The sequence below is a fragment of the Ottowia massiliensis genome (assembly GCF_900240305.1).
GTDB lineage: Bacteria > Pseudomonadota > Gammaproteobacteria > Burkholderiales > Burkholderiaceae_C > Ottowia > Ottowia massiliensis.
The window spans coordinates 1,262,377-1,317,606 of the sequence record NZ_LT964854.1; the positions used below are offsets into that span (position 1 = coordinate 1,262,377).

Genomic DNA, 55,230 nt, shown 5'->3' on the forward strand with positions numbered 1-55,230 from the left:
CTGGCGCGCCTGCGCGCGCTGCTGGGGCGTGAGAGCAGCCCACTCACGCATGCGGCTTTGCAGACTTGCCTGCTCGTCCGCGCTCATGCTGCGATAGCTTTGCGCCAAGGCAAGCCAATGGCCTTGCTGCTCGGGACTCATCCCGGGCCACTGGGCGGCCAGCGGAGCCAGGGCGGTTTGCTGCTCCGGCGTGAGCGCCGTCCACGGCTGGGCATGCGCGGCGCAGGCGGCCAACAGGCAGGCGGCGGCCAGCAAGGAGCGTGGCAGGGGCGGGTATTTCATGGCGAAGGGGCGGCGCAAAAGTCAATGCACGTTGGCTGGCGGCTGGGTCAGGCGCAGGTATTGCAGAAAACCCGGGTCTGCGTAGGCTTTGGGCGGCAAGGCATCGGCCACGAGATCGGCATCGACTTCGGCCACGCGCGGATCGGGCAGACGCATTTGCTGCGGCTGCAAGGCCAGCAGGCCTGCCAGCAACGCGGCCAGCGCCAGCGCGGGCGCCAGCCAGCCCAGCCAGCCAAAACCAGGCTCGCCGCCTGCGGCCAGCGCCGCATGGCGGCCTTGCGTCACGATGGCAGACGCGGGCTGTGCGGCGGCGAGCGCAGCGGTTTTGCGCGCGGCCAGCGCCTGCTGGCGCGCGATGCGCAGGCGTTCGCTGACGTCATGCGGCACGCCGCCGCCTTCCAGCCGGGCGGCGATGCGGTTGGCGAATTGGTCGATGCGTTTCTGGGTGGTCATGGCGAAATTCCCTGGGCCTGGAGCGTGCGGGCCAGCGCTTGCGTGGCGCGCGAGCAGTGCGTTTTGACGCTGCCAGCCGAGCAGCCCATGACGGCGGCTGTTTCGGCGACATCCAGCTCTTCCCAGTAACGCAACAGAAAGGCTTCGCGTTGACGCGCAGGCAGCTCTTGCAGCGCCTTTTCAATCAGGCGCAGCACTTCGCGGCGGCTCAGGGAGGTTTCGGCGCTTTCGGCGGCGGCCTCGGCCCCCGCAATGGCCTGGAGCACTTCAAGCGCGTCGGGGCCGCCCTCTTCTTCATCGCCGCCGATCAGATCGGCCGCGCTGGCCAGATGGGCGTCGCGCGTTTTCTGGCGGCGAAACCAGTCCATCGTCTGATTGGCCAGAATGCGCTGAAACAGCAGCGGCAGCTCTTGCGCAGGGCGGTCGCCATAACGCTGCGCCAGCTTGAGCATGCTGTCTTGCACGATGTCCAGCGCCGTGTCGTCATCGCGCACTTGCCAGACGGCACGCTTGAAGGCGCGCTTTTCCACGCTTTTGAGAAAGTCGGAGAGTTCCTGTTCGGTAGCCAAGGGCAATTGCTCAACTCAAGAGGTGCGGCAAATTATGAAGATGCGCGCCGTGGCCGCGCTTTCTGGTTTTGCCAAGACGGCTGCTCCCGCCCCGGTGAAGGCGCTCTTTCATGCGGCAACCCGTCCGTCAAATGCCTGCGGGCGGGCTGGGGCGCGGCAGATGGCCGGAACCACGGTTGGCATCGCAGGCCCCGCATCATCAAAAACAGGAGCGAATCCAGAGGGTGGAAATAGCATCTCGCGCAGTTTCCACTAGGACATCATGCTATTGATAAAGGAGCGAAAAACCGGCGCCACGGTCTGCGCCTTGCTTCATGCGCCCCGCTCTTTTCGCGCCGGTGTGGCGGAAAAGCGGGGGCTGGCAAGACAAGACGCTTGGGCGCCGCTGCTGCAAAGGCGGCAGGACAGCAGAGAAACGGTCATTCAATCGTCGTCATCGTCATCATCGTCGCCATCCCAGTCCGGTTTTTCATAAATGGCGCTGCCATCGGGCGGCAGGCGCAGCTTGACACGGTAGCCGGCTGGGTTGATGGCTTCGGCTTCCCAGCGGCCATCGTCGAAATCCACGTCATGAATGCGGCGGTAGCCCGCTGAGCGCAGGATGTGGCGCACCTGTGAAGACGAGATGCGGTATTTGTGCTTGCGCGGTTTTTCAGGCGGCGGCATGTAGCCGGGCGTGACCACATAGCCCGGCGGCGCCACGTAGGCCGGGCCGCCAGGCACGACCAGGGCCGATTTTTCTTTGGCAGCGGCCGGCAGCGCCAGCGCGGCCGTGGCGGCCAGCGTGGCCATGGCGATCAGGTTTCTGGTTTTCATGGATGGACTCCTTCGAAAGAAACAGAAAAAACGATGAGCGCATCTTCCGCCGCGCGGTCTGAATGCGGCCTGAAGCGCGCGTTCATCTGTGGTTCATGGCGCCGCGCGGTTTTCATCGCGCGGCTTTCATAATTGCAAGCTGGTTTTGATTGGCACGCAAAGGAGTTTTCCGGTCATGCGCAAATCCTATTTTCTGGCTTTGGCCGCCATGCTGGCCGCCAGCGCGGCCTGGGCGCAACCCAAGGGCGGATTGATTGATGTGGCCGTCGAGCGCGTCTGGGCGCGCGCCACCGTGCCGGGCCAGCAGACGGCGGGGGTGTACATGACGCTGAAGTCTGCGGCCCCTGCCCGGCTGGTGGGCGCTTCTTCGCCGCTGGCCGAGCGCATCGAAATTCACGAAATGTCGCTGCAAGACGATGTGATGCGCATGCACGCCACGCCTGCGCTGCCGCTGCCAGCGGGGCAGGCGGTAGCGCTCAAGCCCGGCGGCGGACACCTGATGCTGATGGGGTTGAAGCAGCCGCTGACGCCGCGCGCCGATGTGCCGCTGACGCTCATCTTTGAAGACGGCTCCGGCATGAAAGGCTCCATTGAGCTGCGCGTGCCCGTGCGCGCGCTGGGGCGGCCCGATCCGCAGGCTGCGGCGGAGGATGAATCGGCCAGCGCTCCAGAAAGCGCCCGTCTTTCTCCGGCCGTTCGCGCGCGCTGAAAACAGTGGGTTCGGGTGCGCCGCGCGCGGTATTCTCATTGCACTTTCTACAACTTCAGGAGACCAGCATGAGCCAGTCTGGCGGCGTATTTGATTTCGGCAATTTCTTTCCGGGCCTGGACTTTTTCACGGGCAAAGGCGCTTCCGCGTGGCTGATGCCCACCGTGAGCGAGCAGGAGCTGGACAAGCGCATTGCCGAGCTGAAAACGGTGCTGTTCTGGCTGGAGCAAAACGCTGCGGCCATCAAGGCGGGCATTCAGGCGCTGGAAGTGCAGAAGATGACGCTGGCCACGCTGCAAAGCATGAACGTGGGCGCTGCCGAGCTGGCGCGCGCCTTTGCCATGCCAGCGGCAGCGCCCAAGCCAGCCGCAGCGGCCGCTTCCGCGCCGCCGCCTCCGGCGGCAACCCGGGCTGCGCCTGAGGCCGCCAAGTCGGAGCCTGCGGCAGCAGTCAATAGCGCCGTGCCCGACCCGTTGCAATGGTGGAATGCGCTGACCCAGCAATTCCAGAGCATGGCCGCTGCCACGGCGGCGACGGCCGCCACAGCCGCCAGCGCCATGACGGCGCCCATGGTCCCGCCTGCCGCCAAGGCCCCTGCGGCCAAGGCGGCTGACGCAAAGGCGGCCCAGGCCGTGGACAAGACCGCCGCCCGGCCAGCCGCCAAAACGGTGCCCAGAACCGCTGCAAAGGCCCGCACGAAAACCGCCGGAACCACCAAAGCCGCCGCCAAGGCGGGCGGCAAGGCAGGCAAGGCCGCAGCGCCCCGCAAAGGCAAGCCGGCCAGAGGCGCAAGCGCCGCAGACTTGTCATGAAGAACTTGCTCATGGCCTGCCCGTGGGGGCAAAAGCGCGGGCCTCGGGCGCTCTGCTGCGTTGCAAACCCTTGCCGGCCACAAGACCCGGCGGCGGTTTGCGCCTTGCGGCCATTCCGATTCGCGGTTCCTCAAGGTCGGGCTTCCGGGCAGGCTTTCAGGCTCACTCGATTAAGGCCCTCTTGACGGCATGAAGCTTTTTCCCGTTGGCCACGCCACGCACCCGCAGTGGCAAATGGCGGCGCACCTGGCGCTGGCGCAGTTGCGTGCGCAAATGGCGCTGCCCGGCTACGCCAGCAGCCCCACGCTGGGGCTGCTTTACATCACCAGCCCTTACGTGCCCCACGCACAGCATTTGCTGGACTGGCTGGCCGAGGCGCTGCCGGGCGTGCTGGGCTGGGCGGGCGCCGTGGGCGCGGGCGTGGCCGCGAGCAATGCGGAATATCTTGACGAGCCGGCCCTGTCCGTCATGCTCTGCGAGCTGCCGCCAGAGCAGTGGCGCGTGTTTTCAGGCGTCGCTCCGCTGCGCCGCCAGGGCGTTTTTTCTCCGCAGGCCGCCTTGGTGCATGCCGACGCGCACACGCCCGATGTGGCGGGCCTGATTGCCGAGCTGGCCGACTGCACGGCGTGCGGCCATCTGTTTGGCGGCCTGGCAGCCAGCCGGGGCGCTACCGTGCAGATGGCCGCCTCGCGCTCGGGCGGCATGGCGGGCGGCGCGCTGCTGGGCGGCGTGTTCAGCGGCGGCCTCACGGGCGTGGCCTTTGGCGAGGGCGTGCCGCTCATCACCCGCGTCACGCAAGGCTGCCACCCGGTTGGCCCCTGGCACACCATCACGCGAAGCGAAGGCAACATGGTGTTTGAAATCGACGGCGAGCCTGCTCTTGACGTGATGCTGGACGACATGCGAATCGATCTGTGCCAGCCCCAGCAGGCCATGCACGCCGTGCGGCAAATGCTGGTGGGTCTGTGCGACGCGCAAGCAGCCTGCCCCGCAGTCAGTTGCGGCATGAGCGAAGAGCTGGCCCTGCGGCATGGCCGCTTCGGCGCCGATGTGCTGGTGCGCCACCTTGTGGGCATTGACCCCGGCCAGCGCGGCCTGGCCGTGGCTGACGCAGTGCATTGCGGCCAGCGCTTGGCTTTTTGCCAGCGCGACGCCGCCAAGGCCCGCGCCGACCTGCGGCGCATCTGCTCGGGCATTCGGGACCTGCTTGAGCCGGCCTTCATTCCCGCTGAAACCGCCGCCGCGCTGGCTGCGCCGCCGCCGCTGTCGCAGCCGCATCCGGCGCGGCGCATTGCCGGGGCCATTTACGTCAGCTGCGCCAGCCGGGGCGGCCCCCATTTCGGCCATCCGGGCGCAGAGCTGCAAACCATTCGCCAGGCTCTGGGCGATGTGCCGCTCACCGGCTTTTTCTCCGGCGGCGAAATCGCCAGCCGCCGCCTGCTGGGCTATGCGGGCGTGCTCACGGTGTTCGTGGACGAGGCCATCAGCTGAAGCGGCCTGGCTTTTCAGGCACAAATCGGCCCCAGGTCCTAGTGGAATCTGCGCGGGCCGCTATCAAAATCAAAGTATTTCCGCCCTGCTCACCCATCATGATTCTTGACCCCACCCAACCCGGCGCGCTGGCGCAGGCCGCCGACGCCGTGGCCGCCGGCGAGCTGCTGGGCCTGCCCACCGAAACCGTGTATGGCCTGGCCGCCGATGCTGAAAACGCCGGGGCCGTGCGCCGCATCTTCGCCGTCAAGGGCCGGCCCGCCAGCCACCCTCTCATCGTGCACGTGGCAGGCAGCGAAGCGGCCGGGCATTTCGCGCGGCAAGTGCCTGATCTGGCGCAGCGGCTGATGGCCGCCTTCTGGCCCGGGCCGCTCACGCTCATCCTCGCGCGCCGCGAAGGCGTGGCAGACGAAGCGGCAGGCGGGCACGCCAGCATTGGCCTGCGCTGCCCCGCGCACCCCGTGGCGCAAAGCCTGCTGGCGGCCTGCGCGGCGCGCGGCGTGCACGGGCTGGCCGCGCCCAGCGCCAACCGCTTCGGGCGCGTCAGCCCTACCACGGCGGCGCACGTGGCAGAAGAATTCGCAGACGTGCTGGTGCTGGACGGCGGCGCTTGCGCGGTGGGCATTGAATCGGCCATCGTGGACTGCACGCGCGGCCAGCCCGTGCTGCTGCGCCCCGGAGCAATTTCACGCGCCGAGCTGGAAAAAGCGGCGGGCTGCCGCGTGCGCCATCCAGACGAGCTGGCCGCGCCCGGCCCCCAGGCCCCCGGCACGCTGGCCGCCCACTACGCGCCCCGCGCCACGGTGCGGCTGATGGACGGCAAGATGCTGAAAACCGCGCTGGAGCTGCTGGGCAGCGAGGCCGCGCACATTGCCGTGTGGTCGCGCGCCGCGCTGAAATCCGCCTCGCGCAAGCTGATCTTGCGCCGCATGCCCGACAACCCCGCGCAGGCCGCGCACGAGCTGTTTGCCACGCTGCGCGCGTTTGACCAGGCGCAAGTCAAGCTCATCTGGGTGGAAACGCCCCCGCCCGAAATCGAATGGGAAGGCGTGCGCGACCGCCTGGAGCGCGCAGCAGCCAGCGCCGCAGGCGCGCGCGAGTGAGCAGAGAGTGAGTCGAGCGAAAACTTCTGCGCCAGGCGCAAGAAAAGTGCAGTCGCATTGCCATGCGCAGTGATAAAACCGGCGTCAGCTTCTGGGCCGCCGCAGACTTGGCGGCTGTGGTCAGTTCTTGGTAATGGTCTATCAGTTTTAGCTTCTTGTTTGATAGCGCGAGGTCCCCGTATTCATTGCGACACATGCTGTTTTGGAGGCATTGAATTTGCTCCTCTTTTTGAATTGAAATTATCGTTTTCCGCATCCTGCGGCCCGCTTTTCTCAACCCAGTCAGCAAAGGAGAGACACCATGACTGAAAAAGTAGCTGTCATTACCGGATCAGGCGACGGCCTGGGCAAAGGCATTGCCCAGAGGCTGGCGCAGGATGGCTTCAGGATCGTTTTGTCCGACATCAATGCCGCCACGCTGGAAAAGACCGAGGCCGAATTCAAGTCCGCAGGCCAGGCCGTCACCGCCTTCCGTGGCGACGTGAGCTGCCGCGAAGACCAGTTCGCGCTGGTGCAGCACGCCGTGCAGGCTTTCGGGCGCATCGACGTGTTCGTGAACAACGCGGGCATTGAAGACGTCATGCCGCTGGACAAAGTCACCGCAGCCGACTTTGACCGCGTGTTTGGCATCAACGTCAAGGGCGTGCTCTTTGGCATTCAGGCCGCCGCCGAGCAAATGAAAAAGCAGGGCGGCGACCGCATCTGCAAGATCATCAACGCCGCCAGCATTGCCGCGCATGAGTCTTACGACCTGCTGGGCGTGTATTGCGCCAGCAAGCACGCCGTGCGCTCGCTCACCGTCACCGCCGCCAAGGAGCTGGCGCCCTACAAAATTACCGTGAACGCCTATTGCCCCGGCGTGGCGGGCACCCGCATGTGGGACCGCATTGACGAGGAAATGGCCAAGATTCACGGCTGGCAGCCCGGCGAAGCCTTCAAGCGCTTCTCATCCGGCATCCTGATGGGCCGCCCGCAAGTGCCTGCCGACGTGGCCTCGCTCGTGCATTACCTGGCCTCGCCCGACTCTGACTACATGACCGGCCAGGCCGTGCTCATCGACGGCGGCATGGTGTTCCGCTGATGCCGCAGGCGCAGCCCGCGCCCGCCTGAAAAAAGCCGCCGCAAGACGCTTCGCCCTTGCGGCGGCTTTTTTTGCCTGGGCCTGCCCGCAGCGCACCTGGCAGCGGCAACAGCGGTTAGCCAGACAGGCGAATCGCTTCAAGGCGAAAGGCGGCGCGGCGGCAAGGCGCGCGGCGGCGGGCGGGCCGGACAGACGGACGGAAAGAAGCGGGCGATGGTGCTTTCTTTGCCAGCGGGGCCTTGAAAGCCCGAAGCCCGCCCCTATCATTGGCACTCGTTGGCGGCGAGTGCTAACAAACCAGCCCCGCCGCCATGCATTCAGCCTGGCAGGCCCGCCGCAAGGCCCCTGCCAGCCCTCTTTTTCAAACAACCTTTTGAAGGAATGTCCATGAAACTGCGTCCCCTCGCCGATCGCGTGATCGTCAAGCGCCTGGAAAACGAAACCAAAACGGCCTCCGGCATCGTCATCCCCGACAACGCCGCCGAAAAGCCTGACCAGGGCGAAGTGCTGGCCGTCGGCCCCGGCAAGACCAACGACAAGGGCGAAACCAAGGCCCTGAGCGTGAAAGTGGGCGACCGCGTGCTGTTTGGCAAATACAGCGGCCAGACCGTCAAGGTGGACGGCGACGAGCTGCTGGTGATGAAGGAAGACGACCTGTTCGCCGTCGTCGAGAAGTGATTTTTCCCGGACTGCGCCGCCATCTGCATTCATCCTGCATCCATCTTGCAGCAACTCGCAACATATTGGCGCGCCGTCTGATCCCTTTTGATTTTTGATTTCTGCCGGGCCTGACCCCGGCTTTTTACGGAGATACACACAAATGGCAGCAAAAGACGTTGTTTTCGGCTCTGACGCCCGCGCCCGCATGGTTGAAGGCGTGAACATCCTGGCCAACGCCGTGAAGGCAACCCTGGGCCCCAAAGGCCGCAACGTGGTGCTGGAACGCAGCTTCGGCGCGCCCACCATCACCAAAGACGGCGTGTCCGTCGCCAAGGAAATCGAGCTGAAAGACAAGCTCCAGAACATGGGCGCACAAATGGTCAAGGAAGTGGCCTCCAAAACCAGCGACACCGCTGGCGACGGCACCACCACCGCCACCGTGCTGGCCCAGGCCATCGTGCGCGAAGGCATGAAATACGTGGCCGCCGGCATGAACCCGATGGACCTGAAGCGCGGCATCGACAAAGCTGTGGCTGAACTCGTCGAGCAACTGAAAAAAGCCAGCAAGGCCACCACCACCAGCAAGGAAATCGCCCAGGTCGGCACTATTTCCGCCAACTCTGACGAATCCATCGGCCAAATCATTGCCGACGCCATGGACAAAGTGGGCAAGGAAGGCGTCATCACCGTGGAAGACGGCAAGAGCCTGAACAACGAGCTGGACGTGGTCGAAGGCATGCAGTTCGACCGTGGCTACCTCAGCCCCTACTTCATCAACAACCCCGACAAACAAGCCGCCGTGCTGGAAAACCCCTACGTGCTGCTGTTTGACAAGAAGATCAGCAACATCCGCGACCTGCTGCCCACGCTGGAAGCCGTGGCCAAAGCTGGCCGCCCGCTGCTCATCATTGCCGAAGACGTGGAAGGCGAAGCCCTGGCCACGCTGGTGGTGAACACCATTCGCGGCATCCTGAAAGTGGTGGCCGTCAAGGCCCCCGGCTTCGGCGACCGCCGCAAGGCCATGTTGGAAGACATCGCCATCCTCACCGGCGGCAAAGTCATTGCCGAAGAAGTGGGCCTGTCGCTTGAAAAAGTGACGCTGGCCGATCTGGGCCAGGCCAAAACCATCGAAGTGGGCAAGGAAAACACCACCATCATCGACGGCGCTGGCAAGGCCGAAGACATTGAAGCGCGCGTCAAGCAAATCCGCGTGCAAATCGAAGAAGCCACCAGCGACTACGACCGCGAAAAACTGCAAGAGCGCGTGGCCAAGCTCGCTGGCGGCGTGGCCGTCATCAAGGTAGGCGCTGCCACCGAAGTGGAAATGAAAGAAAAGAAAGCCCGCGTGGAAGACGCCCTGCACGCCACCCGCGCTGCCGTGGAAGAAGGCATCGTCGCTGGCGGCGGCGTGGCCCTGCTGCGCGCCCGTCAGGCCGCTGGCGACATCAAAGGCGCCAACCCCGACCAGGACGCCGGCATCAAGCTCGTGCTCAAGGCCATTGAAGCGCCCCTGCGCGAAATCGTCATCAACGCCGGTGACGAAGCCAGCGTGGTCGTGAACAAGGTGCTGGAAGGCAAAGGCAACTTTGGCTACAACGCCGCCAACGGCCAGTATGGCGACCTGATCGAGCTGGGCATTCTGGACCCCACCAAAGTTACCCGCACCGCCTTGCAAAACGCCGCTTCCGTGGCCGGTCTGATGCTCACCACCGAATGCATGGTGGCCGAGGCCCCGAAGGAAGAAACCCCTGCCGCCCCCGGTGGCATGGGCGGCATGGGCGGCATGGGCATGGACATGTAAAGAGCCAGCCCTGCCGGGCGTCAAGCGCCTCACCTCGGCGCTTGCCCTGCGCCCGGTCTTCAAAGCTGCCAGTCCTTCGCGAGCTGGCAGCTTTTTTATTGGGCGCGGTCTTCAGGCTGTTTCCCGATATTGACTTAAATCTTCGGCGGTTTTGGTGGGAGCAAATTCAGTAATCTGGTATTCCGCCACGCCTTCGCGGTGAAATGGATCTTCCCGAATCAGCCTTTCCACCTGTTCCCGATGATCCGCCTTCACCAGGATAATGCCGCCCGTGCGCGGCTTTTTGCGCCCCGACATCAAAAAGATGCCCTCTTTGTAATACCGTTCGAGATACGCAATATGCTCGGGCAAACAGGCTTCGACTTCCGGCAATCCTTTGATATATTCCAATGACACGATAAACATTTGTTTCCCTTTGAAAATGGCGGCCATTGAATCAAATGCCGCCTAAAAACGCCGCTTCAAAATCACAGGGCGCGCCGATTTTCTTGGCTTTATCCAGGACCCTATTCGCTATGCGCCTTTGGCGGCAAATTCGGTATTGACCGCCACGGCATGTGATCTGCCCGATTGGAACGGCAATGGTTTGCCGTTTGGCTCGGCGGTTCCACCATTTAAGAAGATATTCAGGGTTTGTGCTATTTGTTAATACTTGATTGCCTTGCCTTGCCTTGTTGCTGCGGCTTTGAGAGTGAAAAGCGGCGCGTGGCTAACGCACGGGCAGGAAAGTCAGCAGCGGGGCGGCAGCCATGCCCTGGAGAAAGGAAATGGCGGCGCGGCGGTGGCGCTCGGTCAGGTGCGCGGCCACCAGATCCAGGCGGCCAATGATCTTGCCGAACTCGCGCTCGAAGCTGAGGTTTCGCCCGGCGGGGCCGGCTTCGTTGGCCAGCAGCAAGGGGCGGCCTGCGCTGTCGCGGCGGGTGTTGAGAATCCACAGCGCAATTTCCATGTTGCGGGCGGCGTTGTAGATGTGCTGGGGGTCGGGGCCACTCAGGTAATGGAACTGACGCTGGCCGCCGTGGGCGGTGATGAGGGTGTCGGCGCAAGCGATGACGAAGGCCGCCACGCGGTCGCCCGTGAAATCAGGCGAGAGCGCCAACGCCAGCGCGGCCACGTCGCGCCGCCCTTGCAGCGCGGGCCAGGCGATGGCAGAGGCGGATTCCTGCTCGGGCGGCTCCTGCCCGGCTGCCTCGTCAGCTTCCTGCATGACGGCCTGGCGGATGGCCAGCAGGGCGGCCTCGCGCGAGGCAGCGGTTTTGCGCCACTGCACGGGATTGCGGCGGTAGAGCTTGTCGGCCAGCAACAGCAGGCTTTGCAGATTGGCCTGCATGGCGGTTCCCGCCAGGCGGTTACCTTCACTTTGCAGCAGCTCCTGCCCGCCAAATTCGGCGCCCTGCACGCTGCCGTGCGGCGTGGGGGCGTTGCTGACGCAGCCTGCGGCCAGCAGGGCGCAGGCCATGAAAAAGGCTGCCGAAGCAGCCCGATGGGAGGCGCGCAGGGCACGCATGGAAAATGCCTGCGGCACGTTTGCGGTCAGGATTTGCCAGCCTGCGCGTCAGCCGTGATTTCGCCGGAGAGCTGACCGCCTTCCTCAATCACGATCTTGCCGTAGCGCACCTTGCCGGTGACTTTGCCGGTGGGGTAGATGATGAGCTTTTGGCGCACGGTGAGCGTGCCTTCGAACAGGCCGCGAATTTCAGCCGTGTCGATTTCGGCGGTGCCTTTGAAGGCGCCTTTGTCGGCAATCTGGATGACGCGGGCGTTGATGGTGGCTTCCACTGTGCCTTCCACGGCCAGCGTGTCGCAATCGGTGATTTCAACGCCCTTGAGCTTGATGTTGGCGCCTACCGTCAGGCGCGCGCCGTTGTCAGCGGCCGCCTGCGCGGCTTGGCTGGCAGCATGCGCGCCCAGCGGCTGCACGGACGACGCAGCGGGCGCAGCGCCCAGCGGACGCACGGGAGTGGGTTGTGATTCGTTCTCGCGTTTGCCAAAGCTCAGGGCCATGTCTTCTCCTTGGGAATAAAAGATAATGTTGAATCAAATGGCTGGCGGGCAGTCTAATGGGTGTTACGCATCAAAACGGTCTGAAATGCCCGCATTTGCCCCCTTTTTCCTTTACTTGCTTTTCTTGCAATCCCCAACGCCTGCATGACCGACTCCACTCCCCGCCTGGCCGTCTTGCCTGCTGCCCGTGGCTGCGCCCAGCCGCAAGGCGTGTGGACGGCGGCGGCGCTGGCGCAAAAAGGCGTGCTGCCGCGCCTGCGAAAAACGCTGGCGCAAGCGGCGGGCAGCGCTGGCGAATGGGATTTGCGTGGCCTGGCCGGGTTTGACCACCTGGGCGCGCTGGTGTTGTGGGACGGCTGGGGCCGCCAGTGGCCCGCCGCGCTGCACGCCAGCCAGGCGCAGCGCGCACTGCTGGAGCGTGTGGCAAACCAGCCCGCCCTGCCGCCCGCCGCTGGCGGGCATGCCAGCTTCGCGCAGCGTTTTGACAGCCTGGGCCAGGGCGTGGAAGGCGCGCTGGCGCAGGTGCGCGGCTTCGTTCAGATCATGGGCCAGCTTTTTCTGGACGCGCTGCGCCTGGCGCGCGCGCCGCAGGCCGGGCCGTGGCGTGATTTTTCAGGCAGCCTCTACCACATCGGCGCGCAGGCGCTGCCTATTACGGCGCTGGTGGGCTTTTTGATTGGCGTGGTGCTGGCCTATCTGATGAGCCAGGTGCTGCGGCAGTTTGGCGCGGATGCCTTCATCGTGGACATCCTGGGCCTGGCGCTCATCCGCGAGCTGGGGCCGCTGCTGGCGGCGGTGCTGATTGCGGGGCGTTCCGGCTCGGCCATCACGGCGCAAATTGGCGTGATGCGCGTGACCGAAGAGCTGGACGCCATGCGCGTGCTGGGCATCGCCCAAGGCTTCAGGCTGGTGCTGCCGCGCGCGCTGGCGCTGGCCGTGGCCATGCCGCTGCTGGTGGTGTGGACTTCGCTGACGGCGCTGCTGGGCGGCATGCTGGCGGCTGACATCACGCTGGGTATCACGCCCAGCTTTTTCATGCACACGCTGCCGCAAGCCGTGCGCGTGAGCAATCTGGCGCTGGCCGTGGGCAAGTCGGTGGTGTTTGGCGTGGCCATTGCGCTCATCGGCTGCCACTACGGCCTGCAAGTCAAGCCCAATACCGAGAGCCTGGGGCGCGGCACCACGGCCTCGGTGGTGGCGGCCATCACGGCGGTCATTCTCATTGACGCGCTGTTTGCCGTGCTGTTCAAGAGCGTGGGCATATGAGCGGGCGCAGCGACGCTTCCTTGCTGCCCGCGCCGGGCGATCCCGTTATTGAAATCCGGGGCCTGACCAGCGCCTTCGCGCTGCCCGAGGGCGGGCGCGTGGTCATTCACAAAGACCTCGATCTCACCGTGCGGCGGGGCGAAGTGCTCACGCTCGTGGGCGGCTCCGGCACCGGCAAGACCGTGCTGCTGCGCCAGATGCTGGGGCTGAACACGCCAGCGGCTGGCAGCGTGCGCGTGCTGGGGCGGCCCGCCGCCGAGCTGGGCCGGCCGGGCGCGGCGGCGCGCGTGGGCATGCTCTTTCAGCAAGGCGCGCTGTTTTCCGCCTTCAGCGTGCTGGACAACATTGCCTTCCCTTTGCGCGAGCTGCGCACCCTGCCTGATGAACTGGTGCGCCGCGCCGCCTTGCTCAAGCTGCAAATGGTGGGCCTGAAGCCGGGCGACGCGCACAAGATGCCCGCCGAGCTGTCGGGCGGCATGATCAAGCGCGTGGCGCTGGCGCGCGCGCTCATCATGGATCCGCCCCTGCTCATGCTGGACGAACCCACGGCCGGGCTGGACCCCGACAGCTCCGATGCCTTTTGCGCGCTGCTGCAATCGCTGCACCAGGAGCTGGGCCTGACCGTCGTCATGGTCACGCACGATCTGGACACGCTTTTTGCCCTCTCCAGCCGCGTGGCCGTGCTGGCCGAGCAGCGCGTCATCATCGCCGCGCCCGTGGCCGAAGTGCTGGCGTTTGACCACCCCTTCATCCGCCACTTCTTCCTGGGCGAGCGGGGCCTGCGCGCCATTTCTGACTTGCCGCAGCTGGCGCATCTGGCCGCCCGCCTGGCGCCCCCTGCTGCCCCATCTTCAGGAGCCTGAATGGAAAACAAATCACACGCCCTGGCTGCCGGCCTGTTCGTGCTCATCGTCAGCGCCATGCTCATCGGCCTGGCCGCCTGGCTCACCAGCGACCGCACCGTGCGCGACGCCTACGAAATGAGCACACACGAACCCATCAGCGGCCTGCAAGAGCAAGCCCCCGTGCGCTTTCGCGGCGTCACCGTCGGCAAAGTCACCCGCATCAGCTTTGACCACGAAAAGCTGGGCAACGTGCTCGTGCGCATTGAAGTGGACAAAGGCGCGCCTATCACCCGCTCCACCTACGCGCGGCTCGATTACCAGGGCATCACCGGCCTGTCTTACGTGCAGCTTGACAACGATGGCCGCAGCACCGAGGCCATCGAGGCCGAACGCGGCCAGCTGCCCCGCATCCCTTTGCGCAGCGGCCTGCTGGGCGAATTCACCGACCACGCCCGCGTGCTCATGAGCCAGGCCAGCGAAGCCACCTCGCGCATCAACGCCCTGCTGGAAGAAGACAACCGCAAGGCCATCGCGCAGGCCATCCGCGACCTTGGCGAAGCCACCCGCGACATGGCGGGCGCCGCCCGCAGCATTGCCAAACTCGCTGACGACACCAACCGCACCATCACCGCCCAGTTCGGCCCCAGCCACAGCAGCATTCCCGTCCTCGTCAGGCAGGCCACCGCCACCCTCAAGGGCTTTGAAGACGTGGCCGTGCAGGCCCGCCGCGCCACGGGCGATTTGCAGGCCGCCGCCGCCAGCGTCAAAAACGGCATGCAAAGCTTCACCGCCAACGGCGGCGTGCTTCAGAGCCTGAACGAAAGCGTCGGCATCCTGGCCGCCGACACCCTGCCCGGCATCCAGCAAGCCACTCATCACGCCAGCAGTGCCCTGCGCCGCGTGGACCGCGCCGCCGCCACCTTCACCGAAAACCCGCAATCGCTGCTCTTTGGCTATGGCCCCATCCCCCCCGGCCCCGGCGAACCGGGCTTTGCCACTGGCGGCGCCCCGGCTGAAACGCCCGTCGTCATTCCCGCACCCTGAAAGCGCACGGGCCATGAGCCATCCGGCATGCAGACAAGCCTCAATTTCGCTCCTGAAAACATAGCTATACGTCCTAGTGGAAAGTGCGCAGAACCCGTTTCGGTGCCCTCTTGATTTGCTCTGTTTTTTTGATTCGCCCCGCCGCCCTGATTTCCTGCTGAAACCGCCATGAACCAGACCGCCGCCGCCCCCTCACGCGCCTTCGCGCCAGCCTGGGCCTGGGTTCTTGCCCTGGCCGCCGCCTTGCTTGCCGCATGCAGCACCCCTTTGCCAGACAAGCCCGCGCGCCCTGCCAGCTATGACCTCGGCCTGCCCGCCGCTACTACGGCCAGCGGCGCGGCCAGCCAGCCGCCCCTGGCCCTGCCTGCCGTGACCGCGCCCGCCGCGCTGGACAGCCCCGCCATGCTCTACCGCCTGGCCTACAAAAACGAAGCCGATCAGCCCCGCCCCTACGCGCGCGCACGCTGGAGCATGAGTCCGCCCGAGCTGCTCACCCAGCGCCTGCGCGAAACCCTGGCCGCCAGCCGCCCCGTCGTCGGCGCGGGCGAAGGGCTGGCCGCTGCCGAGCTGCGCGTGCACCTGGACGACTTCAGCCAGGTCTTTGAAGCCGAAAACCGCAGCCACGCCCGCATCCAGATTCGCGCCACCCTCATCGCCCCGCGCGCCAGCCAGCGCCTGCTGGGTCAGCACACCTTCACCGTCCAGCGCCCCGCCCCCACGCCCGACGCCGCCGGCGGCGCCAAAGCCATGCGCGAAGCCGCCGACGCCGCCATTGCCGACCTCGCCGCCTGGCTGGACCGCCTGCCCCGCCCCGCGCCGTGAGGCTCCGGGCGGCTGAAAGCCGGAGAAGGAGCTGCGCACGGCCTGGCCGCAAACCTGAAAGCGGCCTGCCGGAAAAAAGGCGGCATGCCGCCGCTTTCTGGCATCTTCCGCATCTGCTTTCTTTTGCTCCAAGCCTGACCGTCATGAATGCCCTTGCCGCCCCCTTCGCCTTCCGCCCGCCGCGCTGGCTGAGCTTGTTGCTGGCGCTGGCCTTGTGGCTGGCCCTGGCGCTGGCGGCCAGTGCGCAGGCCCCGCAGGCCATACCCGCGCTCACCGCCCGCGTGATCGACCAGACGGGCACGCTCACCGCCGAACAAGCCAGCGCGCTCGAAGCCAGCCTGGCCGCGCTGGAGCAGGAAAGGGGCGCGCAAGTGGCCGTGCTCATGGTGCCCACCACCGCGCCCGAAGACATTGCCGCCTACGCCAACCGCGTGGCCAGCGCCTGGAAGCTGGGGCGCAAGGACGTGGGCGACGGCGCCCTCATCATCGTGGCCCTGCGCGAGCGCAAGATGCGCATTGAAGTGGCCCGCACGCTGGAAGGCGCGCTGCCCGACATCATCGCCAAACGCATCATCGACCAGCAGATGGCCCCGCACTTCCGTCAGGGCGACTACGCGGGAGGCCTTCAGGCCGCCATCGACGCCGTGGCCGCCCGCATCCGTGGCGAAGACCTGCCGCTGCCCGCCCAGGCCGACGCAAACCGGAGCGCAACGGGGCCGGAACTCATCTTCTTCATCCTGTTTTTCGTCATCGCCTGCCTTGGCGTGCTGCGCAGCCTGTTCGGGCGCAAGAAAGGGGCCTTCACGGCGGGGCTGGCAGGCGGCGCCATCACCTTCTTTCTGACCTTCAGCGTGGTGGCGGCGCTCATCGTCGCCTTCTTCGTCTGGCTGATCGCCCTGTCGGGCGGCGGCAAGGGCGGTGGCGGCAGCAGCTCAGGCGGCGGATGGAGCGGCGGCGGCTTTGGCGGCGGGGGCGGCGGCTTCAGTGGCGGCGGCTTCAGCTCGGGCGGCGGCGGCAGCTTTGGCGGCGGCGGCGCCAGCGGCAGCTGGTAGGCGCATCCTTTCAGGCGCGTTCGCGCAGCTTTATCTGCCTGGCAGCGCAAAAACAGTAGCGAATTTTTGGTGCCAAAAATACCGCTTCGCGCAGTATCTACTAGGACATATTGCTATTGATAAAGGAGCAAAAAAGCCTGGTGTGCCTACTGTCTGTGCCTTGCTCATCTTCCTCTCGCAGCCCCTCACGGGCGCGTCATGGAGCGCCATGGCGCGTTTTCAGAACCTGTTCATAGCGTAGGTGTGGAAAGCGCGCCCCCGGGCGGTCTGCGGTTTTGCAAACCCCCGATGAATCACAAGGCCCTTCTGTGCCTTGCGGCCCATCCCGATCTGTCTTTTCGCTCCTCCGGCCAGACTGTGAGCTGGTTTTTGGGCGCCACGCGGCATTTCACTCCGTTTCGTGGCCAAATCAAACGTTTTTTGAACGTTTCTCATTTTCTGGGTGTTTCATGCTTTCCATCCCCGCGCCCTGGCCTGAGCGGCTGGGCATTGTTTCGCGTGCGCTGGCGGCCATTGTGGGCGGCTATGCGCTGGCTGCTTTGTGCAGCGTGGCGCTGGCGCTGCTGCTGCCGCTGGCCCGTTCCGAGGCGGTGACCTGGGGCATGCTGGCTTCGTTTGCCGTGTATGCGGGGGCGGCGCTGTGGGCTTTTGCCGCTTCGACTGCTGCGCGCGCGTGGGGCGGGCTGGCGCTGGCCTTGGCCGTGGCGGCGCTGCCGGCGGCGTTGCGCTGGCTGGGCTGGATGGCGCCGCTTGCGGCAGGAGGCGGGGCATGAAAAACGGCTTTCGTCAATCCATGGCCTGGCTGCACACCTGGAGCGGGCTGCTGGTGGGCTGGGTGCTGTTTTTGGTGTTTGCGGCGGGCACGGCGGCTTACTGGCGGCCGGAAATCACGTTTTGGATGAAGCCTGAAATGCACGCGGCGGCCCTGCAAGCGAGTGCGCAGCCGGCCACGCCGCAGCAGCAGGCCGAGCGCGCGCGGCAGGCCATTGAGTGGATGCAGGCCAACGCGGCGGGCAGCCCGCGCTGGTTCATTGCCTTGCCCAGCGCGCGCGATCCGGTGTCCACGCTGATGTGGCTCAAGCCCAATGCCGATCCCAAGGGCGGGCGCGCCGTGCGCTTTGGCGAGGCCACGCTGGATGCCAGCGGCCAGCCGCATGCCAGCGCGCGGGACACGCGCGGGGGCGACTTTCTCTATCGCCTGCACTTTGATTTGCACTATCTCTCGCCGCTGACGGCGCGCTGGGTGGTGGGCTTTTGCGCCATGTTCATGCTGGTGGCCATCATCAGCGGCATCGTCACGCACAAGCGCATCTTTGCGGACTTTTTCACCTTCCGCCCCAAAAAAGGCCAGCGCAGCTGGCTGGATGCGCACAACGCCACGGCCGTGCTGGCGCTGCCGTATCACTTGATGATTACTTACACGGGCTTGTGCACCCTGATGTTCATGTACATGCCCTGGGCGCCCAAGGCCGCTTATGGCGAGGCGGGGCTGCCTGCCTATCAGGCCGAAGCTTTTGGCGGCCGCCCGGGCAATGCCCAGCCCAGCGGCGAAAAAGCGCCGCTGACAGATGTGGCCGCGCTGGTGGAGCAGGCGCAGCGGCGCTGGGGCGGCCTGGCCGGGCGCGTGATGGTGGAAAACCCGGGCGATGCGGCCGCCGTCATCACCATTGCCCGCCAGGGTGATGGCAGCGAAATGAGCCTGCGCCCGCCTTCCTTGCGCTTTGAAGGCGCCAGCGGCAAGCTGCTGGGCGCGGCGGGCGAAGAGCCGGGCGCTGCCGTGCACACCTACAACGTGATGGAGGGCCTGCACACGGCCCGTTTTGCCAATGCGCCGCTGCGCTGGCTGTTTTTCCTGAGCGGCCTGATGGGCTGCGCGATGGTGGCCACGGGCTTGCTGCTGTGGGCCGTGAAGGAGCGCCCGCAGCATCTGAAAGCCCTCAAGCGCGGCGAAAAGGGCAGCTTTTTGCTGCGCGTGGTGGATGGGCTGAACCTGGGCGCCATAGGCGGCCTGCTGGTGGCTTTGCCTGCCTACTTTTGGGCCAACCGGCTGCTGCCTGTCGATCTGCCGGATCGCGCCAATGCGGAAATCAGCCTGTTTTTTGCCGCGTGGGGCCTGTGCCTGGCGCTGGGGCTGGCGCGGCCTTCGCAGCGGCTGTGGCAGGCGCTGCTGGCCGTGGCGGGCGCGCTGCTGGCGCTGATGCCGCTGCTGAATGCCGCCACGGGCGGGGCGCACTGGGGGCAAAGCATTCCCGCCGGTTTGTGGCGCGTGGCCGGGTTTGACGCGGTTTGCCTGCTGCTGGGCCTGGGGCTGTGGGCCGCCGTGCGCTGGCTGCGGCAGCGCGAAGCCGCAGCCGCCGCCGCTTCGGCCAAGGTTGCTGCGCGCAAAACCGCCAGCAAGCCCGCTTCAGAAACGCCCAAGGCAGCGCCAGAGCCGCCCGCGTCCGCCGCTGCACTGCCCGCCATCGCTCCGGAAAGCCCCGCCACGCCATGAACGCCCTGCTTTTGCTGACTGCCTTTGTCTGCGCTTTTGCTGGTTTTGTGGCTTTGAGCCTGGGCATGGAGCGCCACTTTCATGACGTGCTCGGCCCGCAGCGCCCCTTTGCCCGCTGGCAGCCCTGGCTGCGCGCCGCAGGCATCGCTGGCTTGCTGCTGGCCCTGGCCGCCTGCCTGCTGGAGCGCGGCCCCGCTCAAGGCTGGGTGCTGTGGCTGGGCGTGCTGACGTCCGCCGCGCTGGCGCAAATGCTGGCGTTGAGCTACGCCTGGCCCCGCCGCTAGAGGCTGTTCAGAGTCTGGCAGGAAGCAGAAAGCGGGGCAGCGCAGCGGGGTGATTCATGAAGGCAGGCGGGCGGTGCGCCGCAGGCGGCGCGTGCCAGAATTGCCACTTTTTCCTTGCCGCCATGCCAGTCTCGTCTGCTGCCGCTTCAGTCCTGACCGGAAATCCCATCGTGGATCAAGCCACCAAGATCGTGGCCACGCTTGGCCCCGCTTCCAGCGATGCGCAGGTGATTGAAAGCATGATCCGCGCGGGCCTGGATGTGGTGCGGCTCAATTTCAGCCACGGCAATGCGCAGGATCACATTGCCCGCGCGCAGCGGGTGCGCGAAGCTTCGCGGCGCGTGGGGCGCGAGGTGGCCATCATGGCTGATTTGCAAGGCCCGAAAATTCGCGTCGGCAAATTCGCGCAGGGCAAGGTGCAGCTCAAGGAAGGCGCGCCTTTCATTCTGGATGCCGCGCGCCAGGAGCCGGGCGACGAACACGCCGTGGGGCTGGACTACAAGGAGCTGCCCGGCGACGTGAAGGCGGGCGACGTGCTGCTGCTCAATGACGGCCTGATCGTGCTGGATGTGCAGCGCGTGGCGGGCGATGCGGTGCACACGGTGGTGCGCGTGGGCGGCGAGCTGTCAGACAACAAGGGCATCAACAAGCAAGGCGGCGGGCTGACGGCGGCGGCGCTGACGGCCAAGGACATGGAAGACATCAAGACGGCCATTGGCCTTCAGGCCGATTACGTGGCCGTGAGCTTTCCCAAAAGCGGCACGGACATGGAAATGGCCCGCCAGCTGTGCAACGTGGCCGCCGCAGGCCAGCGCCACAGGCCGGGGCTGATTGCAAAAATCGAGCGCGCCGAGGCCATCGCCAACCTGAAAGAGATTTTGCTGGCCAGCGACGGCATCATGGTGGCGCGCGGCGATCTGGCCGTGGAAGTGGGGCATGCGGCCGTGCCCGCGCTGCAAAAACGCATGATCCGTCTGGCGCGCGAGCATGACCGCCTCATCATCACCGCCACGCAGATGATGGAGAGCATGATCAACAACCCCGTGCCCACCCGCGCCGAGGTGAGCGACGTGGCCAACGCCGTGCTCGATGGCACCGACGCCGTGATGCTGAGCGCCGAAACCGCCGCAGGCCGCTATCCGCTGGAGACGGTGCAGGCCATGGCCAGCGTGTGCGAAGAAGCGGAAAAGCACATGGCAGCCTCTGACCACGAGTACGACGGCAGCCACAGCCACCTGCCGCGCATCGACCAGGCCATTGCCGCCAGCGCGCTGCACGCGGCGGCGCTGGTGGGCGCCAAGGCCATCGTGGCGCTGACCGATTCCGGCTCCACCGCGCTGTGGATGAGCCGCCGCCGCATTGGCATCCCCATCTACGCGCTCACGCCGCGCGTGGTCACGCAACGCAAGATGGCGCTGTACCGCAACGTCATTCCCATGCTGATGGACACCAGCGCCGACCGCGACGAAGCCCTGCGCCAAGCCGAGAGTTGCCTGCTGCGCCACGGCGTGATGAGCCAGGGCGACATCTACGCCATCACCTGCGGCGAGCCGATGGGCGCGCCAGGCGGCACCAACATGCTCAAGATCAGCCGCGTGGGATAGAGGCGCCAGGCGGCGCAAGAGAGGCCAATTTCGCTCTTCTATTCGTAGCGCGATGTCCTGGTCGAATGGGCGCGAATGGCATTTTCATGCCTGCCAAATTCGCTCTTTTTTTTGATGAAACCTGCCTGCCTGCGCGGGCGGCCGCTGGCCCTGCGCGCCGCCGATAATCCGGCCCGTTTCTCCCCGCGCCGCCTGCCCGCCCGCAGCGGCGCTTTTTTCAATCTTCCCGAAAGACACAGCCATGAACCAGCAACAGATGGACCAGATCGCCAGCGGCAAAGGCTTCATCGCCGCGCTTGACCAAAGCGGCGGCAGCACGCCCAAGGCGCTCAAGCTCTACGGCCTTGACGAATCGGCCTGGCAGAGCGAAGCGCAAATGTTCGACCTGGTGCACGCCATGCGCGCGCGCATCGTGCAAAGCCCCGCCTTCGATGGCCGCCGCGTGCTGGGCGCCATCTTGTTCGAGATGACGATGGACCGCGAATTCGACGGCCTGCCCGCCGCCGATTACCTGTGGCAGCGCAAGCGGGTCGTTCCTTTCCTGAAAGTGGACAAGGGCCTGGCCGATGAGGCCGACGGCGTGCAGCTGATGAAGCCCATGCCCCAGCTGGACAGCCTGCTGGCGCGCGCCGCTGGCAAAAACATCTTCGGCACCAAGATGCGCTCGGTCATCCACGCGGCCAATGCCCGGGGCATTGCCGCCGCGCTGGATCAGCAATTTGCCGTGGGCCAGCAAATTCTCAAAGCGGGCCTCGTGCCCATTCTGGAGCCGGAAGTGAGCATCAAGGCCGCCGACAAGCCGCAGGCCGAAAGCCTGCTCAAGGCCGGCTTCATCGAGCGGCTGGACGCACTGCCCGGCGATCAGAAAGTGATGCTCAAGCTCACGCTGCCCAGCGTGGCGGGCGCTTATGGCGATCTGGTGAAACACCCGCGCGTGCTGCGCGTGGTGGCCCTCTCGGGCGGCTACAGCCGCGATGAATCCAACGCGCTGCTGGCGCAAAACCCCGGCGTCATCGCCAGCTTCAGCCGCGCTCTGACCGAAGGACTGACGGCCCAGCAAAGCGATGCCGAATTCAACGCCGCGCTGGACAAGGCCATCGAATCCATCTATCAGGCTTCCATCGCCTGACCGGCGCTCGGAACCTGCTCATGATCTGGCCGTGGGCGCGAAAAGAACGAATCCGGCCGGAGCGAGTTCAAGCGGCAGGCGGGCCATCTCCGGGATGGGTACACATTTCGCTCTTTTCTTCATAGCGCCATGTCCTAGTGCGCATTGCGCGAAGCGCCATTTAGATTGCCTTGAATCAGTTCCTTTTTTTGAGTTCCGCCAAGCAGGCAGGGCCGGCCTGAAGGCGCTGCTCCGGCCCTCAGCCGCGCCGGAGTCTGCTCACGGTGAATCATCTTGAACAGCCCATTGAAACAGGCCGCCCGCGCCATCAGGCCGGGCGGTTTTTTTCATGGGATTGAGCATTCATCACGCGCCAGCGCGTGTGGCATGCAACGCACAAAGCGGTAACGAAATGATGGTCTGGCACGCCCCGCTGTCATGTACGCGCAGCAGCTTTGGGCGGCCTTCAAGACGGTTTTGCAGGCAAGGCAATTACGTTTTTTGAAGCTTTCTGCTTTTGTTTTTCAAAGAGAACATTTCGTAATGCCTTTGGCGCAAGTGCTTCATATAGTGCCCCGTTCGCGTTTGCGGCATGCGCTGCCCGCCATGCGGCAAACAAAGTTTCGTTATTTAGACAGGGATTGAAGAAATGACTTATATCCGTCCTCACCTTCCGCCTCCCCCGCCTCCGCCTCCGCCGCCTCCTCCTCCCCCGCCGCCCAAGCCTGAAGTGGAGAAAAAGGCGGTGGCCACGCCCCGGCAAGGGGGCGGTCAGCAGTCTGATGCGCAGTCGGCCGGACAGCAATCGCAGGACAAGGCCGGGCAGGGAGCCAATGCCCTCTCTGAAATGGCCCTCGGCCAGAAGGCTGAAACCAAAGCCGCGCTGACCCCCATCCAGCAAAAGGCGCTGGCGACCGATCGCGCCGTGCAGACGGCCAGCCAAGCCAACCAGACGCTGCAGGACGTGAGCGCCGCCACGCATGGCCGCAGCGCTGCGCTGCCGCATCTGCAAAGGAACGTGGAAGTCACGCAGGCCGATCTGAAAACTGCCGTGGCCGACGAAGTGAAGGCCCACGTGCAAGCCAGCCTGCCGCAAGGCCGGCAGCCCACGCAGGCGGATTACGCGCAGGCCATGCAAGTTGTCTCGCAGCGCCATCAGGACAACCCGGCCAGCGCCGCGCTGCTCAAGCAGGCCGCGCCAGCCGAGGCCGGAAACGCTTCCGGGCCTGCGGCCGCCGGGCAGAAACCGCAGAAAGAACCCACAAGCGATCCAACCACGCCGGAAGGCATGAAAGAGCGCTTTCCTGACGAGATGGGCAGCCGCAGCCAGCAGGAACAGCAGGAAGCCGCCGATGCGTCCCGGCAACTGCGCGACGGCAATGCCGAAGAAAAAGTGCAGGCCATGACCACGCTCAGCCGCTATCTGCCGGATCAAAGCGTGGACTCGCTGAGCAAGGAGCTGCGCGTTGAAAACGACCCCACCGTGCAGAAGGTGCGCCAAGACACCAAGGCGCGCGAAAACATGCGCACGCTGGCTGACCCCAAGTCTTCAGCCGCGCAGCGCGCCGATGCCGCCATTGGCCTGGCCAACCGCCTGAATGAAATGAAGCTGGTGCCCGGCAAGGCGGGCGAAGTGGTCAAGAAGTATCTGAAGGACTTCCCATCGGTTGAAAGCGTCACCAAATCGCTGAACAAACTCAGCGACCCGGCGGCCACGGATGCCGAAAAGGCTTCCGCCGTCATGAAGCTGGGCCAGGATCTGGGCAAGGCCCTGCCCGGCAAGGTAGGCGATGCGCTCAAACCTTTCCTTGACAAGCTGCCCGGTGCGCAAAAAGCCGTGGATGCCTACAACGTTCTGAGCAACCCTGAGAAATCGGCGGCGGACAAGATCAAGGCGGGGCTGGACCTGGCTGACGGTCTGGGCAAGCTCGCGCCTGAAAAACTGGGTGACGCGCTCAAGCCTTATCTCAGCGCGCTGCCGTCTGGCAAGGCGCTGGTGGACGCCATCACGACCTGGGCCAAGCCTGACGCCAGCGCGCTCGACAAGGCCAAGGCCACGCTGGATCTGGCCAATGCCATCAAGACCTCCGTGGGCGACGCCTTCCCGCAGCTGGCAGGCCACTTGCGCTATGCCGACTCCACGCTGAAGAGCGTGGGGCATGCGCTGACGCTGCTCGACCCCAATGCCTCGCTCAAAGACAAGGCTGAAGCCGCTTTGGGACTGACGGCGGAAGTGCCGCAGATCGCAGGCGACCTGCAGGAACTCAAAAAATTCCTCACCGAAGGCGGTATCGAAGCGGCCAATGCCAGCAAGATCACCGACGAAATCAAGAATCTGCCCGCCGTCAAGCAGCTGCCCGAAGGGCTGGTCAGCAAGCTTGACCCTGCCGTGGCCGAAAACCTCACGCCCGAGCAGGCCAGCCGCCTGTCCAAGCTCTACAGCGAAGGCGACAAGTCATTGCAGGAAGCCTTGGGCAAAACATTGCCCAACCTGAAAGAGTCGGCTTCCGTGGATGCGCTGCTGTCCGCCGTGGAAGGCGTGGAAGACAAGGCCGCGCGCAAAGGCTTGCTGGACGCCGTGGGCGGCCTCAAACCCGGCATGGCTGATTCATTGCTGGCCGACACCATCAACGGCAAGCCTGCCTCTGAAGCGCTGGCGGGCATTTTCAAGAGCCTGGACGGCGACACCGCCACCAAGCTGGCCGGCATGCTGGCTGACGCCGATGACAAAGCCGTGCGCTTTGCCTTGCAAATGGCCGACTCGGTTGATGGCAAGGCGCTCAAGGAAACGCTGGCAGTCATTGGCGACAGCAAGGTGGCCGGACAGGCCCTGCGCGCCTTCGCCAACATGATGGACAAGTTCGGCGTGAAGCTGACGAGCGAAGTGGCCTCTAAGCTGCTCAAGGGCCTTGCCAAGGCCGTGCCGATGGCAGGCGCCATACCCGCTGGCATAGACGCGGCGAAGATGGCCGAAATTGCCGCTGACCCCAATGTGCCCGCCGACATCCGCTACATGGCCCTGCAAGCCGCCAAGCTCAACGGCGTGGATGCAGCGCTGAGCGTGGCCGAGCCATTCGTTGCTGAATTTGGTGTTCCCATCGCTGTGGACGTGACGCTGGCCGTGGCCGAAGTGGCCATGGATGTGGTCGTGACCAGCCAGCTGGAGCAGGCCAAGGAGCAAGGCAATGCCTATCAGGCCCCCGACTGGCTCAAGGCAAGCAATGTGGTTCTGGCTGCCGCCCAAGGGCCGACGGGCGCGCTGGAGCTGGCCAGCATTTACGGCCCCGAAGGCGCAACCGAGCTTGTCGGCGCTGTCTCCCGCATGGCGGGCAGCGCTGCCATCAAAGGTGCGGAAGTCGCCAGCACCCTGGCCGCTCAAGGCGTGGGCGCGGGCATGAAGATGACCGCCGAAGGCATGCATGCGCTGGCCGACATGATCCGCCACCCTGAAAAATTTGGCGCCGCAGCCGAGCAAATCGTCAATGGCGCGATCGGCAAGCTGGGCGAACTCGCCAAGGGCGCGGGCGAACTCGCAACCGCCGCCAAGGAGCAGTTCGACCAAATCGTGGGCGATCTCCGGAAACTCGGCGAAAAGGGCCTGCAAACCTTGGGCTGGATTGCATCCCACCCGGGCGAAGCCGCGCAGAAAGCCGCCCAGGCGCTGTCTGACATGGCCAGCGAAGCCCTCCGTCTGGGCACCGAAGCGGGCAAGAAGATCGTCCAAGGCGCGATGAATGCGCTTGATGCGGCTCAAAACGCGCTGCAAGCCGCTGGCGAAGCCGGATTGCAGGCGCTGGAAAACGCCAAGAAAGCCATTGACGGCGTGATCGACAACGCCATCAAGGCCGGTGAAAAAGGGCTGGAAACGCTGGCCTGGATTGCCACGCACCCCGGCGAAGCCGCACGCATTGCCAAGCAGGGCCTGTCCGACCTCATTGCCAAAGGCGGCGAGCTGGCGCAAAAGGCCTGGGATACGGTCATTGCGCAAGGCAAACAGGCTGTGGACGCCGCCGTGGACATCGCCCACAAGCTGCGCGACGCGGGCAAAGCGGGCGTGGAAATGCTCCAGTACATCGTCAACAACCCCGGCGAAGCCCTCGACAAAGTGCGCCAGGCCGCGCTCGACGGCCTGCAAGAAATTGCCAAGGGCGTGAGCGAAGCTGCTGAGCACGCGGTGGACGCCGTTACCACCTTGGTGGACAGCGGCATCAAGGAAGCCCAGAAAACCGCCCAGCACCTGCTCACCGAAGGCGGCGCAGCCGCGCAGCGCATCATCGACACATGGGGCAAGGAGCTGTCCGAAGGCGGCAAAGCCGTCATTGACGGCCTGAAAGACCTGGGCGACGCTGGCGCAGAAGCGCTTGGCAAGATGGCCGACGCAGGCGTCAAAGCTGCGCAGGACATCTACAACACGCTCAAGGGCGATGGCGTGCCTTTCGTTCCGTTCATCTGAGAACCGGCCGTGAGGGGCAGCGGATCGGGATGGCCTGCAAGGCGCAAGCCGCAGCAGGCCTTGCCGTCCGCTTGTGGCCCGATGGGACGTTTGCAAGGCCCATGAGCACTCGAGTGGGTGTTTTCGCCCCTCACGGCCAGCTCATGAACAGGTCTTCAGCCTTCCCGGCCCCTCGCGCTCTCGCCACGAGGGGCCGAGGCGGATTTACAGTCACCGCCTTTGCTCCAGAGAAAAAACGTGACTGAACTTTCCCCCGATCTGGCATCCGCCCTCCAGGCGCGCTTTGGCGCGCAGTTTTCGCAAGGCATGGCCGTGCGCGAGCAGCATGGCCGTGATGAATCCATCTTCAAAGTGCCGCCGCCGGCTGCCGTGGTTTTTGCCGAAAGCACGCAAGACGTGCAAGACGCCGTGCGCCTGTGCGCTGCGCACCGCGCGCCCGTCATCGCCTACGGCGCTGGCTCGTCAGTGGAAGGGCATCTGCTGGCCGTGCAAGGCGGCGTCAGCCTGGATGTCTCGCGCATGAACCGCATCCTGGCCGTGAACGCCGAAGACCTCACCGTCACGGTGCAGCCGGGCGTCACGCGCGAGCAGCTCAACGAACACGTGCGCCACGCGGGCCTGTTCTTTCCCATCGACCCGGGCGCCAATGCCTCGCTGGGCGGCATGTGCGCCACGCGCGCCAGCGGCACCAACGCCGTGCGCTACGGCACCATGCGCGACAACGCGCTGGCCCTGCAAGTCGTCACCCCGCAAGGCGAAGTCATCCGCACCGGCACGCGCGCCAAAAAAAGCAGCGCGGGCTACGACCTCACGCGCCTTTACGTCGGCAGCGAAGGCACGCTGGGCGTCATCACCGAAATCACGCTGCGCCTGTATCCGCTGCCCGAAGCCGTCACGGCGGCCATCTGCACCTTCGCCAGCCTGCAAGACACCGTGCAGACCGTCATCAAAACCATTCAACTGGGCGTGCCCATCGCCCGCGTAGAGCTGATCGACGCGCATTCCGTGGGCCTGATCAACGCCTACAGCAAAACCAGCCTGCGCCAAGCGCACATGCTGCTCATGGAGTTTCACGGCTCGCCCGCCAGCGTGCGCGAGCAGGCCGAAACCGTGCAGGCCATTGCCCACGAACACCAAGGCAATGACTTTGAATGGGCCAGCGCCCCCGAAGAGCGCCGCCGCCTCTGGGCCGCGCGGCACAACGCCTACTTTGCCGCCGTCAGCAGCCGCCCCGGCTGCCGCAGCATCTCCACCGACGTGTGCGTGCCCATCTCGCGCCTGGCCGATTGCCTGCTGCAATCGGTCGATGAAGTCAATGCCAGCGGCATTCCCTACTTTCTCGTGGGCCACGTAGGCGACGGCAACTTCCATTTCGGCTACCTGATCGACCCGGACGACGCCAGCGAGCGCGAGCGCGCCGAGCAGCTCAACCGCCAGCTCGTGGCCCGCGCCATTGGCATGGGCGGCACCTGCTCCGGCGAGCACGGCGTGGGCCTGCACAAAATGGACTTTCTCGAGCAGGAAGCCGGCGAGGGCGCGCTGGACGTGATGCGAGCCATCAAGCAGGCGCTGGACCCGCTGAACATCATGAACCCCGGCAAGATCTTCCGGCTCCAGGGCTGAAGCGGCCGCCTCCTGGCTGCTGCGAGCAGGCCCCAGCCGCAGCAGGCGGCAAAGCGCGTAGGCACAATCTGCCGTTTGCTTTTTTGCGGGGCGGATTTTGCGAATCAAGGACAAGGAGTGCAGCCATGTGGCGGCTTGAGGCCCGGCCTGCGCCTTCGCGCGTGTGGGTGTGGGCCTCGCCCGTCCTGGCGCTGGCGCTGACCACGCTGCTGGGCATGCTGCTGTTTGCTGCGCTGGGCAAAGACCCCGCGCGCGGGCTGCAAGTGTTTTTCTGGGAGCCGGTGCGCAGCGTTTACGCGCTGGGCGAGCTGGGTCTGAAGGCCGCGCCGCTTTTGCTGATGGCGCTGGGGCTGGCGCTGGCGTTCCGCTCGAACGTGTGGAACATCGGCGCAGAAGGGCAGTTCGTGATGGGCGCGGTATTTGCAGGCGGCGTGGCGCTGGCCGCTGACGCCAGCGCGGGCGGCTTGACGCTGCCGGCCATGCTGCTGGCGGGCGCGGCGGGCGGCATGTGCTGGGCAGCCATTGCGGCGCTGCTGCGCGACAAGTGCCATGCCAGCGAGATTTTGGTGAGCCTGATGCTGGTTTACGTGGCCGTGCAGGTGCTGGGCTATCTGGTGTATGGGCCGTGGAAAGACCCGCAGGGCTACAACTTTCCGCAAACGCGCCTGTTTGGCCCGGCCGCGCAGCTGCCGCGCCTGATGGACGGCTCGCGCCTGCATGCGGGGCTGCCGCTGGCTCTGGCGGGCGCGGCGCTGCTGTGGGTTTGGCTGTTTCGCACGCGCGCGGGCTTTGCGCAGCAGGTGTGCGGGCTGGCGCCGGCGGCGGCGCGCTACGCGGGCTTTTCGTCGCGGCGCGCGCTGTGGACGGCCATGCTGGCCTCGGGCGGCGCGGCGGGGCTGGCCGGGGCGCTGGAGGTGGCAGGCCCTTTGCGGCAGCTCACGCCCAACGTGCCGGCGGGCTATGGCTTTGCGGCCATCATCGTGGCTTTTGTGGGGCGGCTGCATCCGCTGGGCATCGTGCTGGCGGCGCTGCTGATGAGCATGTTCTATATCGGCGGGGAGCTGGCGCAGTCGCGCCTGGGGCTGCCCAAATCCATCACGGGCGTGTTTCAGGGGCTGCTGCTGTTTGCGCTGCTGGCGTGCGACACGCTGGTGCATTACCGCATCCGCCGGGGAGGGCGCTGAACGCCATGCAAGCCTACGCTCTTCTTCTGGCCGCCACGCTGAACGCGGGCACGGTGCTGGCGCTGGCCGCGCTGGGGCTGCTCATCAACGAAAAGGCGGGCATCGTCAATCTGGGCGCCGAGGGCATCATGCTGTGCGCCGCGCTGGCCGGTTTTGCCACGGTGGTGCACACGGGCAGCGACTGGCTGGGCTTTGCCGCAGGCGCGGGCGTGGGCGCGCTGCTGGCCGCTGCTTTTGGCGCGCTGGTGATCTGGCTGGGCGCCAACCAGTACGCGGCGGGGCTGGCGCTGAGCCTGTTTGGCGGCGGCCTGTCGGCTTTTGCAGGCATTGGCTATGTGCAAGAGCGCCTGCCCGCTCGCCCGCGCTTTGACTGGCTGGGGCTGGGCGATGTGCCTTTTGCTGGCCCTGCGCTTTTTCGTCATCACCCGCTGGTGTATCTGACGGCGCTGCTGGCGCTGGCGCTGGTTTGGCTGCTGTGGCGCACGCGCGCCGGGCTGGTGCTGCGGGCCGTGGGCGAAGCGCCGCAGTCGGCGCACGCGCTGGGCTACCGCGTGCGCCTGATTCGCCTGGCCGCCGTCACGGCGGGCGGCGCGCTGTGCGGGCTGGCGGGGGCGTATCTGTCGCTGGCCTACACGCCGCTGTGGGCCGAGGGCATGGTGGCGGGCAAGGGCTGGATTGCGCTGGCGCTGACCACGTTTGCCACCTGGCGGCCCGCCCGCGTGCTGCTGGGCGCTTACCTTTTTGGCGGCGTGACCATGCTCCAGCTGCACCTGCAAGGCCAGGGCGTGCAGTGGCCCAGCCAGCTCATGACCATGCTGCCCTATCTGGCCACGATTGCCGTGCTGGCGCTGATTTCGCGCAACCCGGCCTGGATACGTGCCAACATGCCCGCCTCGCTGGGCAAGCCGTTTCATCCCGCCGGGTAGCGCTGGGTAGATTGCATCAAAAACAAGAGCAAATATAAAGGGTGAAAAAGCCGTCTTGCGCAGGTTCTACTAGGACCTCATGCTCTGCTTTCAGGAGCGAATATGAGCTGTCTGAAACCGTGCCAGCCCGCTTTTTCAGGCCCTGCTCATGCCTTTGCCGCATCGGCCTTGCAGCTCAAGGATTGAATGTGATCTTGACGACGGCGTGGCCCGACTTCAGGTAAACCGCATCGTCCGGCCCCACAGCCAGGGCGCGCAGCGCACGCACGTTGCTGGCCACGGGCACGAACTGCGTCTGGCCAGCCGCCTTGCGGTAGAGGGTGGATTTCACGCCGTCTTGCCGCGCATCGGCGGAAGCCGAATACACATTGCCCCGGCTGTCGATGGCCACCAGCGATGAATTGGGCAGCTGGTCGGTCAGCACGCTCAAATCAGGCACGGAAACCAGCCGGCTCACGCGCCCGGCGGCAGGGCATGAATCAGTCACGTAAATGCGGCCATCGGCGCTGCCGATCAGATTGGGCGTGAAGCGCCCGGCAGGGCCGCTTTGCACGTTGCCATCGCTGACATGCACCGTGCGCCATGTGCCGGGCGTGCCCTGCATGCGCGCATCCATCACGTGCAGCACGCCGTCTGCCGAAAAGGCCATGCCGGCTGGCAGGCAAAAGCTCGCTTGCGGCCCTGCGCCATCCAGCGAAGCCGCGCCCGCTTCGCACGACGCGCGCGCCACCCCGGCCACGGCGGAGATGCGGCCATCCGCAGCCACTTGCCAGATGCCCGTGGCCCGGCCTGCTGCGGGGTAGCCTGGCGCCGTCGCCAGCGAATAGGTCTCGCACACGCCGCCCGCATCCAGGCCGCCATGCGGCCCGCCATCGCTCACATACAGCACGCCGCCCTTCACGGCCAGGCCCGCAGGCCGCACGAATCGGCTCAAGGCCGCGCCCGCTTGCGGCAGCGCGCCCGTGGCCACGGTGCTCACCTGGCCATTGGGCGCAATCTTGCGCACGGCATCGGCCTGCCCGCTGTCTGCGCGGCAAGGCCGGTCGGTCAGATAAACCGTGCCATCAGCGGCCACCGTCATGGCGTGGGTGATATAGCCAAAGCGGCTTTGCAGCGGGTCATCCGCATCCACGCGCCCGCAGGCCTTGGCCGGATCGGCCTCCAGCGAGCCGGCCAGCAGCGCCGCGCGGCCATTGGGCACATCCGGCAACGCGGCAGCGCCGGGCGTGGGGCTGGGGGATGGCGTGGGCGAAGAATCGCCATCCCCGCCGCAAGCCGCCAGCAAAAGGCTGGCGGCAATGGCACAAAGGCTAGCGTGTGAAAGGCGGAAAAAATTCATGACGAAAACTCCTTTTCAAGAATCGAAAAAACAGGATTGCCATCCGGCTTCAACCCGGTTTCACCAGGCGCCTGCCCAATATAGGCCGAAGTAAAATACGTCCGGCGCGCGGAAATGAGCCTCGCCATGATAATGCCAGGCATTTGAAAAACCGGGCGGAAACCCTGCAATACCGCTTTTTCCATGCCGGATGCTCCCAAATATTCATTGCGGCGGCCCTGCCATTTCATGCCATTCATTCGCGCCAGAGCCTGTTTCACTTTCGCAAAAGGAATTTCTCATGACTCAACCCGGTATTGCATCCGCCGCTTCCGCCCGGCAACAGGCGGCCATTTTGGCGCAGGCGCTGCCCTATATCCGCAAATATCACGGCAAAACCATGGTCATCAAATATGGCGGCAATGCCATGACCGACCCTGCCTTGCAAGCGGCGTTTGCCGAAGATGTGGTGCTGCTCAAGCTGGTGGGCATCAACCCCGTGGTGGTGCACGGCGGCGGCCCGCAAATTGAAGCGGCGCTCAAGCGCCTGGGCAAGCAGGGCCACTTCATTCAAGGCATGCGCGTGACCGACGCCGAGACGATGGAAGTGGTGGAATGGGTGCTGGCTGGCGAAGTGCAGCAAGACATCGTGGGCCTGATTCACCAGGCGGGCGGGCGGGCCGTGGGCCTGACGGGCCGCGACGGCGGCCTGATCCGCGCGCGCAAGCTCCGGCTGCCCGACAGCAAAGACCCCGCCGTGGTGCACGACGTGGGCCAGGTGGGCGAAATCGTGCAGATCGACCCCGGCGTGGTGCAGGCGCTGCAAGACGACCGCTTCATCCCCGTGGTCAGCCCCATCGGCTTTGGCGAAAACAACGAGAGCTACAACATCAATGCCGACGTGGTGGCCGCGCGGCTGGCCACGGTGCTGGAAGCCGAAAAACTGCTGATGCTCACCAACATTCCGGGCGTGCTCGACCGAAACGGCGCGCTGCTGTCGGAGCTGACGGCGCAGCAAATCGAGGCGCTATGCGAAGACGGCACGATCTCCGGCGGCATGATTCCCAAAATCGCCGGCGCGCTCGATGCCGCCCGCAGCGGCGTGAATGCCGTGCACATCATCGACGGGCGCGTGCCGCACGCCATGCTGCTGGAAGTGCTGTCCGACCAGGCTTTCGGCACGATGATTCGCTGTGCGTAAAAACCGGCTGGCCTGATTGAAAACAAAAAGAGCGGCATGCGTTTGCTGCCGCTCTTTTTTTGCGCGCGTTCAGGCCACTTTCTGATAGGTGTAAATTCCCAGCCGGTTATTGACCAGATAGAAAATGGGAGTGAACAATTTTATCCAGCCGGGCAGCATATGCTTCATTTCGTCGGTGAAATTGACATAGCCAATCTGTTTGAGCGCCGGATTGAGTTTCACGACTTCGCTGCCGTCTTTCACGCCCCAGTTGAATTGGGCCGAGGTGTTTTTCACCACGTCGTGCAAAGCGGCTTTTTTCACCATGCCCTTGTACAGCAGATCAAGCTGCGCCTCGAAATCATCAAACCCCCCGGTCAGGATGGAAAGAAACGCCTTCACGTCCTTTTCTTCCAGGTACATCAGCACGCCTTCGGAAATGATGAGGAGCTTTCTGTCCGCCCGGTCAATATCCTGCGGCCAGGAAGCGTCGAGCAGCGATTTGCCTATGGAAATGGAGCGCGGCGTATCAGGCAGCAGCAGGCGGCGTTTTTCAATGACCTCGGGCAAGTCCAGGTTGTACCAGCGGATCTGCCCGTTATCCACGCGCTCGAACCGGGTGTCAAAGCCGCATCCGACGGAAACCACCACGCAATCCGGGTATTTTTCAATGAATTTGCGCGCTTCGCGGTCCATGATTTTGGCCCGCGCCAGAACGCCGTAATAAGAGGCGCGCGCCGTATTGAATTTTGAAAAGTCGTAGTCGATTTTCTGAATCAGCTCCGCCGCCTTGCGGTCATTGAGCTTCGGGTGCTCGCTTTGGGCGTCCTTGGCCCGCATGTACAAAGTAATGAGCAGGGTTTCGGCCACGCCGCCCAGGTCCACTTTCATTTCGATCTCCTTTTTCGCACAGAATAAAAGTTATTCCCATTGCGAGAATTGTAGGCGGCGCATCCAGAACCCTCCGCGCCGCCGTCTTTGCGTCATGCCCTCTCATTCCCGCCCCTCGCAGCCTGCCCGCGCCTCGTTCCGCAGCATTCGTCTGCCCGCGTCAAATGCTTTGCGGCGGCATTTGCGCCAGCGTCACGCGCTGTGGCTGCATGGCTGGCTGATTGGCTTGCTCACGCTGGCAGCCATGTGGAGCGCCAGCGTCGCGCTGCGGCTGGCGGGGCTTGATTGGCTGGCGCTGCGCTACGCGCTCTGCATAGGCGCGGGCTACGCCGTCTATTTGTTGCTGCTGCGTTGCTGGGCTGCCTGGCTGCTGCGCCAGCGGCGGGCGGCAGACGCGCCCGATCCGGTAACAGACCTGCTGGATGCCGCCACCGACGCCTCTGCCCGCTCTGCCGGAGACGACGCGCTGGCCGCCAGCGGTGAAGACGGCGACTTCGCGGGCGGCGGCGCCAGCGGCTCTTTCGACGCGGAAGAAGGCGGCGTGGATGCCCTGCTGGATAGCGCCGCCGAAGGCATCGTCGATGGCGTGGTGGATGCAGGCGGCGCGGCGGAAGAAGGCGCGGTGGTGCTGATTCCCGTGCTGCTGATCTTCGCGCTGGCGCTGGTGTCTTTTGTGGGCGCGGGACTGCTGTTGCTGCTGCTGTTCGGCACCGATGTGCTGCTGGCCGTGGCCGTGGAACTGGCGTTTGCCTGGGCCGCCGCGCGCACGGCCACGCGGCTTCAGCGCCAGGGTTGGCTGACTGCTGCCATTCGCCTGAGCTACAAGCCGCTGCTGGCGGCGCTGATCAGCGCCACGCTGCTGGGCGCGGCGATTGACTATCTGGCCCCCGGCGCCCGCACCTTGCCCGAAGCCGTGCGGCTGCTGCGGTCGGGAAGCGCCTGAATCCATTTCTCAGCCGCCGTCATGTGCGCGGCGATTCATTGAAGCGGATCACCAAGGGGAGAGAAGTGCGGCGTCTGCCGGGGCCCTTGCTGCGATGAGCGGGAGAGGCCTCCATTGGCGCAGCGCCCGGCAGATGATGAATGTCATCTTTGACGTGCAGACCATTGGCTGCCAATGGTGCGCGCAGCCAAAGGCCCTGCCTTGGGGGGCACCCCGCGTTGAACGTTGAAAGCGGGTGCGCAACATTTTCGCCGCTGGCGCCAGCGCCACATTGCAGCAGATACGATGGAGCTGCTGCCGACTGTGCTCGTGCACTCAGCCAGCATCCGGAATCATGAGGCGCCAGATTTTGGCTGGCTTATGTGCTTGAGCACTGCAAGAGCCTTTTTGTGAGAGTGTTTATACGTATAGGTGCGGATCAACTTATCGAATGGGCGCGGGCATGTTCGGCGGGAAGATCAAGTGCTGCCAGCAATACACCTTCAAGGTAAAGCCCCAAACGCTGGATTGTGCAGAGGATTTTGCCTGGCTGAGCCAATCGAGAAGACTGAGCAAGGACTACGAGGTCACTGCCCTCTTCAGCCGAAGCCTTCGTGAAGATCGCTTGCATTCGGCGCATGCTCAGGCTTTCTGGATAATTTTAAGGATAGGCTCTAAGAATATTTGGGAAATTTGTCTGTTTTGATTTTGGAATTTTAATTCATGGCCAACCAAACCGTTCCTGCTCATCACATTGAGAAGTTGTCCTTGTCTGCCGACGGTCTGCTCCAATTGCAAGGCTGGGCTTTGGAAACCGTTGCCATACATGTTTATGTGGATGGCGGTTCTTTGTTTTCACTGGCGTGCGATCAAGAAAGAAACGATGTGCTTGATCATTTCAACCTGCCGCAGGAAGCAGCCTGTCCGGGATTTGCGGGCATGCAATCCATTCGGCGGGATTTCTTCTCGGCAGTATCGGTTTCCATTTTTGGTGAGCGTAAGAAAGGCGATCGTTATTCAATTTTAAAGACGCAGCTTGTTCCGTCCGAAAATATTCATTCGTGGCGTGGCCTGTATGATGAAAATCCCTTGCACGAAAATAATGCATTTTATTTTCCGATCGCTACCAGCCGCGTAGCAAGCGGCGGCGCAGAAGGCATTCGAGAGACTTTCTCTCCTTTTGAAAGCCCAACAATGAAAGTGGGCATCCGCACGCAAATTCTGTATTTGCGCACCACATTGGGGCGCGAAGGAGATTTTGCGTTTGATCCTGATTTTGTTCCAAACAAGAAGTGCGATCACAACGAGCGCCTAGTGGCCGAAGACAGTCTGCATGCTGTCATGGATCATGCCATCCGGACAAAAACTCCAGTATTGTTCACGCTCAATGGTGGCATTTGGGCCGATTCGGCAGGCCAGTCGCTGGAGTGGGACATTAATGATGTACTGGAGCAAGATGAATCTCTGTGCCAGTGGAATCAATTCAACCAGGTCATGCCTGACACCGCGCTATCCAATCTTCCCGGTTCTGTCGATTCTCCCGAGCTGGGGCGCAGTATCAGCCTGAATGTATACATGGAAAAGCCCCGCTTTTACAAGAAAAGAAATTTGCAGGCTGCCTGCCGCATCATTAATGCCTTTCGAGAAAAACATCCATCGCTCTTCATTGGCGTGAATCTGGATGCTGATGTGTACATGAATCCGTTTTTCCCGAAATTGGAAAATCCGCAGTGGTACGACTATAACCCGCAGACGCTGCGGCAATTCCGTCATTGGCTGCGTGGTGACGGCCCGTATGCAGGAAATGCTGAAGACGGTGTTCCGGATTTATCAAGCTATCGGCGCAAGAAATGTTTGACGCTGGCCCGCATCTCGAAACTGGCGAAAAAGAAGTTTGCAACCTGGGCTGATGTCCAGCCACCCCGCCAATTTCTCTGGCACGTTTTTCTATCGCGCACCACGCCGCGCTGGTTGCGTGAATATGTACATTTCACGAAAAATCCGTGGATTGCGCTGTGGGCACAGTTTCGCCGTCATCTCGTGCAGCTTCATTACGACGAGCTGTCGCAATGGGTAGCAGAAACAGGCATTCCGTCCGACCGTATTTATTCCTCGCAGGGTTTCATGGAGCCCACAATCCGGCTTGATCCACTGGCCGAGCGCATCGACAGCCCAGTGAAAAACTATGACACGGGTGGCGCCAGCATTGAAGGCGCTTGTCCCAAACAGGGGCACCTGGGCGTCATTATTTACGGGCAGTGCGCTACCAATAATATTATTACGGAAAGCGAGACTTCTTTATTCAATGAGTTCCGCCGCAATAGCGCCGAATGGGCGGTGGTGGAACACAATACGGGTGATCTGACACGCGCCGATTTTCTGGGAAGCTATGCCGATGCTTATCGCTCGTTGCGAGACATCATTCATTACGGCAGCCGCTTTGTTTCCAGCATGGCCTGGAATGGCAGCCCGGGCGAGCAGCACGGCCAGCCCGGCTTTCTGGGCTACACCAGTCTGCGCCGGTCTCCGCTGGAAGCAGCCATGATTGACATCATGCAGGCGCGAGCCGGGCTGCCTCGCCAGGCGCGACTGTGGACTTTTGGTGCGGGCGAACATGTGGATAGCGACGGCTGGCTCGTCAATGGTGAAGCTGCCCGTCCTGTGCGTGCCAGTTGTTTGCTGCTGGGTACGCACTCTCCACAAGAGAGCATCACGCTCGACTCTCCGCCTGAACTGGCCTGGCCGCTGTCCACCGGCTGCCGCATATTGTTGAAAGTTCATCAGCCATCTGCTGCCCAGGCTGTTCGCGTGAAAGTCAGCGCCAGATCTGAAAACGGCTTGTGGCGGGAAATTTCGCCATTCACGCCCTTTTCAGCCCTGCCCCAAACCGCCTCCTGCCTGACGCTTGAGATGCCGGCCTGCTCCTGGAGCGCGTATCAGCTCCGTCTCACATTGGTTAACCTGCCCGCCGCCGGGCTGGCGCTCAATGTCGTTGCGCTGTTGCCTGGTCAGGCATGAATGTGCGCATGCAGCAGGCATCGCATTCAGGCTTTTGGCCGCGCATGAAAAACGCGGATTTCCATAATCGGAAGGACTCCGTCCACGCCTTCAGCACCCGTGCGCCTGCTGTTGAGCTTGGGCGGCGGCTTTTTGGGCGAATTCGGCGCGCAGGGCCTTGAGTTTTTCGCGCGGGTCTTCGCGGGTGGTGGCAGCGTCCAGCGCCATTTCGGCGATGAAGCGGCTGGGCTGGGCGGCGATGGTTTCGCGGCCTTTTTTGCGGCGGCGCGTCCAGCTCACGGCCAGGGTTTGGCGGGCGCGGGTGATGCCCACGTACATGAGGCGGCGCTCTTCTTCGATGCGGGCGGCCGCTTGTGCGCCGCCGCCGTCTTCGCTGGCGCGAAAGGGCAGCACGTCTTCCGTGACGCCGGCCAGGATGACGTGGGGCCACTCCAGCCCCTTGGCGGCGTGCAGGGTGGAGAGGGTGACGACGTCGGGGTCTTGCTCGCGTTCGGCCAGCGAGGAGATGAGCGAGACGGTTTGCGCCACGTCCAGCAGGCTGCTTTCGGCGCGGGCGCTGGCGCCGGTTTCATCGCCCGCCTGACCGCCGCAGCGGGCGGCCATCCAGTCGCAAAACTCCTGCACGTTGTGCCAGCGGGCGGCGGCTTGCTCTTTGCTGTCGGCGCTGTCGAGCAGGTGTTTTTCGTAGGCGATGTCTTGCAGCCACTCGTTTAGCAGCTGGCGCGCGGCGCCGTGGCCCACAGCGTGGCGGGCCTGCTCCTGCTGGCGGCTGACGAGGCGGCCAAATTCATGCAGCGCGGCCACGGCGCGCGCGGGCAGGGCGGCGGGCAGCGAGTGGGCAAAAAGCGCGCCAAACAGCGACAGGCGCGCGCGGCTGGCGAATTCGCCCAGCGCGGCCAGCGTCTGGTGGCCAATGCCCCGGCGCGGCGTGGTGGCGGCGCGCATGAAGGCCGGGTCGTCGTCTTCGTTGATCCACAGGCGCAGCCAGGCGCACAAGTCCTTGATTTCGGCGCGGTCAAAAAAGCTCTGCCCGCCAGAAACCTTGTAAGGAATTTGCGCGCGGCGCAGGGCCTGCTCGAATGCCTTGGCCTGGTGGTTGGCGCGGTAGAGCACGGCAAAGTCGCGCCAGCTGCGCTGCGGCGCGGTGGCGCGCAAAGACTGGATGCGCGCCACGGCCCGCTCGGCTTCGTGCTGCTCGTGGTCGCAGGCCAGCACGCGCACCGGCTCGCCTTCGCCCAGGCTGGAATACAGGCGCTTGGGAAACAGCTTGGGATTGGGGCCGATCACGTTGTTGGCCGCGCGCAAGATAGCGCCGGTGGAGCGGTAGTTCTGCTCCAGCTTGATGACTTTGAGCTGCGGAAAGTCGCGCGGCAGCTGGCGCAAGTTGTCCAGCGTGGCGCCGCGCCAGCCGTAAATGCTCTGGTCGTCATCGCCCACGGCGGTGAAGTTGGCCGCCTGGCCCACTAGCGCCTTCATCAGCTGGTATTGCGTGGCGTTGGTGTCCTGGTATTCGTCCACCAGTGTGTGCGCCAGGCGTGCCTGCCACTTTTGCGCCACTTCGGGCTGCGTGAGCAGCAGGCGCAGCGGCAGGCCGATCAGATCGTCAAAGTCCACGCTCTGGTAGGCGGCCAGGCGCTCGTGGTAGCGGGCCATGATTTGCGCGGTCTGGCGCTCGATTTCGCCCTGGGCCTGCGCGGCGGCTTCTTCGGGCGAGAGGCCCGCGTTTTTCCAGCGGCTGATGGCCCATTGCCACTGGCGGGCCGTGGCGCTGTCGGTGGTTTTGCCGCAGTCTTTGAGCAAGCTCAGCGCGTCGTCGCTGTCCAGAATGCTGAAGCCGGGCTTCAGGCCCAGCGCCGCGCCGTCTTCGCGCAGCAGGCGCACGCCCAGCGCGTGAAAGGTGCAGATGATGACCTGGCCTGCCTCCTTGCCCGCCAGCTGGCGGGCGCGCTCGCGCATCTCGGCGGCGGCCTTGTTGGTGAAGGTGATGGCCGCAATGCGGCTGGCTGGCACGCCTGTTTGCATCAGCCGCGCAATCTTGTGGGTGATGACGCGCGTCTTGCCCGAACCGGCCCCGGCCAGCACCAGGCAAGGGCCGCGCAAATGGTTCACGGCGTCTTGCTGGGCGAGGTTCAGGCCATCGGCGGACATGGGGCGAAGCAGGCAAAAAAGCGGGCAATCATAGGCAGGCGTCCAAGGCGCCGCTGCTGCTGCCTCGCCGCAGGGTGTTGATGGGGCCAAAATGGCCGCAAGTCCTAGTGGAATGGGCGCGAGACGCTATTGAATCAGGAGCAATAGAAGGGCTCAAGAAAGAGCGCCCGAAGCCTGCCCGAGAGCAGGCTCTCACGCCTGCGCCGCGTAAAAGCGCGCCGCCTGCACGCCGCGCGGCGCCAGCGGCATGACGGCGCGGGCAATGGCGTTGATGTGATCGGGCGTGGTGCCGCAGCAGCCGCCCACAATGTTCACCAGCCCTTCGGCGGCAAATTCGTGCACGAGGCGGCTGGTGACTTCCGGCGTTTCGTCAAAGCCGGTTTCGCTCATCGGGTTGGGCAGGCCCGCATTGGGGTAGCAGCTGATGAAGGTGTCGGCCGCAGCCTTGGCCAGCTCCTGGATGTAGGGGCGCATGAGCGCCGCGCCCAGCGCGCAGTTTAGGCCCACGGCCAGCGGGCGGGCGTGGCGCACGCTGTGCCAGAAGGCCGTGACGGTCTGCCCCGAGAGCACGCGGCCCGAGGCGTCGGTGACAGTGCCGCTGATGATGACGGGCAGGCGCTCGCCCGTGGCGTCAAACGCTTGCTCGATGGCAAAGAGCGCAGCCTTGGCGTTGAGCGTGTCGAAGATGGTTTCCACCAGCAGCACGTCCGCGCCGCCCTCAATCAGCGCCAGCGCCTGCTCCAGATAGGCAGCGCGCAGCTGCTCGAACGTGATGTTGCGCGCGCCCGGGTCGTTCACGTCGGGGCTGATGCTGGTGGTGCGCGGCGTGGGGCCTAGCGCCCCGGCCACGTAGCGGGGGCGTTCGGGCGTGGCGTGGCGATCGCATGCGGCGCGCGCCAGCCGGGCGGAGGCCAGGTTCATCTCGCGGGCCAGATCGGCCATGCCGTAGTCCTCCTGCGCAATGCTGGTGGCGCCGAAGGTGTTGGTTTCAATCAGATCGGCGCCGGCGGCCAGGTATTTGTCGTGAATGTCGGCAATCACATCCGGGCGGGTGAGCGAGAGCAGCTCGTTGTTGCCCTTGACATCGCGCGCGAAGTCTTTGAAGCGCTCGCCCCGGTACTGCGCCTCGTCCAGCTTGAAGCGCTGAATCATGGTGCCCATGGCCCCATCCAGAATGACCAGGCGCTTGCTCAAAGTGGCAGGCAAGTCTTGGGCGCGGGTGTAGGCGGGCAGGTTCATGGCGGGCGCAAGGGAAAAAACCGGAAGCGGTCCGGGGAGACAGGCAAAGGGGGCGGATTTTTGCTCCCTCAAACAGATTGCAAACTGGCGCTCACCCTCTGGCCCAGGGGCGCGGGCCGCCCATCACGTGCACGTGCAGATGCGGCACTTCCTGGCCGCCTTCCGCGCCTGTGTTCACCACCACGCGAAAGCCCCCTTCGGGGTACGGCTTGCAGCCTTGCTCCAGCGCCAGGCGGGGCGCAAGGAGCATGATGCGGCCCATCAGCCGCTCATGCTCGCTGCCCAGCTGCGCCATGGAGGCAATGTGCGTTTTGGGCACGATGAGAAAGTGCACGGGCGCCCACGGCGCGATGTCGTGAAAGGCGTACAGCTCTTCGTCCTCATACACCTTGCGCGAGGGGATTTGCCCCGCCACGATCTTGCAGAAGATGCAATCGGCGTCATGCGTATGGCTCATTTCAGTTTTCTCCAGCTGGAGCGGCTTCAGGCGCTTGCGCGCCAACCCAATTCGCTCCTTGATTGATAGCATCATGTCCCGTCAAACAAGCGGCAACCGGCATTTTCTGCGGCCTTAATTCGCTCCTGATTCGCAAGCAAAGCCTAGCGCAGAAAATCGATGCTGGAGCGCTCGCCCAAATCGTCAAAATGCTCCTTCAGCCAGGCGCGCCCCGCTTCGCGCCCGCGCGCAAAGAGGCGGCGCACAAAGGCCGAATCGGCCCGCAGCTTGCTGGCGTTCAGCACCGTCAGCGCCGAGCCGCCGTCCACGCGGTGCATCAGCATGCGCTTGTAGCGGTTCTTGTCCAGGCGGCCTTCGTCCAGCAGGCGCGTCACGAAGTCAATGGCGCGGAATTCGGCCAGCAGCGGCGCATTGAAGGTGATTTCGTTGATGCGCTCCATGATGTCCTGCGCTCCGGCGCTGCGGTCGTAGGGCGCTTCAATCGGGTTGATTTGCACCAGCAGCACATCCACGCTGCGGGTGTTGTAGATCAGCGGATAAATGGCCGGGTTGCCCGAAAAACCGCCGTCCCAGTAATGCTCGCCGTCAATTTCCACCGTTTGATACAGCGTGGGCAGGCAGGCCGAAGCCATCACCGCGTTCGCCGTGAGCCGCTCGCCGGAAAAAATCTCGCCACGCCCCGTGCGCACGTTGGTCGCGTTCACGAACACCTTGATGAGCGACTGGCTTGAAAGCAGCTCGAAGTTCACCTCGCGCTCCAGCAGGCGGCGCAGCGGATTCAGCCCCATCGGGTTCATCTGCGAGGGCGCGAGCCACTGCGTCACCATGGTCATCATCGTCTGCACGCCCGGCACGGGAATGCCCGAGACGAAATTGCCCAGCAGCCCCACGCCGTCCCAAAAGCGCGCCAGCGCTGCGCGCGCGGCCTCGCGCGCGGCCACGCCTTCCAGGCCATCGGCTTGCGCCTTGGCCAGGCCATGCGCCAGCGCCACGGCATTCATGGCCCCCGCGCTTGTGCCGCTGATGCCTTCAAACGTCAGGCGGCCATCTTCCAGCAGCGCGTCCAGCACGCCCCAGGTAAAGGCCCCGTGCGAGCCGCCGCCTTGCAGCGCCAGATTGATTGTTTTGCTCCGTTTTGCCATTTTTTTGCTGCCTCACAAGTTCATGGCGCGGCCCGCGCTCATGCGGACCATGCCTTTGACGATGCGGTAGAGAAACCACACCGAAATCACCGCCCAGGCCAGGTAGCCCGGCACGAAAAGCAGAAAAAACAGCGGCGCCGTGAGCACATACAAAACCCCCGCCCAGATCACCGAGCGGATGCGCCAGACGAAGTGGCTTTCCTGCCAGCTGCCCTGCGCGTCTTCCTTTTTCGCCAGGTCCATCACCAGCGCGATCAGCAGCAGCGTCACGCCGCCTTGCGCGCCCGGCACCACTGCGCTCAGCGCCACGATCAGGTGCAGCGCGTAACTCACCCAGCTCCAGCTTTTGAGCGAGTCGTCGCGCTCGCGGGCGGCCTCGCCGCCTGGCCGGGCGTTTTCCGGCGTCACGTCGATCACGTCGTCGTCCATCACTCTCATGGCATCAGCTCCTTGCCTTCAATGATCTTGCCGCGCGGCCTTTTCCGCCAGCCCGCCCAGCCCTTCGCGCCGCTCCAGCTCGGCCAGCACGTCGGCAGGCGTCAGGCCGAAATACGCCAGCGCCACCAGGCCGTGAAACCACAAATCGGCCATCTCAGCCACGATCTTTTCGCGCGGGCCGCCGTACTCGGCGTCCTTGGCGGCCATCACGACCTCGGCGGCTTCTTCGCCCACTTTTTTCAAAAACGCATCCGGCCCCTTGGCCAGCAGGCGGGCCACATAGCTCGTTTCGGGGTCTGCGCCCTTGCGGCTTTCCACCACCTGCGCCAGGCGTGCGAGCACATCGCTTGAATCAGTCATGGCCTTTGCCCTTGTCTTGGTCCTTGTAGATGCTGTCCGGCGCTTTGAGCACCGGTTCGGCCGCCTTCCAGCGGCCGTCTTGCAGCACGTTGAAAAAGCAGCTGTGGCGCCCCGTGTGGCAGGCAATGCCTGGCTCATGCCCAAGCTGGGTGACTTTGAGCAAGATGACGTCGCGGTCGCAATCGGCGCGGATTTCATGCACCTGCTGCACGTGGCCCGACTCCTCGCCCTTGAACCAGAGTCTGCCGCGCGAGCGGCTGAAGTACACGGCGCGGCCCAGTTCGGCGGTTTTTTGCAGCGCCTCGCGGTTCATCCACGCCAGCATCAGCACGTCGCCCGTGGCCGCTTCCTGCGCAATCGCGGGAATCAGGCCCTGCGCGTCCCATGTCAATTCGTTGAGCCAGTCATCATCAATCATGAGCTTGATTATGGATAAGCGCCGCTTTTGCCGCTCCAGCGGCCGGTTCGAGCCTGGCTGACGGGCCTGCGGCTGATTTTTCTGCTCTACAGCATCAGAAACAGGAGCAAATTCAGATACCCGAAATGCCGCTTCGCGCAAATTCCACTAGGACATCATGCTATTGATTAAGGAGCAAATTCGGGCTTTGGGTCTGTAGAGGCGAAGGAGTGGAATTGGGCATGCCCTGCACTGCGCGGGCAGCCCTTGAAGGCGGGTGGTTTGAAGGCAATGTGAAGCGGCCCGCCGCACAAAGCCTGCGTGCGGCTGGCGTGAAGGCGAATTTCATCGCCTCCGCGCAAAAGGGCGCGATCATCGCGGTCTTTGTCGAGTCTGTTTGCCATCTGTTTTTCAGATGCAAAAAACGCGGCCCCGGGCGGTCTGCGGACAGTCGGGCCCGTCTGCGGCTTTCGCCTTGCGGCCGATCCCGATTTCCGCGCTGTTGTCCTCGCGGCCAGCTGGCAGGCAGGCTCTTTCATTTGAACCGGAAAAGGAAAAAAACATGACCTTGCGCCTGACGGCCTGGCGCGATTCGCTGCTGGCCAAAACCGCTTTGCTCTTTGTGCTGTGGCTTGTGCTGTGCATTCCGCTGAGCGAAATTCTGGGGCTGATTCGCGAGCGCGGCGACAGCCAGCGCAGCGCCGCTGAAGAGCTGGCGCAAACCCACGTGGGCGCGCAGACGCTGGCCGCGCCTTATCTGCTGGTGCCTTATGTGGAGCGCTGGCGCGAGCCGGTGCGCGATGACAAGGGCCAGATCACGGGCGAAGAGTTGCGCCAGCGGCAGGACGTGGCCATCGTGTTCCCCAAAACGCAAACGATGCAGGGCGCGCTGGCCACGCAAGAGCGCTACCGGGGCATTTTCAAAGTGCCTTTCTACCGGCTGACGGCCAAGGTGCAGGGCGAAATTCCCCCGTTTGACGTGGACAGCCTGCCGCATAGCGTGGAAGGCTCGCAAATTGAAGTGGGCGGCGAAGCTGGCGCGCCGGTGCTGGTGCTGTCCATGTCTGATTTGCGCGGGCTGGAAGGCGCGCCGCAGCTTGAAGCCGCCGGGCAGGCGCTGACGCTGGAGCGCGGGCTGCCCCGGGCCGTGGCGCAATCCGCGCTGGCCGCTGGCAGCGTGCAGGCGGCGCTGTCGGGCCAGGCGCTGGATACCTGGCAGCAAGGGCAGGCGCTGCCCTACGTGCTGGATATGACGCTGGCCGGCCAAAGCCATCTGGCCGTGGCGCCGCTGGGCGAGGACACCACGGCGCAGCTTTCATCGGCCTGGCCGCACCCGGGCTTTGGCGGGCGCTTTCTGGCTGCTGAACGCACGGTGAGCGATACGGGCTTTGAGGCGCACTGGCGCATCTCTTCCCTGACCACGCAGGCGCGCGCCCAGCTGGCCGCAGCGCTCAAGCAGGAAAAAGCGGCGAACCTGGAGCGGCTGGAAACCTTTGATGTCACGCTGACGCAGCCCGTGAACGTGTATTCCATGAGCGAGCGCGCGGCCAAGTACGGCGGCCTGTTCATCGCGCTGGTCATCATGGCCGCTTTCATGGTGGAGCTGTTCAAACGCCTGCGCCTGCACCCCGTGCAGTACGGGCTGGTGGGGCTGTCGATCGCCGTGTTTTTCTTGCTGCTGCTGGCGCTGTCGGAAAAAATGGCCTTCGCCTGGGCCTACGCGGGCGCGGCGGCAGCCAGCGTGGCACTGCTGGGCCTGTATTTCAGCGCCGTGCTGGGCGGCGCGCAGCGCGGCGGGGCGCTGGCGGCTTACGTGGCCGTGCTCTACGCGGCGCTGTATGGGCTGCTGGCTTCTGAAAACAACGCCCTCTTGCTGGGCGCGCTGCTTGTGTTCGCCATGCTGGCTGCGCTGATGCTGGGCACCCGCCATGTGGACTGGTGGCAGCTGGGCGGCGGCAAGGAGCGGGGCATCGAGCCGCCTGATTTCCCGGAGCAGGGCTGAGAGCCTGCTCAAAGCCTGTCTGTGGGTGCAAAAGCGCGCCTGGCCCCGCCTGCCAGGCCGCGCCCCAAGGGGGGTGGGTTTCCGTAAGCCGGTTTTCAGGACAAAGGCTGGATGCCCGCCACCAGCCAGCCGCCAGGGCCGGTTTTGGGCTTAGTCATGTTCCAGGCTTCGCGAAATGGGCTGGGGCCGTTGCCGTCTTCGGTGATGAGGCCGCTGAATTCGACGCTGGCCATGTATTCGGCAGGCAGCTCCTCAATGCCCAGCAGCTGCGCTTGCAGCATGTTGACCACGGTCTGGCTGGGCTGGCCGCCGCGCTCGGCCAGGCGGGCGCGGGTTTCGGCCAGCATTTCATCGGTCATCATGGCGCGCAAGGCGGCTTCGTCGCCCTTGTCCCAGGCGGCCTGAAGCGAGATGAAATTGCGCCGCGCCGCTTCGGTAAAGCCCGCAATATCAAAGCCGGCAGGAATGCCCCAGCCTTGCGGGCCGGAAAGGGCCGAGCCGATCATGGAGCCGCCTGCGGTCGTGGCCGCGCGCTCCCACGGGCGGGCGCTGGCATCGTTGCCTACCTTGGCCGGGTTGTAGGAGTTGGCCGCTGGCCAGGCGGGGCCGCCTGCGGCCTGGGCTGCGCTGCCGCGCCGCATGCGCAGCACGGCCATGCCCGCCATGACGAGCAGGGCAATGAGCAGCACATTGGCAAAGCCCTCGCCCAGCCCCAGGGCGTTGGCCAGCCAGGCCAGGCCCAGGCCAGCGGCCAGGCCGCCCAGCAGGCCGCCCCACTGGCGGCGCGGCTGTTGGGCGGCCTGTTGCTGGCCGGGCGCGGCTGGCTGCTGGCGGGCCGCTTCGCGCTGGGTGACCTGGCTGGACTGGCGGCCCGCCGAGCGGCCGCCGCCCAGGCGTGCGGCCCCGGCGTCGAAGCTGAATGCGGCCAGCAGCGCAAAGGCCAGCGCCAGCGCAATGAGGCGCATGATGTGTTGCAGGAAGTGGCGCGCGGGGCGACTCGGGAAGGCAGATGTCATGGCAGGTGTCTCCTGGTCAGAAAAAAGAAAAGGGTTCGCGCGCCTGAAGAAGGGGGCGCAAAGCGGGGATTCAAGCGGGGATGCCCGGGCAGACGGGGCGAAGGTTGCCCGGCGCGGACAGACCGCAAACAGTCTCTCAGGCCCAAGCGGGCGGCGATGATAGGACCGGAAGACGCACCCGCGCCAAAGCCTGCTTGCCATCGGACAGAAGGCAAACCGATTCTGATGAGCGGATAGCCGGGCGGCCAACAGGCTTTCAGGGGCATTTCTAGAATCGCGGCCAGTCCACTCAAACCGCACCAGCTGATTTTCATGAACGTCATTCATCCGGGCGCTTTTCTCACGCTGCATTACCGCCTTGCGGGGCCGCAAGGCGATGTCGTCAATACCTTTGCGGGGCCGCCGGCCACGCTCACGCTGGGCACAGGCTCGCTGGCGCCCGCGCTGGAGCAGCGCCTGCTGGGGCTGGCCGAAGGCGCGCGCGCCACATTCGAGCTGCCCGAAGGCGAAGTGTTTGGCCAGCGCAACCCCGACATGATCCAGTGGCTGCCCCGCAAGGAGCTGGACGAGCTGGACGCGCCCGACGCCGCCTATGCCGTGGGCGAAGTGCTGGAGCTGGCGCGGCCTGATGGCCAGGGCACTTTTGCGGGCGTGGTGCTGGCCGTGCGCGGCGATGGCGCGGTGCAGCTGGACTTCAACCACCCGCTGGCAGGCCGCCCCGTGAGCTTTGAAGTGCAAATCATCGGGGTGATGAATGACTGAAGCGGCGGACGCCGCCAGCGGCATTGCAAGCGCTGTTGCAAGCCGCATCGAAAACGGCATTGAAAACGCGCAAGGCCAGGATGCCGAAGTGCTGCTGGCCGCGCCGCGCGGCTTTTGCGCCGGCGTGGACCGGGCCATTGAAATCGTGGAGCGCGCGCTGGCCAAATTCGGCGCGCCCATCTATGTGCGCCACGAAATCGTGCACAACACCTACGTGGTCAATGACCTGAAAGCCAAAGGCGCCATCTTCATTGAAGAGCTGGACGACGTGCCGCCCGGCGCCACGCTCATCTTCAGCGCCCACGGCGTGCCCAAGGCCGTGCAGCGTGAAGCCCAGCGGCGGGGCTTTCGCATCTTCGACGCCACCTGCCCGCTGGTGAGCAAGGTGCATGTGGAAGTGGCCAAGCTCCACAAGGAAGGCTACGAATTCATCATGATCGGCCACAAGCGCCACCCCGAAGTGGAAGGCACGCTGGGCCAGCTGCCGCCCGGCACGATTCACCTGGTGGAAACGGAAGAAGACGTGCAGCGCGTGCAGCCCTCGCAGACCGAAAAACTGGCCGTCGTCACGCAAACCACGCTCAGCGTGGACGACGCGGCCAGCATCACCGCCGCCGTGAAAGCGCGCTTTCCGCAAGTGCGCCAGCCCAAGCAGCAAGACATCTGCTACGCCACGCAGAACCGCCAGGACGCGGTGAAAGTGATGAGTCCGAAGGTGGATGTGGTCATCGTCGTGGGCAGCCCGACCAGCAGCAACTCCAACCGCCTGCGCGAAGTAGCCCGCCGCCTGGGCACTGAAAGCTACATGGTGGACAGCGCCGAAGACCTGCGCCCCGAATGGGTGCAGGGCAAATCCCGCATCGGCCTGACGGCAGGCGCGTCAGCCCCTGACATTCTGGTGCGGCAGGTGATTGAGCGGCTGCGCGCGCTGGGCGCGGTATCGGTGCGTACGCTTGAAGGCGTGCAAGAAAGCATGAAATTCCCGCTGCCCAAGGGGCTGAAGCTGGACGGGCAAGAAGCCAGCGGCCTCCAGCACCTGCGCTGAGAGCCTGTTTGCCACCCGCCCGTGGGAGCGCAAAGAGCGTGGACAGGGAGAAGTCTGCGGCCTTGCAAATCCCCGCTGGGCCGCAAGGGATGAGGCGCTGGCAGCGAGCGCATTGATTTGCTCTTTTATCTATAGCTATATGTCCTAGTGAAATCAGCGCAAGGCAGCATTTGATCCCCTTCAATTTGCTCCTGTTTCTGATGTGTTTGCAGGCTGCAAGCAGGCTCTGTGGCAAGGGCTGCGCCGTGATGGGCGTATCTACAATTGCCAGCTTTGTATAAACACACGGCAAGGATCGCCATGCAAACCCAACTGGGCAAATGGGGCAACAGCACCGGCTTGCGCATTCCGGCGGAAATGCTGGTTCATCTGGGCGGCGACAAGAATGCACGCGTTGAAATCAGCCCGCTGCCTGAAGGCGGGCTGCTGATCAGGCCCGTGGCGCAGGCGCAGCCGCGCAGCAAAACGCCTGCCGAATGGGCCGAGCAGTTGCGCGCTTTGCAACGCTCCATGCCCGTGGGCCACTCCGTCGTGCGCCAGATGCGCGATGAAGAACTGTGAGCCGCACGCGCATGACCATCGCCCGCACCTATGTGGATACCCCCGTGCTGATGGCCCTGGTGTGCCCCGAACCCGAATCGGAGCGCGCGCTGCGGTGGCTGGGTTCCTGCCAGTGGCAGGAGCTGCTGATTTCGCCTTGGACGCACGCTGAACTGGCTGGCGCTCTGGCCGTCAAGCAGCGTTTGCGGCAGCTCAGTGCGGCCAAGGCGCAGCAGGCGCTGGAGCAGGGCCGCTCCTTTTTGTCCAACGTGCCGTGCGCAGACATCACCCTGGCTGACTTTGATGCCGCTGCCACGCTGTGCGCCCCTGCTGCCGCCAGATTGCGCGCGCCGGATGCCCTGCATCTGGCCGTGGCCGCGCGCAGCGGCTGCAACGCGCTGGCTACTTTTGACGCCGGCATGCAAAAAGCCGCCCGCAAGCTGGGGCTGGCATCCGTCTCTTTTTGAAGCCCTTTTCTTTCCAGAACATGACTACACAAAACCTCCTCGTCGAACTCTTCACCGAAGAACTGCCCCCGAAGGCGCTGCAAAAGCTGGGCGAAGCCTTTGCCGGGCGGCTGCTGGAGCAGCTGCGCGCGCAGGGCCTGGTCGCCGAAGGCGCGCGGGCCACGCCTTACGCCACGCCGCGCAGGCTGGCCGCGCACATCACGCAAGTCAAGGCCCGGGCCGATGACCAGCCGCGCCGCATCAAGCTCATGCCCGTGAGCGTGGGGCTGACGGCAGACGGCCAGCCCACGCCCGCGCTGCTGAAAAAGCTGCATGCCGTGGGCGCTGACGCCGCCGCCGTGCCCCGCCTGCAACGCGCGCCGGACGGCAAGGCCGAGGCCCTGTTTCTGGACAGCGTGGCGCCCGGCGCGAGCTTGCAGGCCGGTTTGCAGGCGGCGCTGCATGAAGCCATCGCCAAACTGCCCATTCCGAAGGTGATGACCTACCAGCTGCAAAGCGGCACGCCCCTGCCCGGCTGGGACAGCGTGCAGTTCGTGCGCCCCGCGCATGGCCTGCTGGCGCTGCACGGCGCGGATGTAGCGCCCGTGACCGCGCTGGGCCTGACGGCGGGCCGCCTCACGCACGGCCACCGCTTTGAAGCGCAGGCCGATCCCATCGAAATCGCCCATGCCGACGACTACGCCCGCGCCCTGCGCGAGCAAGGCGCGGTGATTGCCAGCTTTGCCGAGCGCCGCGCCGACATTGCCGCGCAATTGCAAGCGGCCGCCGCACAGGCCGGACAGCAGCTGGGCGAAGAGCTGACTCCCATTCAGGACGAGGCCCTGCTCGATGAAGTCACCGCCCTGGTGGAGCGCCCCAAGGTGCTCATCTGCCAGTTCGAGCCAGAGTTTTTGCAGGTGCCGCAAGAGTGCCTCATCCTCACCATGAAGGCCAACCAGAAGTACTTTCCGCTGCTCGACGGCGCAGGCCGGCTCGCCAACCGCTTTCTCGTGGTCAGCAACATCAGCCCGCAAGATGCCAGCGCCGTCATTGGCGGCAACGAGCGCGTGGTGCGCCCGCGCCTGGCCGACGCGCGCTTTTTCTTCGAGCAAGACCTCAAAAAAACCCTGGAAAGCCGCGTGCCCGGCCTGGCCAAAGTCGTCTATCACAACAAGCTGGGCACCCAGGGCGAGCGCAGCGAGCGCGTGCGCCAGATTGCCCATGCCATCGTCCATCAGCTGCGGCAGGCGCAATACCCCTACACGCCCGAAGACAAAAGCGCCTTTGACGCGCTGGACAGCAAAGTCCAGCAAGCCGCGCGCCTGGCCAAGTGCGATTTGCTCACCGACATGGTGGGCGAGTTTCCCGAGCTGCAAGGCGTGATGGGCGGCTACTACGCCCGCCACGAGGGCCTGCGCGACGGCGTGGCCATCGCCATTGAAGACCACTACAAACCGCGCTTTGCGGGCGACGCCCTGCCGCGCAACCACACCGGCTGCGTGCTCGCGCTGGCCGACAAGCTCGAAACCCTGGTGGGCCTGTTCGGCATTGGCAGTCTGCCCACGGGCGACCGCGACCCCTTTGCGCTGCGCCGCCACGCGCTGGGCGTGCTGCGCATCCTGGGCGAAAAGCGGCTGCCGCTGGAGCTGCCCGCGCTCATTGCCGCTGCCGTGCCCGCCTTTGGCAGCCTCATACAAGACCCCGCGCAGCCGCTGCTGGCCTTTTTTGGCGACCGCCTGGCCGTCAGCCTGCGCGAGCAGGGCTACAGCGCGCAGGAAGTGGACGCCGTGCTGGCCCTGCCGCTGGGCCGCCTGGGCGATGTCGCCGCGCGCCTGGCGGCCGTGCGCGCTTTTGCCGCCCTGCCCGAAGCCGCCGCGCTGGCCGCTGCCAACAAGCGCATCGGCAACATCCTGAAAAAAGCCGAAGCCGAAGGCCCCGTGGACGCCCACGTGAACGACGCCCTGCTTCAGGAAGATGCCGAAAAAGCCCTTTACGCCGCCATGCAGGCCACCGCGCCCGCTGCCAGCGCGCAGTTCGAGGCAGGCGACTACACCGCCAGCTTGCAAACCCTGGCCGCCCTGCGCGCGCCCGTGGACGCTTTTTTTGACGACGTGATGGTCAATGCCGAGCAGCCCGATCTGCGCCTGAACCGCCTGGGCCTGCTCAAGATGCTGCACCAGGCCATGAACCGCGTGGCCGACCTGGCCCGGCTGGCGGCCTGAGGCAGCCCCCCCATGAGCGCCCCCGCGCCCGCAGCGCAGCAGCCGGCTGCACCGCGCACGCCGGAGCAGGATCGCGCGGCATGGCGCGCGCTGATCTGGACGGCTGCCCCCGTCATCGCCACCCTTGCGCTGCGCGCCAGCCTGCACGGCCACGCGGGCGAAGCCATGCAAGGGCCGCATGGCGCGCTGCAACCCTTGCGCGAAGCCGCCCAGGCCGCCAGCGCCGGGCAGGCGCTGTGGCTCGCCGCGCGCCCCTTCATCCTGTCAGCGGCTGCCTTGCTGGCCTTGTGGCTGGCAGGCCGCCAGGCGTTGCGCCGCTGCGGCTGGCAACGCTTGCGCCCCGCCGCCCTGGCCCTGTGGCTGCTGCTGTGGCTGGCCGCCGCAGCCTGGCTGGTGGCCAGCCACCTCAACCGCACAGGCCGCAGCGCCCAGCCCGCGCAAACCGCACAAGTGCTGCTCGTGCGCGAAATCGCCCCCACCTCGCGCGGCCCCGGCGGCGCCGAGGTCTATGTGCAGACCGGCCCCGGCGCCCCCGCGCTGCGCGTGCTGGCCGAGGGCCGCGCCATGTCCGACTTTCCGCAGAACAGCGCCGTCACCCTGCGCCCTTGGCGCGGCCGCTGGTGGGGCCGATGGGCGACGATAGAGCGCGCTGGCGAGAACTGAAAAGGGCTGGGCATCCGCCCGCAGGCTGTCTGTGGATGCGGAAAGCGTGAACTCAGGTGGCAGGCTTCGGCAGTCCTGGGTTGTGCCAAGCCTCGCCGGACCACAAGGCGCGCCTGCGCCTTGCAGCCCATCCCGAACTGCCGCTCCTCAAGGCCAAACTGCGGGCCAGGCCGTGAACCGGTTTCAAAAGGCAATCGGCTCCCAAAACCATGGCCGCCCCGGCCCGTGCCACAGACGCCACGCAGACGCCAGAGCGGACGCAGCGGATGGAAACGGCCCCAGGCAGGCTCCGCATGCCAGACACAATCAAAAAAGGAGCAGATTTGAGGGGCTGAAACGCAGCCTTGCGCAGATTCCACTAGGACATCACGCTATATATAAAGGAGCTAAAAGCCATGCCCTCGACTTGATTCATCCGCAGGCGGCTTTTCTTCCCATCTTTGAACCGCGCTTTGCCCCCTGCGGTCTGGCCATGAACAGGCCCCAGCGGTAGCCGTCAGGCGGCTTCCTTGGCCTGCTGCGCAGCCAGGCGTTCGGCCTTGAGCATCTTGGTTTTGATGCGGTTGCGTTTGAAGGCGGAGAGGTAATCGATGAACAGCCTGCCCTTGAGGTGGTCCATTTCGTGCTGAATGCACACGGCCAGCAGGCCATCGGCCTCGATTTCGCGCGATTGGCCGTTTTCATCCAGCGCCCGCACCTTCACTTGTGCGGCGCGTTCCACGCCGTCATAGACGCCGGGAATGGATAGGCAGCCTTCCTCGCCCTTGACGCGCTCTTCGCTGGCCCACAGCAGCTCGGCGTTGATGAGCGCGATGGGCTGGTTGCGTTCTTCGGACACGTCAATGACGATGACGCGCTCATGCACATCAATCTGCGTGGCGGCCAGGCCGATGCCCTTGGCCTCGTACATGGTTTCGAGCATGTCGGCCACCAGGGTGCGGATGCGGCCATCCACCGCCTGCACGGGCTGCGCCACTTTTTGCAGGCGCGGATCGGGAAAGTGAAGAATGGGAAGAAGCGCCATGAAGCTTAGAGAACCTGTTCACAGTCGGCCCGTGGTTTGCGGGAAGCGGCCCGGCTGACCAGCCTGTGCGCAAAAACCACGGCAAATGACGCAGCCAGCTTAAGCCGGCTGCAAAAAATGTGGCTATTTTCTTTATTTTTTGCTTTTCGCGTTGGCTTCACGCGCCACATCCGTTGCTCCGACACATTCGTTGAATGCAAAATACAGGCGCTTAGTCAAGAATACAAGCTGCAAAACAATGAAACACACCTTTGCGGATCTCCCCAAGCGCCTCGCTCTGCCTGCCCTGGCGGTGCTGGCCGCCGCCGTGGCCCTGCCCGCCCAGGCGCGCTTCCCCAACTACCCCATCACATCGCAGCAGCGCGCTACCGCACAGAAAGTGGCGCAAGACGGCGTGCCGTTGTCCGCGCTGGCGCCCAACGCGCCAGACGAATACACGGTGAGGCGGGGCGATACGCTGTGGCGCATTTCAGGCTTGTTTCTGCGCTCGCCCTGGCGCTGGCCTGAACTGTGGGGCATGAATATCAACGACATTCGCAACCCCCACCTGATCTATCCGGGGCAGAAGCTGTATCTGGACAAGTCCAATGGCCGCGCTCGCCTGCGCCTGATGCGCCCGCTGGACGGCACGAATGGCACGGTGCGCGTCACGCCGCAAACCCGCGTGGAAATGCTTGACAGCAGCCCGCTGCCCACCTTGCAGCCGCACATGATTGAGCCGTTCCTGACCGAGCCGATCGTGGCCGATCTGGAAACCTTCGAGAAAGCGCCGCGCATTGTTGCCCGCACCGAAAAGCGCGTGCTGGTGTCCGAGGGCGACCGCGCCTACGCGCGCGGCCCGAAGGATGCGCCGCTGAAAATCACGCCGAATGAGACCACGCTCTACCGCGTGTTCCGCCGCGCCGTGCCGCTCAAGGACCCTGAAACCGGCGAAATCCTGGGCTACGAAGGCCAGTTCGCGGGCAAGGTGAAACTGGTGCGCAACGAAACCATTCTGGACGAGCGCGACAAGAAAAAAGCCAACAACGAGCGCGATTCCGAATTTGACCCGCCCCGCGTGCCCGCTTCCGGCATGCGCAGCGCTGGCGAATACACCGATGCCGAGCTGATCCGCATGGGTTACATGTCGGCGGATGGCTCCACGGTCAAAGGCACGCCCGTGCCCGCCACGGTAGACGTGATCAGCACCAAGGAAGAAATCAAGGCGGGCGACATCCTGGTGCCCGAGCCGCCGGAAGAATTCCGCAGCTACACGCCGCATGCGCCGCTGTATCCGGTCAATGCGCGCGTGGTCTCCATCTACGGGCCGGGCGTGAACTACGCCGGCTCCTTGCAGGTGGTGGCCATCAACAAGGGCCTGCAAGACGGCGTGGAAAAAGGCCAGGTGCTGGCGCTGTACACCGTGGGCAAGAACATCAAGGACAAAACGGATGGCAACCGGATCATCCGCCTGCCGGATGAGCGCAACGGCATCGGCATGGTCTTCCGCGTGTTCGACCGCGTCTCCTACGTGCTGG

The 55,230-nt window shown here is 64.9% G+C and carries 54 protein-coding genes (2 of these 54 cut by a window edge); 33 read left to right on the forward strand and 21 right to left on the reverse strand.

Annotated elements, in window-relative coordinates:
* The 4 genes from C1720_RS05785 to C1720_RS05800 form a co-directional block, all read right to left on the reverse strand.
* Positions 1-282, reverse strand: the 5' portion of a protein-coding gene (locus tag C1720_RS05785) for a DUF3106 domain-containing protein (protein WP_102283534.1). It extends 141 nt beyond the left edge of the window; the window shows 282 of its 423 coding nt (coding positions 1-282); its start codon is at positions 280-282; its stop codon lies beyond the left edge, outside the window.
* Between the two features lie 21 nt (positions 283-303).
* The gene (locus tag C1720_RS05790; RefSeq protein ID WP_102283535.1) at positions 304-735 is read right to left on the reverse strand and encodes a DUF3619 family protein; all 432 of its coding nucleotides are present in this window, start codon (positions 733-735) and stop codon (positions 304-306) included.
* Complete coding sequence (locus tag C1720_RS05795) at positions 732-1,304, reverse strand: RNA polymerase sigma factor (RefSeq protein ID WP_102283536.1); 573 nt, start codon at positions 1,302-1,304, stop codon at positions 732-734. Before C1720_RS05795 ends, C1720_RS05790 begins: the two co-directional genes overlap by 4 nt.
* A 423-nt stretch (positions 1,305-1,727) precedes the next feature.
* Entirely contained in the window at positions 1,728-2,120 is a 393-nt protein-coding gene (locus C1720_RS05800) for a PepSY domain-containing protein (RefSeq protein WP_102283537.1), read from the reverse strand.
* A gap of 175 nt (positions 2,121-2,295) precedes the next feature.
* On the opposite strand from C1720_RS05800, the gene C1720_RS05805 reads away from it, so the two are divergent.
* From C1720_RS05805 to groL, 7 genes are all read left to right on the forward strand, one after another.
* Positions 2,296-2,829: a copper chaperone PCu(A)C gene (locus tag C1720_RS05805; RefSeq protein WP_102283538.1), complete on the forward strand. Its 534-nt coding sequence runs from the start codon at positions 2,296-2,298 to the stop codon at positions 2,827-2,829.
* Positions 2,830-2,897: 68 nt separating this feature from the next.
* Positions 2,898-3,641 (forward strand): PhaM family polyhydroxyalkanoate granule multifunctional regulatory protein, encoded by a 744-nt coding sequence (locus C1720_RS05810; protein ID WP_102283539.1) that lies wholly within the window; start codon positions 2,898-2,900, stop codon positions 3,639-3,641.
* A 189-nt stretch (positions 3,642-3,830) separates the two neighbouring features.
* Positions 3,831-5,132, forward strand: a complete 1,302-nt coding sequence (locus tag C1720_RS05815; RefSeq protein WP_102283540.1) for an FIST signal transduction protein — start codon at positions 3,831-3,833, stop codon at positions 5,130-5,132.
* 98 nt (positions 5,133-5,230) lie between these two features.
* Positions 5,231-6,235 carry an L-threonylcarbamoyladenylate synthase gene (locus C1720_RS05820; protein WP_102284530.1) on the forward strand — a complete coding sequence of 335 codons (1,005 nt, stop codon included), beginning with the start codon at positions 5,231-5,233 and terminating at the stop codon, positions 6,233-6,235.
* 301 nt (positions 6,236-6,536) lie between these two features.
* Entirely contained in the window at positions 6,537-7,316 is a 780-nt protein-coding gene (locus C1720_RS05825; protein WP_102283541.1) for an acetoin reductase, read from the forward strand.
* Between the two features lie 387 nt (positions 7,317-7,703).
* Positions 7,704-7,994, forward strand: a complete 291-nt coding sequence (groES, locus tag C1720_RS05830) for a co-chaperone GroES (RefSeq protein WP_050715183.1) — start codon at positions 7,704-7,706, stop codon at positions 7,992-7,994.
* A 142-nt stretch (positions 7,995-8,136) separates the two neighbouring features.
* Positions 8,137-9,777, forward strand: a complete 1,641-nt coding sequence (gene groL / locus C1720_RS05835; protein WP_050715182.1) for a chaperonin GroEL — start codon at positions 8,137-8,139, stop codon at positions 9,775-9,777.
* Positions 9,778-9,888: 111 nt separating this feature from the next.
* Here groL and C1720_RS05840 read toward each other — a convergent pair whose 3' ends face one another.
* From C1720_RS05840 to C1720_RS05850, 3 genes are all read right to left on the reverse strand, one after another.
* The gene (locus C1720_RS05840; RefSeq protein WP_233199822.1) at positions 9,889-10,209 is read right to left on the reverse strand and encodes a YciI family protein; all 321 of its coding nucleotides are present in this window, start codon (positions 10,207-10,209) and stop codon (positions 9,889-9,891) included.
* Between the two features lie 277 nt (positions 10,210-10,486).
* A complete protein-coding gene (locus C1720_RS05845; RefSeq protein ID WP_102283542.1) occupies positions 10,487-11,284 on the reverse strand; it encodes a hypothetical protein in 798 nt (265 codons plus the stop codon).
* A gap of 26 nt (positions 11,285-11,310) precedes the next feature.
* Complete coding sequence (locus C1720_RS05850) at positions 11,311-11,781, reverse strand: bactofilin family protein (protein ID WP_102283543.1); 471 nt, start codon at positions 11,779-11,781, stop codon at positions 11,311-11,313.
* A 144-nt stretch (positions 11,782-11,925) separates the two neighbouring features.
* On the opposite strand from C1720_RS05850, the gene C1720_RS05855 reads away from it, so the two are divergent.
* From C1720_RS05855 to C1720_RS05920, 15 genes are all read left to right on the forward strand, one after another.
* The gene (locus C1720_RS05855; RefSeq protein ID WP_102283544.1) at positions 11,926-13,047 is read left to right on the forward strand and encodes an MlaE family ABC transporter permease; all 1,122 of its coding nucleotides are present in this window, start codon (positions 11,926-11,928) and stop codon (positions 13,045-13,047) included.
* The gene (locus C1720_RS05860) at positions 13,044-13,910 is read left to right on the forward strand and encodes an ABC transporter ATP-binding protein (RefSeq protein WP_102283545.1); all 867 of its coding nucleotides are present in this window, start codon (positions 13,044-13,046) and stop codon (positions 13,908-13,910) included. Before C1720_RS05855 ends, C1720_RS05860 begins: the two co-directional genes overlap by 4 nt.
* Positions 13,911-14,936: an MlaD family protein gene (locus C1720_RS05865; RefSeq protein ID WP_102283546.1), complete on the forward strand. Its 1,026-nt coding sequence runs from the start codon at positions 13,911-13,913 to the stop codon at positions 14,934-14,936.
* Positions 14,937-15,104: 168 nt separating this feature from the next.
* Complete coding sequence (locus C1720_RS05870; protein ID WP_102283547.1) at positions 15,105-15,758, forward strand: ABC-type transport auxiliary lipoprotein family protein; 654 nt, start codon at positions 15,105-15,107, stop codon at positions 15,756-15,758.
* 143 nt (positions 15,759-15,901) lie between these two features.
* A complete protein-coding gene (locus C1720_RS05875) occupies positions 15,902-16,810 on the forward strand; it encodes a TPM domain-containing protein (protein ID WP_199170960.1) in 909 nt (302 codons plus the stop codon).
* A gap of 449 nt (positions 16,811-17,259) precedes the next feature.
* The gene (locus tag C1720_RS05880; RefSeq protein WP_102283548.1) at positions 17,260-17,583 is read left to right on the forward strand and encodes an iron transporter; all 324 of its coding nucleotides are present in this window, start codon (positions 17,260-17,262) and stop codon (positions 17,581-17,583) included.
* Positions 17,580-19,301, forward strand: a complete 1,722-nt coding sequence (locus C1720_RS05885; RefSeq protein ID WP_102283549.1) for a PepSY-associated TM helix domain-containing protein — start codon at positions 17,580-17,582, stop codon at positions 19,299-19,301. Before C1720_RS05880 ends, C1720_RS05885 begins: the two co-directional genes overlap by 4 nt.
* Positions 19,298-19,585: a DUF3325 domain-containing protein gene (locus tag C1720_RS05890; protein WP_102283550.1), complete on the forward strand. Its 288-nt coding sequence runs from the start codon at positions 19,298-19,300 to the stop codon at positions 19,583-19,585. Before C1720_RS05885 ends, C1720_RS05890 begins: the two co-directional genes overlap by 4 nt.
* A 122-nt stretch (positions 19,586-19,707) precedes the next feature.
* Positions 19,708-21,189: a pyruvate kinase gene (gene pyk / locus C1720_RS05895; RefSeq protein WP_102283551.1), complete on the forward strand. Its 1,482-nt coding sequence runs from the start codon at positions 19,708-19,710 to the stop codon at positions 21,187-21,189.
* Positions 21,190-21,430: 241 nt separating this feature from the next.
* Positions 21,431-22,318 carry a fructose bisphosphate aldolase gene (locus C1720_RS05900; protein WP_102283552.1) on the forward strand — a complete coding sequence of 296 codons (888 nt, stop codon included), beginning with the start codon at positions 21,431-21,433 and terminating at the stop codon, positions 22,316-22,318.
* Positions 22,319-22,735: 417 nt separating this feature from the next.
* Positions 22,736-22,942: a hypothetical protein gene (locus C1720_RS12880; protein ID WP_146006890.1), complete on the forward strand. Its 207-nt coding sequence runs from the start codon at positions 22,736-22,738 to the stop codon at positions 22,940-22,942.
* 85 nt (positions 22,943-23,027) lie between these two features.
* Entirely contained in the window at positions 23,028-26,750 is a 3,723-nt protein-coding gene (locus tag C1720_RS05905) for a hypothetical protein (RefSeq protein WP_102283553.1), read from the forward strand.
* A gap of 237 nt (positions 26,751-26,987) precedes the next feature.
* Positions 26,988-28,373: an FAD-binding oxidoreductase gene (locus C1720_RS05910; protein WP_233199824.1), complete on the forward strand. Its 1,386-nt coding sequence runs from the start codon at positions 26,988-26,990 to the stop codon at positions 28,371-28,373.
* 125 nt (positions 28,374-28,498) lie between these two features.
* Entirely contained in the window at positions 28,499-29,557 is a 1,059-nt protein-coding gene (locus tag C1720_RS05915; protein WP_102283554.1) for an ABC transporter permease, read from the forward strand.
* 5 nt (positions 29,558-29,562) lie between these two features.
* The gene (locus tag C1720_RS05920; RefSeq protein WP_102283555.1) at positions 29,563-30,483 is read left to right on the forward strand and encodes an ABC transporter permease; all 921 of its coding nucleotides are present in this window, start codon (positions 29,563-29,565) and stop codon (positions 30,481-30,483) included.
* Positions 30,484-30,658: 175 nt separating this feature from the next.
* Here C1720_RS05920 and C1720_RS05925 read toward each other — a convergent pair whose 3' ends face one another.
* Together C1720_RS05925 and C1720_RS05930 are read right to left on the reverse strand one after the other, a co-directional pair.
* Positions 30,659-31,822, reverse strand: a complete 1,164-nt coding sequence (locus tag C1720_RS05925; RefSeq protein WP_102283556.1) for an NHL repeat-containing protein — start codon at positions 31,820-31,822, stop codon at positions 30,659-30,661.
* Positions 31,819-32,061, reverse strand: a complete 243-nt coding sequence (locus tag C1720_RS05930; protein WP_102283557.1) for a hypothetical protein — start codon at positions 32,059-32,061, stop codon at positions 31,819-31,821. Before C1720_RS05930 ends, C1720_RS05925 begins: the two co-directional genes overlap by 4 nt.
* Positions 32,062-32,102: 41 nt before the next feature.
* On the opposite strand from C1720_RS05930, the gene argB reads away from it, so the two are divergent.
* The gene (gene argB / locus C1720_RS05935; protein WP_102283558.1) at positions 32,103-33,002 is read left to right on the forward strand and encodes an acetylglutamate kinase; all 900 of its coding nucleotides are present in this window, start codon (positions 32,103-32,105) and stop codon (positions 33,000-33,002) included.
* 69 nt (positions 33,003-33,071) lie between these two features.
* Here argB and C1720_RS05940 read toward each other — a convergent pair whose 3' ends face one another.
* Positions 33,072-33,872 (reverse strand): class I SAM-dependent methyltransferase, encoded by an 801-nt coding sequence (locus C1720_RS05940; RefSeq protein ID WP_102283559.1) that lies wholly within the window; start codon positions 33,870-33,872, stop codon positions 33,072-33,074.
* Between the two features lie 94 nt (positions 33,873-33,966).
* Between C1720_RS05940 and C1720_RS05945 the strand changes: the two genes are divergently transcribed.
* Positions 33,967-34,815, forward strand: coding sequence for a hypothetical protein (locus tag C1720_RS05945; protein ID WP_102283560.1), 849 nt, complete (start codon positions 33,967-33,969; stop codon positions 34,813-34,815).
* A 418-nt stretch (positions 34,816-35,233) separates the two neighbouring features.
* Here C1720_RS05945 and C1720_RS12885 read toward each other — a convergent pair whose 3' ends face one another.
* Positions 35,234-35,425 (reverse strand): hypothetical protein, encoded by a 192-nt coding sequence (locus C1720_RS12885; RefSeq protein WP_146006891.1) that lies wholly within the window; start codon positions 35,423-35,425, stop codon positions 35,234-35,236.
* A gap of 92 nt (positions 35,426-35,517) precedes the next feature.
* Between C1720_RS12885 and C1720_RS05955 the strand changes: the two genes are divergently transcribed.
* Positions 35,518-37,812, forward strand: coding sequence for a hypothetical protein (locus C1720_RS05955; RefSeq protein WP_146006892.1), 2,295 nt, complete (start codon positions 35,518-35,520; stop codon positions 37,810-37,812).
* Between the two features lie 90 nt (positions 37,813-37,902).
* Here the strand turns inward: C1720_RS05955 and C1720_RS05960 are convergent, their stop codons facing one another.
* From C1720_RS05960 to C1720_RS13660, 8 genes are all read right to left on the reverse strand, one after another.
* A complete protein-coding gene (locus tag C1720_RS05960) occupies positions 37,903-39,960 on the reverse strand; it encodes an ATP-dependent helicase (protein WP_102283563.1) in 2,058 nt (685 codons plus the stop codon).
* A gap of 192 nt (positions 39,961-40,152) precedes the next feature.
* Entirely contained in the window at positions 40,153-41,199 is a 1,047-nt protein-coding gene (locus C1720_RS05965) for a homocysteine S-methyltransferase family protein (protein ID WP_102283564.1), read from the reverse strand.
* Between the two features lie 91 nt (positions 41,200-41,290).
* Positions 41,291-41,656, reverse strand: coding sequence for a histidine triad nucleotide-binding protein (locus tag C1720_RS05970; RefSeq protein WP_050716447.1), 366 nt, complete (start codon positions 41,654-41,656; stop codon positions 41,291-41,293).
* Positions 41,657-41,799: 143 nt separating this feature from the next.
* The gene (locus C1720_RS05975; protein ID WP_102283565.1) at positions 41,800-42,798 is read right to left on the reverse strand and encodes a patatin-like phospholipase family protein; all 999 of its coding nucleotides are present in this window, start codon (positions 42,796-42,798) and stop codon (positions 41,800-41,802) included.
* Positions 42,799-42,810: 12 nt separating this feature from the next.
* The gene (locus C1720_RS05980; protein ID WP_102283566.1) at positions 42,811-43,227 is read right to left on the reverse strand and encodes a DUF4870 family protein; all 417 of its coding nucleotides are present in this window, start codon (positions 43,225-43,227) and stop codon (positions 42,811-42,813) included.
* 27 nt (positions 43,228-43,254) lie between these two features.
* Positions 43,255-43,596 (reverse strand): phosphoribosyl-ATP diphosphatase, encoded by a 342-nt coding sequence (locus tag C1720_RS05985; RefSeq protein ID WP_102283567.1) that lies wholly within the window; start codon positions 43,594-43,596, stop codon positions 43,255-43,257.
* Positions 43,589-44,014 (reverse strand): phosphoribosyl-AMP cyclohydrolase, encoded by a 426-nt coding sequence (gene hisI, locus C1720_RS05990; protein WP_102283568.1) that lies wholly within the window; start codon positions 44,012-44,014, stop codon positions 43,589-43,591. The genes C1720_RS05985 and hisI overlap by 8 nt, the downstream gene beginning before the upstream one ends.
* 390 nt (positions 44,015-44,404) lie before the next feature.
* Entirely contained in the window at positions 44,405-44,557 is a 153-nt protein-coding gene (locus C1720_RS13660) for a hypothetical protein (RefSeq protein WP_158241649.1), read from the reverse strand.
* Between C1720_RS13660 and creD the strand changes: the two genes are divergently transcribed.
* Entirely contained in the window at positions 44,556-45,995 is a 1,440-nt protein-coding gene (gene creD, locus C1720_RS05995; protein WP_102283569.1) for a cell envelope integrity protein CreD, read from the forward strand. The genes C1720_RS13660 and creD overlap by 2 nt on opposite strands.
* Before the next feature lie 95 nt (positions 45,996-46,090).
* Here creD and C1720_RS06000 read toward each other — a convergent pair whose 3' ends face one another.
* Positions 46,091-46,960: a Tim44 domain-containing protein gene (locus C1720_RS06000; RefSeq protein WP_102284534.1), complete on the reverse strand. Its 870-nt coding sequence runs from the start codon at positions 46,958-46,960 to the stop codon at positions 46,091-46,093.
* A 363-nt stretch (positions 46,961-47,323) separates the two neighbouring features.
* On the opposite strand from C1720_RS06000, the gene C1720_RS06005 reads away from it, so the two are divergent.
* The 6 genes from C1720_RS06005 (at position 47,324) to C1720_RS06030 (ending at position 52,689) form a co-directional block, all read left to right on the forward strand.
* Positions 47,324-47,773, forward strand: coding sequence for an FKBP-type peptidyl-prolyl cis-trans isomerase (locus tag C1720_RS06005; RefSeq protein WP_102283570.1), 450 nt, complete (start codon positions 47,324-47,326; stop codon positions 47,771-47,773).
* Complete coding sequence (gene ispH, locus C1720_RS06010; RefSeq protein WP_102283571.1) at positions 47,766-48,818, forward strand: 4-hydroxy-3-methylbut-2-enyl diphosphate reductase; 1,053 nt, start codon at positions 47,766-47,768, stop codon at positions 48,816-48,818. The genes C1720_RS06005 and ispH overlap by 8 nt, the downstream gene beginning before the upstream one ends.
* Before the next feature lie 300 nt (positions 48,819-49,118).
* Entirely contained in the window at positions 49,119-49,379 is a 261-nt protein-coding gene (locus C1720_RS06015; protein WP_050715073.1) for an AbrB/MazE/SpoVT family DNA-binding domain-containing protein, read from the forward strand.
* Between the two features lie 11 nt (positions 49,380-49,390).
* Entirely contained in the window at positions 49,391-49,825 is a 435-nt protein-coding gene (locus C1720_RS06020) for a type II toxin-antitoxin system VapC family toxin (RefSeq protein WP_146006893.1), read from the forward strand.
* Between the two features lie 20 nt (positions 49,826-49,845).
* A complete protein-coding gene (glyS, locus tag C1720_RS06025; protein WP_102283573.1) occupies positions 49,846-52,026 on the forward strand; it encodes a glycine--tRNA ligase subunit beta in 2,181 nt (726 codons plus the stop codon).
* Between the two features lie 12 nt (positions 52,027-52,038).
* Positions 52,039-52,689 carry a hypothetical protein gene (locus tag C1720_RS06030; RefSeq protein ID WP_102283574.1) on the forward strand — a complete coding sequence of 217 codons (651 nt, stop codon included), beginning with the start codon at positions 52,039-52,041 and terminating at the stop codon, positions 52,687-52,689.
* A gap of 496 nt (positions 52,690-53,185) precedes the next feature.
* On the opposite strand, the gene def is transcribed toward C1720_RS06030, so the two are convergent.
* Entirely contained in the window at positions 53,186-53,713 is a 528-nt protein-coding gene (def, locus tag C1720_RS06035) for a peptide deformylase (RefSeq protein ID WP_102283575.1), read from the reverse strand.
* Positions 53,714-53,951: 238 nt separating this feature from the next.
* Between def and C1720_RS06040 the strand changes: the two genes are divergently transcribed.
* On the forward strand, positions 53,952-55,230 hold the 5' portion of the coding sequence (locus C1720_RS06040; RefSeq protein WP_102283576.1) for a LysM peptidoglycan-binding domain-containing protein. It continues 83 nt past the right edge of the window; the window shows 1,279 of its 1,362 coding nt (coding positions 1-1,279); the start codon lies at positions 53,952-53,954; its stop codon lies beyond the right edge, outside the window.

Bases quoted from the DNA above. Each gene is read 5' to 3' on its own strand.
- C1720_RS05965 (WP_102283564.1), bottom strand. From the start codon at position 41,199: ATGAACCTGCCCGCCTACACCCGCGCCCAAGACTTGCCTGCCACTTTG.
- creD (WP_102283569.1), top strand. From the start codon at position 44,556: ATGACCTTGCGCCTGACGGCCTGGCGCGATTCGCTGCTGGCCAAAACC.
- C1720_RS05900 (WP_102283552.1), top strand. From the start codon at position 21,431: ATGAACCAGCAACAGATGGACCAGATCGCCAGCGGCAAAGGCTTCATC.
- C1720_RS05985 (WP_102283567.1), bottom strand. From the start codon at position 43,596: ATGACTGATTCAAGCGATGTGCTCGCACGCCTGGCGCAGGTGGTGGAA.
- C1720_RS05945 (WP_102283560.1), top strand. From the start codon at position 33,967: ATGCCCTCTCATTCCCGCCCCTCGCAGCCTGCCCGCGCCTCGTTCCGC.
- C1720_RS12885 (WP_146006891.1), bottom strand. From the start codon at position 35,425: ATGCAAGCGATCTTCACGAAGGCTTCGGCTGAAGAGGGCAGTGACCTC.
- C1720_RS05850 (WP_102283543.1), bottom strand. From the start codon at position 11,781: ATGGCCCTGAGCTTTGGCAAACGCGAGAACGAATCACAACCCACTCCC.
- C1720_RS06020 (WP_146006893.1), top strand. From the start codon at position 49,391: ATGACCATCGCCCGCACCTATGTGGATACCCCCGTGCTGATGGCCCTG.
- C1720_RS05925 (WP_102283556.1), bottom strand. From the start codon at position 31,822: ATGAATTTTTTCCGCCTTTCACACGCTAGCCTTTGTGCCATTGCCGCC.
- C1720_RS05885 (WP_102283549.1), top strand. From the start codon at position 17,580: ATGAAAAACGGCTTTCGTCAATCCATGGCCTGGCTGCACACCTGGAGC.
- C1720_RS05805 (WP_102283538.1), top strand. From the start codon at position 2,296: ATGCGCAAATCCTATTTTCTGGCTTTGGCCGCCATGCTGGCCGCCAGC.
- C1720_RS05860 (WP_102283545.1), top strand. From the start codon at position 13,044: ATGAGCGGGCGCAGCGACGCTTCCTTGCTGCCCGCGCCGGGCGATCCC.
- C1720_RS05980 (WP_102283566.1), bottom strand. From the start codon at position 43,227: ATGGACGACGACGTGATCGACGTGACGCCGGAAAACGCCCGGCCAGGC.
- argB (WP_102283558.1), top strand. From the start codon at position 32,103: ATGACTCAACCCGGTATTGCATCCGCCGCTTCCGCCCGGCAACAGGCG.
- C1720_RS13660 (WP_158241649.1), bottom strand. From the start codon at position 44,557: ATGTTTTTTTCCTTTTCCGGTTCAAATGAAAGAGCCTGCCTGCCAGCT.
- C1720_RS05845 (WP_102283542.1), bottom strand. From the start codon at position 11,284: ATGCGTGCCCTGCGCGCCTCCCATCGGGCTGCTTCGGCAGCCTTTTTC.
- C1720_RS05825 (WP_102283541.1), top strand. From the start codon at position 6,537: ATGACTGAAAAAGTAGCTGTCATTACCGGATCAGGCGACGGCCTGGGC.
- C1720_RS05940 (WP_102283559.1), bottom strand. From the start codon at position 33,872: ATGAAAGTGGACCTGGGCGGCGTGGCCGAAACCCTGCTCATTACTTTG.
- def (WP_102283575.1), bottom strand. From the start codon at position 53,713: ATGGCGCTTCTTCCCATTCTTCACTTTCCCGATCCGCGCCTGCAAAAA.
- C1720_RS05930 (WP_102283557.1), bottom strand. From the start codon at position 32,061: ATGAATGGCATGAAATGGCAGGGCCGCCGCAATGAATATTTGGGAGCA.
- groL (WP_050715182.1), top strand. From the start codon at position 8,137: ATGGCAGCAAAAGACGTTGTTTTCGGCTCTGACGCCCGCGCCCGCATG.
- C1720_RS06030 (WP_102283574.1), top strand. From the start codon at position 52,039: ATGAGCGCCCCCGCGCCCGCAGCGCAGCAGCCGGCTGCACCGCGCACG.
- C1720_RS05800 (WP_102283537.1), bottom strand. From the start codon at position 2,120: ATGAAAACCAGAAACCTGATCGCCATGGCCACGCTGGCCGCCACGGCC.
- C1720_RS05970 (WP_050716447.1), bottom strand. From the start codon at position 41,656: ATGAGCCATACGCATGACGCCGATTGCATCTTCTGCAAGATCGTGGCG.
- C1720_RS05810 (WP_102283539.1), top strand. From the start codon at position 2,898: ATGAGCCAGTCTGGCGGCGTATTTGATTTCGGCAATTTCTTTCCGGGC.
- C1720_RS12880 (WP_146006890.1), top strand. From the start codon at position 22,736: ATGTACGCGCAGCAGCTTTGGGCGGCCTTCAAGACGGTTTTGCAGGCA.
- C1720_RS05855 (WP_102283544.1), top strand. From the start codon at position 11,926: ATGACCGACTCCACTCCCCGCCTGGCCGTCTTGCCTGCTGCCCGTGGC.
- C1720_RS05820 (WP_102284530.1), top strand. From the start codon at position 5,231: ATGATTCTTGACCCCACCCAACCCGGCGCGCTGGCGCAGGCCGCCGAC.
- C1720_RS05880 (WP_102283548.1), top strand. From the start codon at position 17,260: ATGCTTTCCATCCCCGCGCCCTGGCCTGAGCGGCTGGGCATTGTTTCG.
- C1720_RS05915 (WP_102283554.1), top strand. From the start codon at position 28,499: ATGTGGCGGCTTGAGGCCCGGCCTGCGCCTTCGCGCGTGTGGGTGTGG.
- glyS (WP_102283573.1), top strand. From the start codon at position 49,846: ATGACTACACAAAACCTCCTCGTCGAACTCTTCACCGAAGAACTGCCC.
- C1720_RS05865 (WP_102283546.1), top strand. From the start codon at position 13,911: ATGGAAAACAAATCACACGCCCTGGCTGCCGGCCTGTTCGTGCTCATC.
- hisI (WP_102283568.1), bottom strand. From the start codon at position 44,014: ATGATTGATGATGACTGGCTCAACGAATTGACATGGGACGCGCAGGGC.
- C1720_RS05790 (WP_102283535.1), bottom strand. From the start codon at position 735: ATGACCACCCAGAAACGCATCGACCAATTCGCCAACCGCATCGCCGCC.
- C1720_RS06005 (WP_102283570.1), top strand. From the start codon at position 47,324: ATGAACGTCATTCATCCGGGCGCTTTTCTCACGCTGCATTACCGCCTT.
- C1720_RS05890 (WP_102283550.1), top strand. From the start codon at position 19,298: ATGAACGCCCTGCTTTTGCTGACTGCCTTTGTCTGCGCTTTTGCTGGT.
- C1720_RS05920 (WP_102283555.1), top strand. From the start codon at position 29,563: ATGCAAGCCTACGCTCTTCTTCTGGCCGCCACGCTGAACGCGGGCACG.
- C1720_RS05870 (WP_102283547.1), top strand. From the start codon at position 15,105: ATGAACCAGACCGCCGCCGCCCCCTCACGCGCCTTCGCGCCAGCCTGG.
- C1720_RS06015 (WP_050715073.1), top strand. From the start codon at position 49,119: ATGCAAACCCAACTGGGCAAATGGGGCAACAGCACCGGCTTGCGCATT.
- C1720_RS05840 (WP_233199822.1), bottom strand. From the start codon at position 10,209: ATGGCCGCCATTTTCAAAGGGAAACAAATGTTTATCGTGTCATTGGAA.
- C1720_RS06000 (WP_102284534.1), bottom strand. From the start codon at position 46,960: ATGCGCCTCATTGCGCTGGCGCTGGCCTTTGCGCTGCTGGCCGCATTC.
- ispH (WP_102283571.1), top strand. From the start codon at position 47,766: ATGACTGAAGCGGCGGACGCCGCCAGCGGCATTGCAAGCGCTGTTGCA.
- C1720_RS05875 (WP_199170960.1), top strand. From the start codon at position 15,902: ATGAATGCCCTTGCCGCCCCCTTCGCCTTCCGCCCGCCGCGCTGGCTG.
- C1720_RS05815 (WP_102283540.1), top strand. From the start codon at position 3,831: ATGAAGCTTTTTCCCGTTGGCCACGCCACGCACCCGCAGTGGCAAATG.
- C1720_RS05975 (WP_102283565.1), bottom strand. From the start codon at position 42,798: ATGGCAAAACGGAGCAAAACAATCAATCTGGCGCTGCAAGGCGGCGGC.
- groES (WP_050715183.1), top strand. From the start codon at position 7,704: ATGAAACTGCGTCCCCTCGCCGATCGCGTGATCGTCAAGCGCCTGGAA.
- pyk (WP_102283551.1), top strand. From the start codon at position 19,708: ATGCCAGTCTCGTCTGCTGCCGCTTCAGTCCTGACCGGAAATCCCATC.
- C1720_RS05960 (WP_102283563.1), bottom strand. From the start codon at position 39,960: ATGTCCGCCGATGGCCTGAACCTCGCCCAGCAAGACGCCGTGAACCAT.
- C1720_RS05955 (WP_146006892.1), top strand. From the start codon at position 35,518: ATGGCCAACCAAACCGTTCCTGCTCATCACATTGAGAAGTTGTCCTTG.